Source organism: Cedecea neteri NBRC 105707 = ATCC 33855 (assembly GCF_001571265.1).
GTDB lineage: Bacteria > Pseudomonadota > Gammaproteobacteria > Enterobacterales > Enterobacteriaceae > Cedecea > Cedecea neteri.
In genome coordinates this window covers 1-53817 of sequence record NZ_BCTL01000004.1, presented here as the reverse complement: position 1 = coordinate 53817, position 53817 = coordinate 1, and the positions used below count along the sequence as shown (strand labels likewise).

62 protein-coding genes and 1 pseudogene (1 of these 63 only partly in view) are annotated in these 53817 nt (G+C 53.4%); 35 read left to right on the top strand and 28 right to left on the bottom strand.

The genetic code is table 11. The features are described from left to right. Together yeaG and CNE01S_RS02095 are read left to right on the top strand one after the other, a co-directional pair. A protein-coding gene (gene yeaG, locus CNE01S_RS02100) for a protein kinase YeaG (protein WP_045782170.1) crosses the window boundary here: on the top strand, positions 1-498 show its 3' end. The gene continues 1437 nt to the left of window position 1, outside the view; the window shows 498 of its 1935 coding nt (coding positions 1438-1935); its start codon lies beyond the left edge, outside the window; the stop codon is at positions 496-498. Between the two features lie 71 nt (positions 499-569). Next, the gene (locus tag CNE01S_RS02095; RefSeq protein ID WP_061272879.1) at positions 570-1853 is read left to right on the top strand and encodes a YeaH/YhbH family protein; all 1284 of its coding nucleotides are present in this window, start codon (positions 570-572) and stop codon (positions 1851-1853) included. A 90-nt stretch (positions 1854-1943) separates the two neighbouring features. On the opposite strand, the gene CNE01S_RS02090 is transcribed toward CNE01S_RS02095, so the two are convergent. Both CNE01S_RS02090 and CNE01S_RS02085 read right to left on the bottom strand, forming a co-directional pair. Next, entirely contained in the window at positions 1944-2672 is a 729-nt protein-coding gene (locus CNE01S_RS02090) for a MerR family transcriptional regulator (protein ID WP_061272876.1), read from the bottom strand. A 130-nt stretch (positions 2673-2802) separates the two neighbouring features. Further along, a pseudogene (locus tag CNE01S_RS02085) lies at positions 2803-3992 on the bottom strand (diguanylate phosphodiesterase). A gap of 307 nt (positions 3993-4299) precedes the next feature. Here CNE01S_RS02085 and ycgZ point away from each other — a divergent pair. The 3 genes from ycgZ (at position 4300) to CNE01S_RS02070 (ending at position 5308) form a co-directional block, all read left to right on the top strand. Next, entirely contained in the window at positions 4300-4548 is a 249-nt protein-coding gene (gene ycgZ / locus CNE01S_RS02080) for a regulatory protein YcgZ (RefSeq protein ID WP_061272873.1), read from the top strand. Positions 4549-4713: 165 nt separating this feature from the next. Beyond that, positions 4714-4992, top strand: a complete 279-nt coding sequence (locus tag CNE01S_RS02075; protein WP_061272871.1) for a hypothetical protein — start codon at positions 4714-4716, stop codon at positions 4990-4992. A gap of 49 nt (positions 4993-5041) precedes the next feature. Continuing rightward, positions 5042-5308, top strand: a complete 267-nt coding sequence (locus CNE01S_RS02070; protein ID WP_370527395.1) for a biofilm development regulator YmgB/AriR family protein — start codon at positions 5042-5044, stop codon at positions 5306-5308. A 53-nt stretch (positions 5309-5361) separates the two neighbouring features. Here CNE01S_RS02070 and CNE01S_RS02065 read toward each other — a convergent pair whose 3' ends face one another. Continuing rightward, the gene (locus CNE01S_RS02065) at positions 5362-5787 is read right to left on the bottom strand and encodes a GNAT family N-acetyltransferase (RefSeq protein WP_061272868.1); all 426 of its coding nucleotides are present in this window, start codon (positions 5785-5787) and stop codon (positions 5362-5364) included. A 104-nt stretch (positions 5788-5891) separates the two neighbouring features. Between CNE01S_RS02065 and CNE01S_RS02060 the strand changes: the two genes are divergently transcribed. Continuing rightward, on the top strand, positions 5892-6332 hold the full coding sequence (locus CNE01S_RS02060; RefSeq protein WP_245874266.1) for an NUDIX hydrolase: 441 nt from the start codon (positions 5892-5894) through the stop codon (positions 6330-6332). A 15-nt stretch (positions 6333-6347) separates the two neighbouring features. Beyond that, on the top strand, positions 6348-6851 hold the full coding sequence (locus CNE01S_RS02055; RefSeq protein WP_061272863.1) for a YbaK/prolyl-tRNA synthetase associated domain-containing protein: 504 nt from the start codon (positions 6348-6350) through the stop codon (positions 6849-6851). On the opposite strand, the gene yoaI is transcribed toward CNE01S_RS02055, so the two are convergent. Further along, on the bottom strand, positions 6852-6956 hold the full coding sequence (gene yoaI, locus CNE01S_RS25960; RefSeq protein ID WP_369406056.1) for a small membrane protein YoaI: 105 nt from the start codon (positions 6954-6956) through the stop codon (positions 6852-6854). Positions 6957-7106: 150 nt separating this feature from the next. On the opposite strand from yoaI, the gene CNE01S_RS02050 reads away from it, so the two are divergent. Further along, entirely contained in the window at positions 7107-7553 is a 447-nt protein-coding gene (locus CNE01S_RS02050) for a DUF441 domain-containing protein (RefSeq protein ID WP_045784580.1), read from the top strand. Here CNE01S_RS02050 and CNE01S_RS02045 read toward each other — a convergent pair. From CNE01S_RS02045 to CNE01S_RS02030, 4 genes are read right to left on the bottom strand one after another with little or no spacing between them, the layout of a single operon-like run. After that, complete coding sequence (locus tag CNE01S_RS02045; RefSeq protein ID WP_061272860.1) at positions 7534-8229, bottom strand: amino acid ABC transporter permease; 696 nt, start codon at positions 8227-8229, stop codon at positions 7534-7536. The genes CNE01S_RS02050 and CNE01S_RS02045 overlap by 20 nt on opposite strands. After that, on the bottom strand, positions 8219-8992 hold the full coding sequence (locus CNE01S_RS02040) for an amino acid ABC transporter permease (protein ID WP_061272857.1): 774 nt from the start codon (positions 8990-8992) through the stop codon (positions 8219-8221). Before CNE01S_RS02040 ends, CNE01S_RS02045 begins: the two co-directional genes overlap by 11 nt. After that, the gene (locus CNE01S_RS02035) at positions 8989-9813 is read right to left on the bottom strand and encodes an amino acid ABC transporter ATP-binding protein (RefSeq protein WP_061272854.1); all 825 of its coding nucleotides are present in this window, start codon (positions 9811-9813) and stop codon (positions 8989-8991) included. Before CNE01S_RS02035 ends, CNE01S_RS02040 begins: the two co-directional genes overlap by 4 nt. A gap of 1 nt (position 9814) precedes the next feature. Next, positions 9815-10672 carry an ABC transporter substrate-binding protein gene (locus CNE01S_RS02030; RefSeq protein WP_061272851.1) on the bottom strand — a complete coding sequence of 286 codons (858 nt, stop codon included), beginning with the start codon at positions 10670-10672 and terminating at the stop codon, positions 9815-9817. A 293-nt stretch (positions 10673-10965) separates the two neighbouring features. On the opposite strand from CNE01S_RS02030, the gene CNE01S_RS02025 reads away from it, so the two are divergent. After that, positions 10966-12501, top strand: a complete 1536-nt coding sequence (locus CNE01S_RS02025; protein WP_061272847.1) for a methyl-accepting chemotaxis protein — start codon at positions 10966-10968, stop codon at positions 12499-12501. On the opposite strand, the gene CNE01S_RS02020 is transcribed toward CNE01S_RS02025, so the two are convergent. Then, entirely contained in the window at positions 12491-13291 is an 801-nt protein-coding gene (locus tag CNE01S_RS02020) for an AraC family transcriptional regulator (protein ID WP_061272843.1), read from the bottom strand. The genes CNE01S_RS02025 and CNE01S_RS02020 overlap by 11 nt on opposite strands. A gap of 98 nt (positions 13292-13389) precedes the next feature. On the opposite strand from CNE01S_RS02020, the gene CNE01S_RS02015 reads away from it, so the two are divergent. Together CNE01S_RS02015 and CNE01S_RS02010 are read left to right on the top strand one after the other, a co-directional pair. Beyond that, on the top strand, positions 13390-14580 hold the full coding sequence (locus CNE01S_RS02015; RefSeq protein ID WP_061272842.1) for a CynX/NimT family MFS transporter: 1191 nt from the start codon (positions 13390-13392) through the stop codon (positions 14578-14580). Positions 14581-14614: 34 nt separating this feature from the next. After that, a complete protein-coding gene (locus tag CNE01S_RS02010) occupies positions 14615-15355 on the top strand; it encodes a class I SAM-dependent methyltransferase (protein WP_061272839.1) in 741 nt (246 codons plus the stop codon). 148 nt (positions 15356-15503) lie between these two features. On the opposite strand, the gene CNE01S_RS02005 is transcribed toward CNE01S_RS02010, so the two are convergent. Then, positions 15504-16211, bottom strand: a complete 708-nt coding sequence (locus CNE01S_RS02005; RefSeq protein WP_061273079.1) for a CTP synthase C-terminal region-related (seleno)protein — start codon at positions 16209-16211, stop codon at positions 15504-15506. Positions 16212-16374: 163 nt separating this feature from the next. Between CNE01S_RS02005 and CNE01S_RS02000 the strand changes: the two genes are divergently transcribed. Both CNE01S_RS02000 and CNE01S_RS01995 read left to right on the top strand, forming a co-directional pair. Continuing rightward, positions 16375-16878 (top strand): 2-thiouracil desulfurase family protein, encoded by a 504-nt coding sequence (locus CNE01S_RS02000; RefSeq protein WP_061272836.1) that lies wholly within the window; start codon positions 16375-16377, stop codon positions 16876-16878. After that, positions 16875-17228, top strand: coding sequence for a DUF488 domain-containing protein (locus CNE01S_RS01995; protein WP_061272834.1), 354 nt, complete (start codon positions 16875-16877; stop codon positions 17226-17228). The genes CNE01S_RS02000 and CNE01S_RS01995 overlap by 4 nt, the downstream gene beginning before the upstream one ends. Here the strand turns inward: CNE01S_RS01995 and CNE01S_RS01990 are convergent. Then, entirely contained in the window at positions 17222-17527 is a 306-nt protein-coding gene (locus CNE01S_RS01990; RefSeq protein WP_061272831.1) for a hypothetical protein, read from the bottom strand. The two genes, CNE01S_RS01995 and CNE01S_RS01990, sit on opposite strands and share 7 nt — an antisense overlap. 93 nt (positions 17528-17620) lie before the next feature. After that, positions 17621-18499, bottom strand: coding sequence for a LysR family transcriptional regulator (locus CNE01S_RS01985; RefSeq protein WP_061273076.1), 879 nt, complete (start codon positions 18497-18499; stop codon positions 17621-17623). A gap of 131 nt (positions 18500-18630) precedes the next feature. On the opposite strand from CNE01S_RS01985, the gene CNE01S_RS01980 reads away from it, so the two are divergent. Then, complete coding sequence (locus CNE01S_RS01980; RefSeq protein ID WP_061272827.1) at positions 18631-19479, top strand: Vmh family MBL fold metallo-hydrolase; 849 nt, start codon at positions 18631-18633, stop codon at positions 19477-19479. 81 nt (positions 19480-19560) lie between these two features. Here the strand turns inward: CNE01S_RS01980 and CNE01S_RS01975 are convergent, their stop codons facing one another. The 4 genes from CNE01S_RS01975 to fumD form a co-directional block, all read right to left on the bottom strand. Then, a complete protein-coding gene (locus tag CNE01S_RS01975) occupies positions 19561-20670 on the bottom strand; it encodes an SDR family oxidoreductase (protein WP_061272824.1) in 1110 nt (369 codons plus the stop codon). Between the two features lie 360 nt (positions 20671-21030). Beyond that, the gene (locus CNE01S_RS24250) at positions 21031-21189 is read right to left on the bottom strand and encodes a YqaE/Pmp3 family membrane protein (RefSeq protein WP_072279081.1); all 159 of its coding nucleotides are present in this window, start codon (positions 21187-21189) and stop codon (positions 21031-21033) included. A gap of 339 nt (positions 21190-21528) precedes the next feature. Beyond that, the gene (locus CNE01S_RS01970) at positions 21529-21882 is read right to left on the bottom strand and encodes a DUF1304 domain-containing protein (protein WP_169799393.1); all 354 of its coding nucleotides are present in this window, start codon (positions 21880-21882) and stop codon (positions 21529-21531) included. 40 nt (positions 21883-21922) lie between these two features. Beyond that, positions 21923-22138, bottom strand: coding sequence for a fumarate hydratase FumD (fumD, locus tag CNE01S_RS01965; protein ID WP_061272821.1), 216 nt, complete (start codon positions 22136-22138; stop codon positions 21923-21925). Between the two features lie 117 nt (positions 22139-22255). Here fumD and CNE01S_RS01960 point away from each other — a divergent pair, with 117 nt between their 5' ends. Continuing rightward, entirely contained in the window at positions 22256-22552 is a 297-nt protein-coding gene (locus CNE01S_RS01960) for a 7(1) septoil knot domain-containing protein (RefSeq protein WP_061272819.1), read from the top strand. Between the two features lie 212 nt (positions 22553-22764). Here CNE01S_RS01960 and CNE01S_RS01955 read toward each other — a convergent pair whose 3' ends face one another. Further along, the gene (locus CNE01S_RS01955; RefSeq protein ID WP_061272816.1) at positions 22765-23040 is read right to left on the bottom strand and encodes a hypothetical protein; all 276 of its coding nucleotides are present in this window, start codon (positions 23038-23040) and stop codon (positions 22765-22767) included. Positions 23041-23181: 141 nt separating this feature from the next. Continuing rightward, positions 23182-23379, bottom strand: coding sequence for a hypothetical protein (locus CNE01S_RS01950; RefSeq protein WP_061272813.1), 198 nt, complete (start codon positions 23377-23379; stop codon positions 23182-23184). Between the two features lie 250 nt (positions 23380-23629). On the opposite strand from CNE01S_RS01950, the gene CNE01S_RS01945 reads away from it, so the two are divergent. From CNE01S_RS01945 to CNE01S_RS01930, 4 genes are all read left to right on the top strand, one after another. Continuing rightward, entirely contained in the window at positions 23630-23875 is a 246-nt protein-coding gene (locus CNE01S_RS01945; protein WP_061272810.1) for a DUF7661 family protein, read from the top strand. 198 nt (positions 23876-24073) lie between these two features. After that, entirely contained in the window at positions 24074-24619 is a 546-nt protein-coding gene (locus CNE01S_RS01940) for a hypothetical protein (protein WP_061272807.1), read from the top strand. A 65-nt stretch (positions 24620-24684) separates the two neighbouring features. Further along, entirely contained in the window at positions 24685-25737 is a 1053-nt protein-coding gene (locus CNE01S_RS01935; protein ID WP_061272803.1) for an HNH endonuclease, read from the top strand. 363 nt (positions 25738-26100) lie between these two features. Beyond that, on the top strand, positions 26101-26646 hold the full coding sequence (locus CNE01S_RS01930) for a cysteine hydrolase family protein (protein WP_061272800.1): 546 nt from the start codon (positions 26101-26103) through the stop codon (positions 26644-26646). A 531-nt stretch (positions 26647-27177) separates the two neighbouring features. On the opposite strand, the gene CNE01S_RS24245 is transcribed toward CNE01S_RS01930, so the two are convergent. The 3 genes from CNE01S_RS24245 to icd all read right to left on the bottom strand — a co-directional run bounded on the left by CNE01S_RS24245 (position 27178) and on the right by icd (position 29751). Continuing rightward, positions 27178-27426: a DUF6434 domain-containing protein gene (locus CNE01S_RS24245; protein ID WP_072279080.1), complete on the bottom strand. Its 249-nt coding sequence runs from the start codon at positions 27424-27426 to the stop codon at positions 27178-27180. A gap of 506 nt (positions 27427-27932) precedes the next feature. Beyond that, the gene (locus tag CNE01S_RS25705; protein ID WP_255212410.1) at positions 27933-28058 is read right to left on the bottom strand and encodes a hypothetical protein; all 126 of its coding nucleotides are present in this window, start codon (positions 28056-28058) and stop codon (positions 27933-27935) included. Positions 28059-28500: 442 nt separating this feature from the next. Then, positions 28501-29751: an NADP-dependent isocitrate dehydrogenase gene (icd, locus tag CNE01S_RS01925; protein ID WP_061272797.1), complete on the bottom strand. Its 1251-nt coding sequence runs from the start codon at positions 29749-29751 to the stop codon at positions 28501-28503. 107 nt (positions 29752-29858) lie between these two features. Here icd and rluE point away from each other — a divergent pair, with 107 nt between their 5' ends. The 8 genes from rluE to CNE01S_RS01885 all read left to right on the top strand — a co-directional run bounded on the left by rluE (position 29859) and on the right by CNE01S_RS01885 (position 37802). Next, complete coding sequence (gene rluE / locus CNE01S_RS01920; RefSeq protein WP_061272794.1) at positions 29859-30521, top strand: 23S rRNA pseudouridine(2457) synthase RluE; 663 nt, start codon at positions 29859-29861, stop codon at positions 30519-30521. Between the two features lie 9 nt (positions 30522-30530). Beyond that, the gene (locus CNE01S_RS01915; protein ID WP_061272791.1) at positions 30531-30992 is read left to right on the top strand and encodes an NUDIX hydrolase; all 462 of its coding nucleotides are present in this window, start codon (positions 30531-30533) and stop codon (positions 30990-30992) included. Positions 30993-31045: 53 nt separating this feature from the next. After that, a complete protein-coding gene (gene mnmA / locus CNE01S_RS01910) occupies positions 31046-32155 on the top strand; it encodes a tRNA 2-thiouridine(34) synthase MnmA (RefSeq protein ID WP_061272788.1) in 1110 nt (369 codons plus the stop codon). A 22-nt stretch (positions 32156-32177) separates the two neighbouring features. Continuing rightward, positions 32178-32807: a high frequency lysogenization protein HflD gene (gene hflD / locus CNE01S_RS01905; protein ID WP_061272785.1), complete on the top strand. Its 630-nt coding sequence runs from the start codon at positions 32178-32180 to the stop codon at positions 32805-32807. A 16-nt stretch (positions 32808-32823) separates the two neighbouring features. Further along, entirely contained in the window at positions 32824-34194 is a 1371-nt protein-coding gene (gene purB, locus CNE01S_RS01900) for an adenylosuccinate lyase (protein WP_061272782.1), read from the top strand. A 271-nt stretch (positions 34195-34465) separates the two neighbouring features. Beyond that, positions 34466-35137, top strand: a complete 672-nt coding sequence (gene phoP / locus CNE01S_RS01895; protein WP_016535912.1) for a two-component system response regulator PhoP — start codon at positions 34466-34468, stop codon at positions 35135-35137. After that, complete coding sequence (gene phoQ, locus CNE01S_RS01890) at positions 35138-36607, top strand: two-component system sensor histidine kinase PhoQ (RefSeq protein WP_061272779.1); 1470 nt, start codon at positions 35138-35140, stop codon at positions 36605-36607. A 73-nt stretch (positions 36608-36680) separates the two neighbouring features. Then, a complete protein-coding gene (locus tag CNE01S_RS01885) occupies positions 36681-37802 on the top strand; it encodes a ribosomal protein uL16 3-hydroxylase (RefSeq protein ID WP_061272776.1) in 1122 nt (373 codons plus the stop codon). A gap of 69 nt (positions 37803-37871) precedes the next feature. On the opposite strand, the gene CNE01S_RS01880 is transcribed toward CNE01S_RS01885, so the two are convergent. The 3 genes from CNE01S_RS01880 to CNE01S_RS01870 are packed head-to-tail and all read right to left on the bottom strand — an operon-like array spanning position 37872 to position 41581. Continuing rightward, positions 37872-38900: an ABC transporter ATP-binding protein gene (locus tag CNE01S_RS01880; RefSeq protein WP_061272773.1), complete on the bottom strand. Its 1029-nt coding sequence runs from the start codon at positions 38898-38900 to the stop codon at positions 37872-37874. Then, positions 38888-40600 (bottom strand): ABC transporter permease, encoded by a 1713-nt coding sequence (locus CNE01S_RS01875; RefSeq protein ID WP_061272770.1) that lies wholly within the window; start codon positions 40598-40600, stop codon positions 38888-38890. Before CNE01S_RS01875 ends, CNE01S_RS01880 begins: the two co-directional genes overlap by 13 nt. A gap of 3 nt (positions 40601-40603) precedes the next feature. Then, a complete protein-coding gene (locus CNE01S_RS01870; protein ID WP_061272767.1) occupies positions 40604-41581 on the bottom strand; it encodes an ABC transporter substrate-binding protein in 978 nt (325 codons plus the stop codon). A gap of 193 nt (positions 41582-41774) precedes the next feature. Here CNE01S_RS01870 and CNE01S_RS01865 point away from each other — a divergent pair, with 193 nt between their 5' ends. Then, positions 41775-44201 (top strand): DUF3772 domain-containing protein, encoded by a 2427-nt coding sequence (locus CNE01S_RS01865; RefSeq protein ID WP_061272764.1) that lies wholly within the window; start codon positions 41775-41777, stop codon positions 44199-44201. A gap of 110 nt (positions 44202-44311) precedes the next feature. After that, positions 44312-44710 carry a hypothetical protein gene (locus tag CNE01S_RS01860; RefSeq protein WP_061272761.1) on the top strand — a complete coding sequence of 133 codons (399 nt, stop codon included), beginning with the start codon at positions 44312-44314 and terminating at the stop codon, positions 44708-44710. 62 nt (positions 44711-44772) lie between these two features. On the opposite strand, the gene CNE01S_RS01855 is transcribed toward CNE01S_RS01860, so the two are convergent. Beyond that, complete coding sequence (locus tag CNE01S_RS01855; protein WP_061272757.1) at positions 44773-45303, bottom strand: hypothetical protein; 531 nt, start codon at positions 45301-45303, stop codon at positions 44773-44775. An 877-nt stretch (positions 45304-46180) separates the two neighbouring features. Here CNE01S_RS01855 and CNE01S_RS01845 point away from each other — a divergent pair. Further along, positions 46181-46537, top strand: coding sequence for a DUF6864 domain-containing function (locus CNE01S_RS01845; RefSeq protein WP_061272752.1), 357 nt, complete (start codon positions 46181-46183; stop codon positions 46535-46537). Then, a complete protein-coding gene (locus CNE01S_RS25700) occupies positions 46537-46908 on the top strand; it encodes a hypothetical protein (protein ID WP_245874268.1) in 372 nt (123 codons plus the stop codon). Before CNE01S_RS01845 ends, CNE01S_RS25700 begins: the two co-directional genes overlap by 1 nt. Before the next feature lie 417 nt (positions 46909-47325). Here the strand turns inward: CNE01S_RS25700 and CNE01S_RS01835 are convergent, their stop codons facing one another. The 3 genes from CNE01S_RS01835 to pepT all read right to left on the bottom strand — a co-directional run bounded on the left by CNE01S_RS01835 (position 47326) and on the right by pepT (position 49592). Continuing rightward, a complete protein-coding gene (locus CNE01S_RS01835) occupies positions 47326-47679 on the bottom strand; it encodes a putative T6SS immunity periplasmic lipoprotein (RefSeq protein ID WP_061272749.1) in 354 nt (117 codons plus the stop codon). Next, on the bottom strand, positions 47676-48194 hold the full coding sequence (locus tag CNE01S_RS01830) for a hypothetical protein (protein WP_061272745.1): 519 nt from the start codon (positions 48192-48194) through the stop codon (positions 47676-47678). Before CNE01S_RS01830 ends, CNE01S_RS01835 begins: the two co-directional genes overlap by 4 nt. Before the next feature lie 171 nt (positions 48195-48365). Next, positions 48366-49592: a peptidase T gene (gene pepT / locus CNE01S_RS01825; RefSeq protein WP_061272743.1), complete on the bottom strand. Its 1227-nt coding sequence runs from the start codon at positions 49590-49592 to the stop codon at positions 48366-48368. Positions 49593-49876: 284 nt separating this feature from the next. Here pepT and potA point away from each other — a divergent pair, with 284 nt between their 5' ends. The 4 genes from potA to potD are packed head-to-tail and all read left to right on the top strand — an operon-like array spanning position 49877 to position 53685. After that, positions 49877-51013, top strand: a complete 1137-nt coding sequence (gene potA / locus CNE01S_RS01820; protein ID WP_061272740.1) for a spermidine/putrescine ABC transporter ATP-binding protein PotA — start codon at positions 49877-49879, stop codon at positions 51011-51013. After that, positions 50997-51854, top strand: coding sequence for a spermidine/putrescine ABC transporter permease PotB (gene potB / locus CNE01S_RS01815; protein ID WP_061272737.1), 858 nt, complete (start codon positions 50997-50999; stop codon positions 51852-51854). The genes potA and potB overlap by 17 nt, the downstream gene beginning before the upstream one ends. After that, positions 51851-52642 (top strand): spermidine/putrescine ABC transporter permease PotC, encoded by a 792-nt coding sequence (potC, locus tag CNE01S_RS01810; protein ID WP_045782112.1) that lies wholly within the window; start codon positions 51851-51853, stop codon positions 52640-52642. The genes potB and potC overlap by 4 nt, the downstream gene beginning before the upstream one ends. Next, a complete protein-coding gene (gene potD, locus CNE01S_RS01805) occupies positions 52639-53685 on the top strand; it encodes a spermidine/putrescine ABC transporter substrate-binding protein PotD (RefSeq protein ID WP_061272734.1) in 1047 nt (348 codons plus the stop codon). Before potC ends, potD begins: the two co-directional genes overlap by 4 nt. Positions 53686-53817 lie beyond the last annotated feature (132 nt).

Below are 53817 nucleotides of genomic sequence, written 5' to 3'. Positions count from 1 at the left end.
GCGGAATTTATCGGCAAAGAGATCCAGACCGCCTACCTGGAATCTTACTCAGAGTACGGACAGAATATTTTTGACCGTTATGTCACCTACGCTGATTTCTGGATTCAGGATCAAGAGTACCGCGACCCGGATACCGGCCAGCTGTTTGACCGGGAATCTCTCAACGCGGAGCTGGAGAAAATTGAAAAACCGGCCGGGATCAGTAACCCGAAAGATTTCCGTAATGAAATCGTCAACTTCGTGCTGCGTGCCCGGGCCAATAATAATGGTCGTAACCCAAACTGGACCAGCTATGAGAAGCTGCGCACGGTCATCGAGAAGAAAATGTTCTCGAACACCGAAGAGCTGCTGCCCGTTATCTCGTTCAACGCCAAAACCTCCACCGACGAGCAGAAGAAACACGATGATTTTGTCGATCGGATGATGGAGAAAGGCTACACCCGCAAGCAGGTTCGCCTGCTGTGTGAATGGTATCTGCGGGTCCGTAAGTCTTCTTAAGGGAGTTTCCTGCAGGTCACGCCGGGCGGCGTGGCCTGTTTGCGCACCTGGCATAAGCAGTTGGGGGAACTATGGCCTACTTCATAGACAGGCGGCTTAACGGCAAAAACAAGAGCGCGGTCAACCGCCAGCGCTTCTTGCGCCGTTATAAGGCGCAGATTAAACAGTCGATTTCCGGGGCCATCAACAAGCGTTCGGTAACCGACGTGGACAGCGGCGAATCCGTGTCCATCCCCATTGAGGATATCAACGAACCGATGTTTCATCAGGGTCGAGGCGGCCTGCGTCACCGCGTCCATCCGGGCAACGACCACTTTGTACAAAATGACCGCATTGAGCGCCCTCAGGGCGGCGGTGCCGGTGGTGGGAGCGGCCAGGGCCAGGCGAGCCAGGACGGCGAAGGCCAGGATGAGTTCGTGTTCCAGATATCCAAAGACGAATACCTCGATTTACTGTTCGAGGATCTGGCGCTGCCGAACCTGAAGCGTAACCAGCACCGGCAGATAACCGAGTTTAAATCCCATCGCGCCGGTTTTACCTCTAACGGCGTTCCGGCCAACATCAGCGTTGTTCGTTCGCTGCAAAACTCGTTGGCACGCCGCACGGCGATGAGCGCGGGTAAACGCCGTTTGCTGCACGAGCTGGAAGAAAATCTCGACATCGTCAGCCGCAGCGAGCCCGCTCAGCTGCTGGAAGAGGAGCGTCTGCGCAAAGAGATTGCGGAGCTGCGGGAAAAAATCGCCCGCGTGCCGTTTATCGACACCTTCGATTTACGCTACAAGAATTACGAGAAACGCCCGGAACCTTCCAGCCAGGCGGTGATGTTCTGCCTGATGGACGTTTCCGGCTCCATGGACCAGGCGACGAAAGACATGGCCAAGCGCTTTTATATCCTGCTCTATCTGTTCCTGAGCCGGACCTATAAAAACGTAGAGGTGGTTTATATTCGCCACCATACTCAGGCCAAAGAGGTGGACGAACACGAGTTCTTCTACTCGCAGGAAACCGGCGGCACTATTGTCTCCAGCGCCCTGAAATTAATGGATGAGGTGGTGCAGGAACGTTACGATCCGGCGCAGTGGAACATCTACGCTGCGCAGGCCTCGGACGGTGACAACTGGGCAGACGACTCACCGCTGTGCCATGAAATTCTGGCGAAAAAACTGCTGCCTGTGGTTCGCTACTACAGCTACATCGAAATCACCCGCCGGGCGCACCAGACTTTGTGGCGCGAATACGAAAACCTGCAGGGTACCTTCGATAACTTCGCGATACAGCATATTCGGGATCAGGATGATATCTATCCGGTGTTCCGGGAGCTGTTCCAGAAGCAGACCAGTGATACCCACGGGTAACGTAAAATCAAAAAGCCGGTGCTTCACCGGCTTTTCTCTTCTCATTACCTAAGAAACCAGACGAGTAATCTGAATCAGGCTTGCGCCCACTTATTGATGAAGCTCAATGTCGTATCCCCACTGCTTCCAGTGAGCAAGCTGTTCTTGCTGCGCTTGCGACAGCGTTGTTCCCGTCCACAAAAAAATATGCTGGCCGGGGAAAAGCTCCGGGCGTAACGTTTCAACCGGTTCGGCAAGCACGTTAACATTCTTGTCCCGGCGGGATAGACGCCACGCCTCCAGCCACAAGGCTGTTCGATCGTCCGTTTGCCAGCCAATAAGCACGATCTCTTCCCCACTTTGGCTTTGCGCTTCTGCCAGGCATTGAGCGCAGTGGCGGATCAATACGCCATCGAGCAGGCTACGCATCAACGAAGCCGTAGACTCATCCTGAGCGAGTTTGTTTCTCACAGGTAACAAGAGATTGTCGATAAGCAGGTCGGCGCTGTGTTCCCGGCTCAGGGCCACAATTTTCTCGCGTAGCTTCGCAGGGTTAACCTTCCTGAGCAGAAGCATCATTTCTTCCTGCAACGTCACCCACAGCTGCTCTTCCGGCACGTGGCTACGCTCCAGCAGGGCTTTTACTTTGCCCACGGAAACGCCTTTGCTCATCCAGTACTTAATTTCTTCAATGCGCTGAACGTCTGCATCATCAAACTGCCGATGGCCGCCCTCGCTGCGCTGAGGTTTCAGCAAACCGTAGCGGCGCTGCCAGGCCCGCAGGGTGACCGGGTTGATGCCACATCGCTCTGCTACATCACCGATAGTGTAATAGGCCATAGTGTCCCTCCCCGTACACAGATCTCACGCTTCCATTAAAACACTAGTCAATCTGTTCAATGTGTACAATTTTTTTCCGGGTTGTACAAGTGAAACCTAAAAGCTTTTGGGGAAGTCACCAGGACAGAAATTACTGTTCGGCCTTACGTTCTGGCCAGGCAATCCTGAAAGAGCCTCCCACACAGGGTTTGGCGAACAGGTTGCCCTGGAAGTGCGAGATACCCGCCGCCTCCAGCCACATCCACTCTTCCGGTTGTTCAATCCCGGTGGCAGAGACCGCGATTTCAAGCGAGGCACAGCACCTGATGATCGCCAGAATAATGGCCTGCCGTGGCCCGCTTTTATGGATGTCCCGAATCAGCTCCCAATTAATCTTGAGCCTCTCCGGCTGAAACTGCGCCAGCAGCTGCAGGCCAGCAAATCCTGCGCCAAAATCATCAATCGCCAGCTTAATACCTGCCGATTTAAGCTGCCTGATAGCGTCGGTAAACGCCTCCATATGAGGAATGATCTCGCTTTCGGTGAATTCAATCACCACCTGCTCAGGGACAAGTCTGTTTGTCTCTATATCTGCCAGCAGCTGTTCTACGGTGCGAGGAATCATCACCAGCGTCATGGGCTGCAGATTGATGCAGAGCGTTTGCCGGCCAATGTTAGCAGCCTGAGCTGCGGCAAAAGCCGCCTTCGCGCGCAGGAGATCGAGTTGGTAAACATCGCCATCCAGCGCTTCAGCTGAAACAGGATCCGCGGCTAACGCCTCGATAGCCGCGACGGAACGGGCCATCGGGTCAATAATAGGCTGAAGGTTATGTGTTCACGCGGAATTTGCTTGCCGGCTGCCGGATGAGCTGGCGCATCGATGATAAATTCCCATGAATCACGCGGAGGGATCTCAAAATAGTTTTCTTTTTCCGTCGACTCGATAAAAGTACGGAAAAAACTTAAAGCGCGATCATCGTAGGCCAGCTGATAACGACTGGTGCCCTTCTCCAGCACAACCTGTAATACATCGTTTTTATCATGCTCTCTTAAATCAAAAAGCTCCATTCCCACCCGCCCGAAGCGGCGGGCCGGCGCGTAATCACAAAGCAGCTCAACAATGTTGTAATGGCGGTCATCTTTACAGATAGCGCGATAAATCTTCTGCACGCCTTCTTCCGGGCCTTCCAGCAGCTGAAAGAAATGCGTGCCGTTGAAAAGCAGTATTCCCGTCACATCCGCTTCAATATTTTTCGCGTTTGCCACAGAAACCATCTCTAGCAAAGCCTCAAAAGGGGTGCCGGTATGAATGTGGCTGCGATAGATGACAGTGGTGAGCATGGTCGTTCCCCGCGGAAGTTTAAGGCCATAACTTAACAGAACGACGCCCTGACGTCGCCATAAACTCAACAAAACCTAAACAACTGAACAACATCCAACGTTTTCGACATCGTTTCACCGCAAAGCAAATGTACAACTTATGGCATCATTAAGTTAAAAAGAGATAAATATAACCAATTGATAAATAATGATTAGCACTTTTAATCAAAAAATAGCAAGCGAAGTAATACACCTTTATGTACAGTTTTTATAGCAATTGCATAACTTAGTTAACATCTTGCAAAGTGTGAACTTACAGGAGCGACTTATGCGACAGAACACTTTTACGTCCGGCCAGAACACCGCAGAAAACGATATCGCCCGCTACTTCAGCGGTGCCGCACCGCTCTCCCAGCAGGAAACTATGGGGCAAATCGTGCTCGAAATTCTTAGCGATGGCCGCAACCTGAACCGAAAGGCGATCTGTACAAAATTGCTCTCTCGCCTGGACAGGGTTTCCGAGCCAGAAGAGGAAAAGCATTATCAGGCGCTGCTGGGCATGCTTTTCGCCCGCTAAGGTGATAGCCAAATCGGAGTGCCAGAAGATTAATGGCCTGCGCGCCCTCTCGGGAGTGAAGCCACAGAGTTGTAAATGCTGAATCCTTCCTCATTCTCAGGCTCCGGCTAATGACTTCATGCCAGCATTTATTCAAACACTGGCGGGGAAATCAGGAGTAACGACATGCAGAGAAGCGACGATGAACAATTAACGGATGAGATTATCGGTGAAGCAGCCTTATCACTGCTCAACGGCAACAGCGCGATAAACACCCGTGCCCTGGTGGCCAGGTTAGAAGCGATGCTCATGACAGAACAGGATCCACGGCGGCGTCGAGTGCTGCAAAAAATTATCGGTGAAATCGAGGGCAATATTTCCCAGGCCTCAGCGGGAAAGACAGAAAAAGAAGCGCGTTTAAAAGCGGTAGAGACTAACCAGCGTAACGCAAAAAACGTCCACTAGCGGCCCATGGCCAATAACTGAAAAACGGTGAGTGACTATGACACAGCTAATTTCCAATACCTCTGAAATACATACCGGGCATGCCAGCCAGGCATTATCCGACTACATCAGAAGCTCCGGAGACCGGCATGCCGAAGAGAACGCGGCCATTTCTCAGGCAATCACGGCCATTCTGTCTGCCAATAAATCCGTCTCCAACAAAGCCATTATTCTGTGGCTGGTTGACGCCCTGGAGACCACCGACGATGTGGTAATGTGCGATGTCTACCGCAACGCGCTGGAAATTGTTGTCGGCCACACCATGGACGATATTTAAAAAGCGTACAACGCATAAGAGGCCGGCATTGACCGGCCTTTATTTTTGTTAGCCTAAAGCGCCTTCTTCATAAAATACCGGCTGGTGCCTTCGGGCAAACAGTCAATTTTGCCAAATTCTTCCCAGCCATGCTTTCGGTAAAAGTCCGGTGCCTGAAAACTGATGGTATATAAAAAGGCCGCCACGCAGCCGCGCCTGCGTCCTTCCGCTTCAAACGTCCTCAGGATCTCGCTTCCCAGCCCGTGGGCTCTCAGCGCCGGCGGCAGGTAAAAAAGATCGATAAACAGCACGCCCAATGAAGAACGCCCCAGCATGCCACCCACGACTTTCCCGCTCTCGGGACTGCGCACCACAACCGCTAGCGGTTTACGATCGTTTAGCCCGCTCATGGCGGCGTTAAACTCGCTAAGCCCCGCTTCGATAGGCAACGAATGCTCTTCGTTGATGTGATCAGAAATTTCTAGATTGAAACCCGACATCGCGTTCTCCACTGACATTGCCCATTGTCGCCCTACCAGTTCTTGCGTTGAACCTGGTCAATAACACTGTATATATTTACAGACCACAAAAGCAAGAGTCGAAAATGATGAGAAGAGAACGCTATCAGCTTTCCGTCGCGGTCTTTGTTGTGCTGCGCCGTGACGATGAAATTTGTCTTATCCGCAGGGCCAACACCGGCTGGATGGACGGCTTCTACAGCCTGCCCGCGGGCGGACTTGAGAACGGAGAAACGCAGCTCAGCGCCGCGGCAAGAGAGGCAAATGAAGAAACGGGCGTCACCATCAATACCGAACAGTTGAAGCTCGGTCACTCGATGCACGTTAAAACCGAAGATCGCTCCTGGATGGGCCACTTCTTTCTCTGTTCTGACTGGCTGGGGCAGCCTTACGTCGCCGAACCAGATAAGCATTCTGAGTTGCTATGGGTCAATATCAGGCGGCTGCCGGAAAATACCGTGCCCTATGTTAAGCAGGCCATCAGCGCTATTATCAACGGCGAGATTTATTCCGAATACGGCTGGTAAAAAGGAGGCAGCGCAATGACACCGCAGGCAAAAGGCGAAGACATCCATCAACAACTCATCGATTTACTGGAACAACAGCAGGCTCGCTACCGCGTGGTAAACCATGTCGCGGCGGGGAAATGTGAAGAGGTCTCGGCTATCCGCGGTACCGAGCTTGGTCAGGGCGCAAAGGCGCTGGTCTGCAAAGTCAAAGGGAACGGCGTCAAGCTGCACGTGCTGGCCATTCTCGCGGCGGATAAACAAGCGGATCTGAGCCAGCTGGCGCAGCAGCTTGGCGGCCTGAAAGCGTCGCTGGCAAGTCCGGCGGAAGTGGATGAATTAACGCGATGTGTGTTTGGCGCTATTCCGCCGTTCAGCTTTCACGCGCAGCTGCGGCTGGTGGCCGATCCGTCCATTTTCGAGCGTTTTTCGGAAATTGCGTTTAATGCAGGGTTACTGGAAAAATCAGTGGTGATGGATACACAGGATTACTTGCGCATTGCGCGCCCGGAGTTGGTCAATTTTCACCGCGCTGAATAGCTACCCGAGGCGTTCGAGATAAAGGACAGACAGCACCAACCCCGAAGCGATCCCGATAAATGCGGCAGTGATGCAAATCGTATCGAATAAAGCCGGGTCGCCCATTCTTTTCTCCTGAAAGCCGTTTCCTGCTGTCACATCGCTTAATTATTGACCACAAAAATGACAGAATGATGAACGGCCACAGAATCGCTGTCGGCCATTCACCACAACAATAAAAGTTAAAAACCTCTTATTTGGCAAGGATATATCATGATTTTTGACCCCACACTTCTGATCCTCCTGGCGCTGGCTGGATTAGGTTTTGTCAGCCATAACACCACCGTCGCGGTTTCAATCCTCGTACTGATTATTGTGCGCGTAACCCCGCTGAACACCTTCTTTCCGTGGATTGAGAAACAGGGTCTGACGGTGGGGATCATTATTCTGACTATCGGCGTGATGGCCCCAATAGCCAGCGGCACCCTGCCCGCCAGCAACCTGATTCACTCTTTTACTCACTGGAAATCACTGGTGGCAATTGCCGTCGGGATAGCCGTTTCGTGGCTCGGCGGACGCGGCGTTACGCTGATGGGAAGCCAGCCTGGCCTGGTGGGCGGCCTGCTTGTCGGCACCGTCCTTGGCGTCGCCCTGTTCCGTGGCGTCCCCGTTGGGCCGCTCATTGCCGCCGGGCTGGTTTCCCTTATTGTGGGTAAGCAGTAGCGCCTGGCCGCTGCCAGCGATGAATACGCCAGGCCAGCGCGCTGCACAGCAGGTAATAGACCAGGCCGGTAAAAATAAAAATGGCCGCCGGGTAAATCTGCACCCGGCTGTTGACCTGGCCGGCCACGGTTGTCAGCTCCGGCACGTTGACGATAAACGCCAGCGACGTGTCTTTAATCAGTGAGATAAACAGCCCGGCAAACGACGGCAAAGCGTTGCGCAGCGCCTGGGGCAACAGCACCAGCCTCAGCGTTTGCCACGGCGTAAAACCATCGGCGATCGCCGCCTCACTTTGCCCCTTCGCCAGCGCATTTAGCGCCGCCAGCGTGGTGTACATCACCGCCGCAGAGGTAAACCAGGCCAGCGCCAGCGTGACGGTTAGTGGCCCCGGTAAATCACGTCCGGTAATGGCAGGCAGCAGGAAATAGAGCCAGAAGATCACAAATATCAGCGGAATGCCGCGGATAAGATCTGCCCAGAGGAAAAGCGCTCGCCGCACAATGCCGCCGTAACGCCAGGCAGCACAGGCCAGCAATAAACCGAGTCCAAGGGCAAGCACGCCAGCGCCCACGGCCATCATCAGCGTTAGCAGCACACCACCCGGTTCACCCTGAGCCATTCTCCCCCAAAGCAAATAGTCGAGGTTCTCGGTAATAACCGAAACGTTAGCGATCATGCTGAGCCTCCGGTTTTATTCCCCCTGCTTTACGTGGCCCACGTTTCCCTGGCGCAAAGAGCGTAAATAGCCCGCTCATTGCCAGCCCCAGCAGCAGATAAAGCACCGTGCCTGCGGCAAAAGCCCCCAACGCGTGGGCGTTATAACTTTCAATGCGACGCACCTGGCTGGTGAGTTCGGCAAAGCCAATCCCCGTCGCCAGCGACGAGAGTTTCATCAGATTGAGATACTGCCCGACCACCGGTTGCCAGGCATTAACCACGCCCTGGGGCAGCAGCACGGTACGAAAGAGCTGCCAGTCCGAGAAGCCCTGAGAAAGCGCGGCTTCGGTTTGCCCCTTCGGCACCGCCTGTAATCCACTGCGGATCTCCTCCACCAAAAATGCCGAGGTGAAAACCCCCAGTCCCCACGCCGCGCAGAGAAACTCCGGCGTCAGCCACCAGACGCCGCCGGGCAGCTGAGACCAGCTGTGATCGTCGTTAATAAACCCGCGCCAGCTCTGCGGCAGTGCGTTCCACGCGGCGAAATACCAGAACAACAGCTGCACCAGCAAAGGCGTATTGCGAAAAACTGAGACCCAGCTTGCGGTGATGTAACGCCCTGCCCTGCCACCAGCAAGCCGCAACCCCAACAGCAGTACGGCAAACAGCGTAGCGATAATTATCCCGGCGAGCGTCACCCACGCGGTGGTGAGTAAACCTGAAATAAGCCATGCGCGCGGGGCGCCGGTCAGCACGCCAGCCCAGTCAAAATAGCTGTTCATGGTTCAGCCCTGGCGTCGGCATGCAGCGGGTCAAGCACCTTTTGCAGAAAACGCCGCGCGCGCGGATGCTGCGGCGAGCGGAAAAACTGCTCCGGCGCGGACTGCTCGAGAATGGCGCCTCCGTCAATGAACACCACGCGGTCGGCTATTTCACGCGCAAACTGCATCTCATGCGTGACCACAATCATGGTAATGCCGCTGTGCGCGAGATCCTTCATTACCTGCAGAACTTCACCGATCATCTCCGGGTCGAGAGCCGACGTTGGTTCGTCAAACAGAATAATTTGCGGGGATGATGCCAGCGCTCTGGCAATCGCCACGCGCTGCTGCTGCCCGCCGGAAAGCTGCGCTGGATAATGCTGCGCTTTTTCGGCGAGCCCAACCCGGGCCAGCAACGCCAAAGCCTGCTGATGTGCCTCCTCACGTTTCCAGCCGTGAACGTGAGTTAGCGACAGCGTAATGTTTTGCTCAGCCGTCAGATGGGCATAAAGATTGAACTGCTGAAAAACAAAACCGATCCGGCTTCGTAGGCGGCGAAGTGTGATGCTGCTTAACCGTCGGGTTGGTTTCCCGTCAATATAGATATCGCCGTCGCTGAGGGTTTCGAGCTGGTTGATCAGCCTTATCAGCGTGGATTTCCCCGACCCGGACGGGCCGCAAATCGCCACCACTTCACCGGCCGCGATCGTCAGATCTATCTCGCACAGGACGGAAGTTTCACCATAGTTTTTACTCGCTTTGCGAAACTCAACGCTGGCGGACTGCAGATGCAAAAAATCCGCAGCCGAAGCTGCGGACAAATGAGGCGGTCTTTTAAACATATTATTTGGCTACAATTTTAAAGCTGCGCGGCTGCGGGGTTTTGCTGTCCGGGCCAAACCAGGCGTTGTAGATTTGCTCTGCCTGGCCATGTTGTTCCAGCTTCACCAGCTCGTCGTTAACCGCTTTCAAAAGGGCTGGCTCCCCTTTCTTCACGCCAACGCCAATCTCTTCCTTGCTCAGCAAGTCCGGCAGAATTTTAAACTTCGCCTTATCCGGCGCTTCGGCCAGCAGCCCGGCAAGAATAGTGCTGTCCTGAGTGATTGCCTGGACGTTACCGTTGCGCAACGCGGTAAAAGCCAGCGGGATATCATCATAAGAAAGCACTCGAATTGACGGGAAACGCTGCACCAGCGCCTGTTCTCCGGTGGTGCCTTTTACCGCACCCACGCGCCCTTTTGCGTAATCATCAAGCTTATCCGGCCCGGATGCCGGGACCAGGAACTGCTGTCCGGTCACAAAATAAGGGGTAGAGAAATCGACCACCTGGGCGCGTTCCGGCGTAATCGTGATATCCGCCACGATAAGATCGACCTTACCGGACTGCAGAAGCGGAATACGGTTCGCCGGGTTGGTGGCCACCAGCTCAAGCTTAACGCCCAGGGATTTAGCCAGTGCCTTCGCGAAATCAACGTCATAGCCCACGATATCGTGCGTTTTAGCATCTATAGAGCCAAAAGGTGGATTTGCGTCAAAAGTAGCCACTTTAACCACTCCCGCTTTTTGAATATCCGCCAACTGGTCTGCGTGAACCGCGGCGGAGGCCAGGCCGGACAGGGCCAGAACCAAAGCAGAGAGCGTTAATTTACGTTGTGTCGTAGCGTGTGAAGTTGTGTGCGTTAAAGCCTTTACCTGTGCCATTGATTTTCCTTGTTATCCCGTCTGTGAGCGAGCTATGTCTTTACGCTCGCACAAGCGTCCTCCCCTCGCCAATGCTTAATCCTGCATTGCATATGCAGAAAACATATTAGTTAAAACAGCGTTAAATCTTTTACTTATAGATTTAACAAATAATTAAGTTAAGTGATTATTTTAAAAATAAAAAATGCCCCGTTTCAGGCATAAATTTGTGACTGAGGCAGGAGTTTTCAGATTCGATGGAAAAGTTCCCCTCCCTCTCGCCGATAAGCTTTTCAAATAATAGGAGAGGCAAAATGAAATCACTGGCTCACAATTTGTTGTTATTAATTTGCTGTTCGATTTTGATGTCCGCCCTGGTTACCGCCATTTCACTCTACGGCAGCCACCGAAGTGCCCAAAGTACCGAAAGCGGCCTGCTGGCAAAGGATTTGATGTCTGACATCAAGCCCGCGCCGGTTTACCTGATTGAGCTGCGCCTGGTGCTCTCGCGCGTGGTTGAAGGCACGCTCAGCGTCGACCAGGCCGATGCGGAGATCAAACGCCTGAGCGCACAGTGGCACCAGCGTGTCGATTACTGGAAAAGTACTCTGCCGCCAGAGCTTCAGGAAAACCTGCTCGGGGAGCAGTACAAGGCGGGGATGGCGATGATTAAAGATGCCAATGACCTGGTGGAGCTTATTCGTTCGGGCGCCCCGACGCCGCTGTTTGAAAAGCTGAAAGCGGCCGATAAAGACTTCTTCGCCCATCAGAAAGGCATTGAATCCTTCGTCAAAGCTTCCGCAGAGTATGCCGACAATGCGGTAGAAAAAGCCCGGCACAGCAGCGCTAACTCGACGCAATGGCAGCTGATTGGCTCAGGCGCCGCCGTTTTACTGCTGCTGGTTGTCGGCTGGTGGGTACACCGCACCATTTTCCGTTCGCTCGGCGGAGAACCGAGCGAAGTGGCCGAAATTGCCAACGCCGTAGCCTGCGGGGATCTCACCTGCGAAGTGAAAGTCCGCGACGGCGACAGAACCAGCGTGATGGCGGCGATGGAAACCATGTGCCAGCAGTTAACCATGGTCATCCACCTGGTTCACGAGAGCAGTAATCAGATTTCCACCCGTTCCAGCGAAATTGCCAGCGGCAATATTGACCTGGCCTCCCGCACCGAAGAACAGGCCAGCGCGCTGGAGCAAACGGCCTCGTCGATGGAAGAGATGACCGCCACGGTTAAGCAAAACGCAGAAAATGCCCAGAGCGCCAGCCAGCTGGCGAATACCGCCTCAAGAAGCGCGGAACAGGGCGGCGCGGTCGTGGCACAGGTCGTGGAAACTATGGACGGCATCTCAAGCTCCGCCAACAAGATAACCGACATTATTGGCGTCATCGACAGCATCGCTTTCCAGACCAACATTCTGGCGCTAAACGCGGCGGTGGAAGCCGCCCGGGCAGGTGACCAGGGACGTGGTTTTGCAGTCGTTGCCGGGGAGGTTCGTAGCCTCGCCCAGCGCAGCGCCAGTGCGGCTAAAGAGATTAAAGAGCTGATTGAAGATTCGGTGAATCAGGTGGCCAGCGGCAGTAAGCTGGTTAACGAAGCGGGCAAAACCATCAACACCGTGGTGCAGGACGTTAAGCGCGTGGCCGCCCTGATGGTCGAAATCACTCACGCCAGCGATGAGCAAAGCAGCGGCATTGAGCAGGTCAGCACGGCCATCAGCCAGATGGATGTCACCACCCAGCAAAATGCGGCGATGGTGAACCAGGCCTCAGAAGCCGCCGAGTCGCTGCTGGCGCAGACCTACGAACTGAATACCGCCGTCTCCCAGTTTAAGCTGGCTAGTCTGTAAAATCGTCCCCGGCCAGGGTGCTCAGATAGCGCCCTGGCGTGGTACCGAGCGCCTTTTTAAACATGGTAATAAACGCCGTGGTGGAATCATAGCCCAGCAACTCCGCCACATTTTGCACGGTCATCCCGCTTATCAAATACCGTAGCGCAACGATGAGCTGCATCTGCTGCCGCCAGCGTAAAAAACTCAACCCCGTTTCTTTCACCACCAGCCGGGCAAGATTACGCTCGCTCATCGCCATGTCGTCGGCCCACTGGGCCAGCGTTTTCTTCTGTTTCAGGTTTTTCGCCATACTGTCCGTCATCGCACGTATTTTTGGGTGTGAGGAGATAGGCAACTGGAGCTGCTCAACCGGCTGATGGGGAAGTTCATCAAACAGCACCTGAACCAGCCGTTGAATGGGCGCGCAGCCAAGATGTTCATGGGCAACGTTAGACAAACGCAGAATCAGTTCCCGCACCAGCGGCGAGATCTTCAGCGCGCAACACTCCTGCGGCATGGCGATCGCATCAGGTTCAATAAACAAAAAGCAGAGCCGCGCGTCTGCCGTCACCCGGTTGCTGTGCGGCATCTGTCCCGGTACCCAGACAGCATACTGCGGCGGCACCATCCACATCGAGTTGGTCACTTCGCTGGTGATACCGCCGTGGAGCGCCAGAATCAGCTGCCCTTTTCGGTGGGTGTGAATGGGCTTTTCGTTGTAGGTTTGCGCGGCGCGAATGCGAAACGCCAGCGCGGGCGTCACGATGCTGTCCGGGTCAAAGCCTTCGAGATCCAGGTCACGTTCCATAGCATGTCCGAATTTAGCGATAATCTGTCATTTTAGCTTGATTCGTAAAAAGGCAGAAGCGTGTATCTTTGCCTTACCGTTTTTCAGGACACCCACACATGACTTCCACGACTTCAGCGAGCAAGAAGAGCCGCGCTCTGCTTCTGCTCGGCATTCTGATGATTGCCACTACCCTGCGCGTCACCTTCACCGGCGCGGCACCTCTGCTGGACATGGTGCGCGATGCGCTTGCTCTATCCACCGCGCAGATCGGGATTTTAACCACCCTGCCCCTGCTGGCCTTTGCGGTTGTTTCCCCGCTAGCCGCCGGGATCGCCCGCCGCTTTGGCACCGAGCGCAGCCTGTTTGGCGCGTTGCTGATTATTTGCGCCGGGATTGCCTTGCGTTCTGCAGGCCACGCCGCGCTGCTGTATATCGGCACGGCCATCATCGGCTGCGGGATAGCGATGGGCAACGTGCTGCTGCCCAGCCTGCTTAAGCGCGACTTCCCCGGCCAGGTTGCCAAACTCACCGGCGCTTACTCACTGACGATGGGCGTGGCCGCCGCGCTGGGCTCCGTGATGGTGGTACCAATTGCCCTGCACGGTTTTGGCTGGTCCGGCGCGATGCTGTCGCTGATGATCTTCCCGCTGCTGGCGCTGATCGTCTGGCTACCGCAGCTTGGCAGCAGCACCGTGATGAACCTTTCCGGCAACCCGGCGCTGCACAGCCGCGGCATCTGGTCTTCGCCGCTGGCCTGGCAGGTTACGCTGTATCTCGGCATTAACTCGCTTGTGTATTACGTGATTATCGGCTGGCTACCTTCCATTCTGATCAGCCACGGCTACAACGAAGCCGAAGCCGGGTCGATACACGGCATTCTGCAGCTCGCCACCGCCATTCCGGGGCTGTTTGTTGGCCTGATCCTCAGCCGCCTGAAAGACCAACGTGGGATTGCCGCTCTGATGGCGCTGCTGTGGTGTATGGCGACGCTCGGCCTGTGGCTGCTGCCGGCCTTCTCTATCTTCTGGGTGTCGCTCGGCGGATTTGGCTCTGGTGCGGCGATGATCCTCGGACTCTCGTTCATAGGTATGCGCACCGGCTCCGCGCATCAGGCAGCGGCGCTGTCCGGTATGGCGCAGTGCGTGGGCTATCTTCTGGCCGCCTTCGGCCCACCGGTGATGGGTAAAATCCATGATGTTACGGGCAGTTGGGCGATTCCTTTATTGGGTTGCGCACTACTTTCTGTCGTCATGGGCATTTTTGGGGCTTATGCTGGGCGCCAGAAAGAGATCGGCGCGGCGGAGTAAGCCGCAGCCTGAACAGACCCACAAGGAGGATCGAATGGCATCATCATCACCGCAGAACATTTTTGACGACCCGGTATTTTTTGAAAATTACCGCCAGTTACGGGAGCAGGACTCCGGCCTTAACGGGCTGCTGGAGATCCCCGAGCTTTACTCCCTTCTGCCCGCGCTGGATGGCCTGAAGATCCTCGACCTGGGCTGCGGCTTTGGCGACTTTGCCCGCTTCGCCCGCGCCCACGGGGCGGCAAGCGTGATCGGTTATGATATCTCGGAAAAAATGCTGGCCCAGGCGCGTGCCGCCACACAGGACGCAAACATCAGCTACCACAATTTACCGCTGGAGCAGTTCTCACCGGAGGGTGAAACCTGGGATCTGGCTATTTCGTCGCTGGCGTTGCACTACATTGAAGATTTTGCCCGTCTGAGCAATACGATCTTTGCCGCGTTAAAACCCGGCGGGGAGTTTATCTTCTCTGTGGAACATCCGATATGCACCGCTTTCCCGGTAGGCTGGCAGCCGTATAAAGAAGAGGTTATCTGGCCGGTCAATCACTACCATCAGCAAGGCTTACGCCACACCAGTTGGTTCGTGGAGGATGTGAAAAAATATCACCGCACCACGGAAACCTATGTGAATACCTTGCTCGACAGCGGGTTTGCCCTCACCCGAATGCTCGAAACCAAGCCCACAGAGGAAACCCTTGCGCAGCACCCACGGCTGTCCAAAGAAATGCGCCGCCCGGCCTTTTTAATTCTTCGGGCGACCAAGCCTCGTTAAAGCGAAGATCGTGATGCGATTTAAGCCAGTACAGTGCCTCGCTTTATGCCCGGCACTGAATTAACCCGCAGATTCACTTCTTGTTTTTAGCACCTATTTTCCCCCTCGCCCCTTTGGGGAGAGGGTTGGGGTGAGGGGCCTTCCTTTTTTATCTCTCCGCAGCGGCGAGGAAAGCCTCAACCAGCGGGGAAGGTTTGCCTTTCAGCGCATTGCGTTCGTGCTGGAACAGCGTTGCCACAAAGAATGGGTGCCCCTGAAGTTCAACCGCGCGTATCTCGCCCTGTTTATCCCAGCCGGTCGGCTTCAACGGCTCATCGGCAAGCGCGGTGGCAAACAGTTCCGCGATACCGTAATTGCAGTGATAGCCCTCTTCAATTTCCGTCTCACCATAGGCACGCCCGACAATGGAGTCGGCCAGCAGCGCGATCTTGTCTGAAACTTCCACCAGCGAGCAGCTCAGGCGGCCAATCACCAGGCGCCCTTCGCTGGCGGTTTCCGCGTGGCCCGCATCCGCCCAGCCGAGCACGTTACGCGCATATTCCACCACCGTATACTGGAACCCGGCGCAGGTGCCGAGGAAAGGCACCCCGTTTTCTCGCGCGAAGCGAACGGCAAGGTAGGCGGCATCTTCATTCAGATAAGGGCTGGAAGGCACGCACCAGATTGCGTCGTAGCCCACCAGATCCTCAGGGCTGGTCACGTCCAGCGAGGAAACCCAGTCATAATCCGCGCCGACGCCAAGTGCGGCGGCCGCATTATCTAACGCCTGAGGAATGGCCTGATGAGCAATCACCGCCGGGTTATAATCGCCGACAAGCGCAATACGTAAAGTGGATTTCAACTGTGTGTCAGACATGCTTTGGTTGGCCTTATGTTTGAGGGAAGAGAACAACATAAGGAATCATAGAGTAGGCTGTTTACTCCACGCTGACAACCGCAAAAATTGGCAGGCCTTAGCCTCTATCCGGCAAGGCAAACAATGTAGTAACGTGTCGGGTTCACTTCGTCGATAAAAAACAATGAAAGCAAAAATACTGGTTAGCGCCTGCCTGATGGGGTTCAAAGTCCGCTATAACGGCAGCGAAAAATCACAAACTGGCGCGGCCCTCGCCCGCCTGCAGGATGAAGGTCGCCTGGTTATCCACTGCCCTGAACTCGCGGCCGGGCTTCCAACGCCCCGTCTTCCCGCCGAACTTAGCGGAGGCGACGGTGACGCCGCATTTCTCGGTCGCGCAGCCATTCTTGAGAGCGACGGCACGGACGTCACTGAATCTTATCTTCTTGCCGCCTGGCTCGCGCTGCAAACCGCCCAGGAGAATAACTGTCGCTTTGCTATTCTTACCGACGGTAGCCCGACCTGCGGCAGCCAGAAAATTTATGATGGTCACTTTGCAGGTAAAACAGTACCGGGTCAGGGCGTGGCGGCAGCGCTGTTGCGTCAGCACGGCATCGAAGTCTTTGCCGAGCATCAGATCCCGCAGCTGTTAAGCAGGCTAGAAGACGTCGATAAGGAGAAGGCATGATCCGCTGTAAACGAGTCTATGAAGCTCCGGCCGGGGATGACGGCTACCGGGTGCTGGTAGACAGACTGTGGCCGAGAGGGATGAAAAAAAGCGACCTGCGCTACGATGAATGGCCGAAGGAACTGGCGCCCTCGAACGAACTACGCAAAGCCTTTCATGGCGAAACTATCGACTTTGCCGCGTTCAGCGAACTCTACAGGCAAGAGCTTAGGCAACATCAGGACGCAGCCCAGGCGCTTGCCCGACACGGCGATAGCGGCACGCTGACGTTGCTGTATGGCGCCAAAAATACCGGCCAGAACCATGCGCTGGTGCTGGCCGACTTTTTACGCCACTGCCGGGATCAGTAGCTGAGGTGAAGCTCGTCTTCCTGCAGGGAAAAATCTTTATCCAGCGGCATTAAATGCTCGGCGCGCACAAAAGCGTAGCCCTGCCGCCCATCAAAAGCGATAACTTCGCCGGTCACCAGCCACAGCGGATAGTTTGCCTCCGGCGGCAACTGTGTTACCACGCCGGTCACCGGGTTAACAAAGCGCTCCCCCGGCTGGCACAGCCCGAACAACTCTACCGCTTTACCAATATTCACCCGCCCGGCGGCGGTACGAGCGCCGATGATCATCGCCAGGCTGCCCGGTTTTAATTGAAACATTGCTGCTCCCCTCACTTTTTCGCCGCGAGATCAGAACATTCCTGGAGCAAAAAGTAAACGGCATGACCATCAGTAACTAAGGTTTTTCTTAAATTATTTTGCGAGCCTGTCCGACAGCGCCGCCAGAAACAGCCGCAGCGCAGCGGGCAGATAGCTTCGGCTCCGATAAATACCGTAGATCCCCATCGATCGCGGCGGGTAAGCCTCAAGCACTTTGACCAGTTCCCCGCTCTCGAACCGGGGCTTTGCATCCTGAACCGGCAGCATCGCAATCCCCACGCCGTCGGCTACCGCGTCCATCAGTACGACGGAGTCATTGGCACTAAAATTACCGCTCACCTCCACGTTCAGCGGCTCGCCGTTTTCATCCACCATTTGCCAAATGTTGCGCAAAAAATAGCTATATTGCAGGCAATTGTGGTGCTCCAGATCGCCCGGCGTGCGCGGCATCCCTCTTTTCTCTATGTAAGACGGCGAGGCATAAAGCCGGGAGTCACATTCTCCTAAGCGGCGGGCAATAATATTGGGGTCGAGATCGTTAGTGATGCGAATGGCCAGATCGATACGCTCTTCAATCATGTTCACCGCCTGGCTGCTGACGTGCAGCTCAACCCGAAGATCCGGGTAATCACGCAGAAAGTCGGATAAAAAAGGCACAATGTAATAGCGGGCGCCAAACTGTGAACAGGCTACGCGCAGGGTGCCTGAGGGCAAATCCTGCTGCTTTTGAGCGGTAATGCTTTCTGCTACCTCGTTGAGTGCCCGGGTTTGCTGCAGCACCCGCTCACCGGTCGGCGTTAGCGTCAGCTTCCGGGACGAGCGATGCAGCAGCCGTTCTCCCGCCCAGTGTTCCATTTGCTCGAGATAGCGGCTAACCATTGGGCGGGACATATTTAACGCCCGCGCCGCCGCGCTCAGGCTGCCCAGCTCGCAAATGCGGGTATAGACTTTTGCTGCAATGATCCTGTCCATTCTTTCGCCCATCTGTTCGATTTATGAAACTCATCTTACCTTAATAAGGCCATTACGATTCACAAAATGCAATTTAAACTGTTTCTCATTCCCAAACGGGCTTATTCCTTCAGTTGATCAGGATAGAAAAGATGAAGACACATACCCTGGCCGCGGCCACCCTTTTGTTCACCAGCGCAAGCTTTGCTGCTCCGCTGACGCTCGACGTCTACAACCCGCAGGACAAAGGCGTCTTCCCTGTCACCTCTACGTTGATTAGCGGCCCAACGGAAGCCACGCTGGTCGATGCCCAGTTCAGCGTTAAAGACGGCGAAGCGCTGGTGAAGATGATCCAGCACAGCGGCAAAAAGCTGACCCGTATTCTCATCACCGCCGGTGACCCGGATTATTACTTTGGCCTTGAGCCGATTGTTAAAGCATATCCACAGGTAAAAATTGAGGCCACGCCGCTGGTCGTAGACCATATCAACAGCACCAAAGCTGAGAAGCTCAAATACTGGGGCCCAATACTGAAAGACGGCGCGCCAAAAGAAGTCTTCGTGCCGCAGGTGACGCATGAGACAACCTTCACCGTCGACGGTGAAAAAATTGAGCTGCGCCAGCCTGCCTCTCACGCGGCGTATCTGTGGATCCCGGCCAATAAAACCATTCTCGGCGGCGTGGGAGTCAGTTCCGGTATTCACGTCTGGACCGCCGATTCCCAGACAAAAGCTGCCCGTCAGGAATGGCGAGATGTGCTGGATGAAATGGCGGCCCTGAAACCGAAGCGCGTGATCCCAGGCCACTATATTGGCAAGGTCAAACCAGGCGCGGCGCCGGTGGTCTTTACCGGCGACTATTTAGCCGACTTTGAGCTGGCGCTGAAGAAAGGCAAAAGCGCCCCGGTGATTGCTGAGATGAAGCAAAAATATCCGGGCCTGGCCGATGAAAGCTCGCTGGAGATGAGCGCCAAAGTGAATACCGGCGAAATGAAATGGTGATTCTCTAAACGTTAAAAGGGAGCAAAAGCTCCCTTTAATATCATCAACAAATTGAAAAGGGAGCCTGCGCTCCCTTTTTTGTTATTTGAAGTCGACCTTCATCAGCTCCGGAATCGTATAATCCCGGGTGGTTTCCACACAGCGGCTGATGTAATCCACAAAGCGCGGCGGCGGAGACATACCTAAATCCAGCAGCTTCTCGTTGGAGAAACGCACGTTCAGCATGGAGAACTCTCCGTACAGGCGCATCGCACGCAGCATTAAGCGCTCATTGCACGGCCCGTAAATGGATTTGAAGCTTCTGCGGCTTTTCACCAGCTCGCTGTAATCCACCTGCTCGTAATTGGAGAAGATTGGCGTCTGGTTCAGCGCGTTGGACATCGCTTCATCGATGTCAGCAAAACGGATGCTGCTCACATCCCCGGCGGAGATGTGGTAGATCTTCTCTTTCAGCGAGTCGCTCTTCGCCAGCAGCAGCAGCGCTTCGGCGCAATAATCCACCGGAATAACGTCAATTTTGTCATCCAGTGAGCACATGAATTTCCCGAGCATCAGCACCATGCGGAAGACCCAGAAGATACTGCTGGACGGGCGGCAGCCCTGCTCGCTGTGCCCAACCACGATGGACGGACGAGCGATAACCAGCGGCAGCTGCGGGAACTGCTCAGACATCATGCGTTCGATGGTGGACTTAGACCAGGTGTACTGCACCAGGTGCTCTTCTTCCGGCTTGCTCGACATGCTTTCCGTCACTAGCGTACCCGCATCCGGTACGCAGGACATCGCGGTGCCGACATGCAGGAAACGCTGCAGGCCTTTCACCTGGGACATGCGGCGAGCAAACTGCAGAGTACCTTCCACGTTAACTTTCCAGATCAGCGCATTCTCGCCAAACGATGCCACCGCAGCGCAGTTAATTACGTGCGTGACGCTGGACAGTCTTTCATCATCAAGAAAATGTTCAGGCTCGGCTAAATCACCCAGCAATATATTTTCTGGGTTAATTTGCGCCAGCTGTGCTTCAGTACAACCAAAATTAGCAAGGTTATTTCTGATTCTGGCCACGCCCTCCTGAGGAGAGTTCGCTCGTACCAATAACAAGACGGTATTGAAAGAAGATTCAGAGAGGGATCGGGCTAAAACCGCGCCGCCCAGGAAACCTGTCGCACCGGTAATCAAAAGTTGACTCATTATTATAACCTCAGGAGTGAAAACACGAGCATAGTAAGATGGCAAAAATAAACGTTTCCTCAATAAAGCGGATTACCCTTACATAATGCCCAGTACTTTCGTGTAACGGTTTGTACATCCTTGTTTTAAAAGAAAAATAAAAATAATAAATTAATTTCAGGCGTAATTATTTTCACTATTTATTGATGTCGGGAATATTAAGAAAACCTTAATAAACGATAAACAAAACCGTTATTTCTGGGTAATCAGGAACTCTTTTTAATTTACGGAAAATAAAAAGCCCACAACAGTGGGCCAGGTGTGGGTGACAAAAGCAGTCATTTGTTCTCAGGCGAAGGTGCTCGACCGAGGCCAGTCAGTTCAATCCCGGGTCTGAACCCAGAACGCATGGATCAGGCCTGGGAAGTAGCCCAGCAGGGTGAGGATGATATTGAGGACGAAGGCCCAGCCAAAACCTTTGCCGATAAGCACACCCAACGGTGGCAGGATAATTGTGAAAACAACTCGCCAAAAGCCCATATAAACTCCTGATAAATTCGATTAGTCCATGCTAAAAAAACGCCTTACCTTTAAAGCGTAGACGAATCTTAGAAGTTTGTTCAGACCGATTATTCTGGAAAATTTAGTTTTATAACTCAACATTGAAAAAAAATATCATGCGGCGCTTGCTAACCATAACGACTCAGGATAATTTCTTGCCTTCGGTAGCTTGATGAACCCTCATTCCGCTATCGAAATATGCCTATATTTCTCCTCCCCTGGAGGGGCCGGAACCACTCAAAAAACGATCCGGTCGATCACCAATTATATTAATGATGATAGCCTTATGGTGACCCGGCGTTTGCCGGGTTTTTTCGATTATATTCCCGCGAATAATGCAATCAATGCCAATGCCGCAGGTGCAGCCTGGACATAAAGTATTTTTTTACTGGCCGTTAAACCACCAAATAAGCCGGCAGCCAGTACACAAATAAGGAAGAACAGTTTAAATTCATAGCCGCTGCCCGCCGCCAGCAGTCCATAAATTAATCCCGCCGCTAAAAAACCGTTGTACAGGCCCTGATTCGCCGCCAGGGTTTTCGACTGACGCGCAAACTCAGGGGACAACCCAAAAGCCTTTCGCCCCGCCGGTTTATCCCAAAGCACCATTTCCAGCACCAGAATATAAAGGTGAATCACAGCCACCAGGCCGATAAGAATATTGGCAATCATAGGCAATTCCTGAAGAGGTTATTTTGTCGACAGGCGCCGGCTAAACTTCATAGCCAAGCGCTTTTATCACGTGTTCCATCGCTTCGCTGGTCAGCGGAGAACGTTTGATTTTATGATTTGCAAGCATAGTTCTGACCACGCCGGCAATCACGATGTGTTTCGGTTCCTGCCCAAGATCCCGCATCTCCAGCACCACCTTACCCACCACGCGGCACATCTCCTGATACAACAGGTCATCTTTTGCTTTTTTATCCATCTCGCCTCCGGCTTATCTGTTTGATCTTACAGTAGCATTTAAGTCCTGAATTTATAACCTGAGAGGAGAAAAACGGCTATGCTATTCACTCATAGATAATAAACCAGGATGCCAGAGATGAGATTATCAGGACTGATTTTGGTGACCATGGCCGCATTTTCTTCAGCCACAGTATTTGCCGTCGACGTTTCGCAAATTTACGGCAAAATACAAATTGTCGACGCGTTCCCGGACTATAAAGTGCAGGTGGTCGATGCTTTTCAAGACCTGAGTGTTCAGAAAGTTTATGCCTTTGCGGATTCGCCTGGAAAGTGGCAAATCGTTGATGCTTTCCCGGACTATAAAATTCAGATAGTGGATGCGTTCCCTGACTTCACCATTAAATATGTTGATGCTTTCCCAGGACCACCGTAAATAGGCGTGCAGTACTTGCCACGATCAAAAAAGGCGCCTCTCAGCGCCTTTAGGTTGCTGACAAAGAGGAAAAAAGCGTGGTTTTTCCCTCTTTGTGGTTATCTGTCGAAAATCAATGAATTGATTTTCCTTTTTTTTAACGAGTCGTCTGGTATTTCTTCTCTCGCCAGAGGTTTGTCATCAGTCTGAAGGCGCCTCTCAGCGCCTTGATGTTAATCATCCCATTTAAACGTCACGCCAGCCCGGGCGGTGCTATTGCTGTTATCGCGATCGTACTTAGAGTAAGGGTCGGACAGCAGTTTTTGGTCACCTTTATCAAGCTTGCCGTACATATTTTGCGGTTTCTTCTCTTCGTTGCTCAGGCACACGTTCCCGTGGCAGCCAGGCTCCTCTTCCGCCTCACTCCAGACCAGCTCCGAAGCGGGTTTATTCGCGGCATAAGCCTGGGCGGTTAACAACATAGCGCAGATGATAAGCGTCTTATTCATAAACAATCCCTTTTATGATAATGATAATCAAATGCGATTTTAACATTTTCATGTTACTTGAGGACAATCAGTTTAAAACTGAACGTTATTGGCCAAAGCAGTAAAAAAATAGCGTACTAAAAGGCGGCCCTGAGCACTCGCTTATCCCAGGATCAGGACATCAACCGCCCTCTGTACCGCCACATCATCCAGGCCATTGGCGTAGAGCTTATGTATCATATCGGCTATCGATTCACGCGATAGCGTCTCTTTACGCGCCAGCAGTTGCACCACAGCCGTGCCGATCACCTGCAGCGTTTCAGGATGAAGCTCCTCGAAGACGTGCTTGTCCTTGTCCATAATCACTCCATAAATTAAATTCCCTGTCTTTCTAAACTAGCACAAGAGAACTCAGACAAAACTCGGATCTTTTCCTAATCCCCTTCCCTTTTACAACGTCGGCAAATAACTCATTGATACAACTCTGTAACATTTCGAAGATTTTTTATGTCTGAATTTTACAAGAATGAAAACGCTCACCAAATACTCGCTGTTCAACACCTCTGACAGCGCTTATCATTAATAAATACAGGGGTAAATCGGAGGATGTATGCTGCAACTCGATGTCTTTGGCAGGCGTTTGGGCATAAAGAGAGTCAATGAACAATGGCTGCTTTATCGCGTTGATCCTAATGAGGGGAAATATTCCCGGATTTATGATGTGGTTATCCCGGAATGGCTAACTGAGCAGGAACTCCCCGGCTGGCTCGGGGATATTTACCATGAGGCGGCGAGCGAGAAACATCCGGATGTCCGTTTCATTAATACCGGAGAGTCATATTCAGGTAAGGTCTGAGCATATAACGAGACAGGCGGAATTCGGCCCCATAATGACGGTTTTTAGTCCGGCCTCCTGGAATTAGTAGCCATCATACATAATGCATTGATTTTAAACATATAAGCAGCATATATTGCAGGACTAAACGGGAAGGAATGCGCTTTTACCAACGCTGTTCTCGTTTTATCTGAAACAATCAAATCAGGGCACCAAATAATGAAATTGAGTCTCAAGAAAAGCTTTATAGCCGTTATAGCCGCCTGTTCGCTCACCGCATGTGTCTCGAAAGGAAACTTTACTGACATGCTAAAAAATTATACGGGTAGCGATGCTTCAACAATATACCTGTATGATGATAACACTCACGAATACTCACTTGTCACCTATAGTCATAATGATAAAGATAAGTGTTATGAAAAAATCAATGATGAGCAACTGACAATATTGAGAAGGCTTCTGAAGAGTGAAACTATGGGGATGAATAAGTTCACCATAAAGCCGGATAAAAAATACGCCATAAAATCTATCGGCTTTGATAAATGGGGGGCATATATAACATCTATAGCATTCATCCCTGAAGCCAATAAAAGCTATTTCCTTAATAGTAGCAGTGGTGTGGTCGAGGTCGGAAATAATACTGACAAAGTGTATTTAAACAGACTTGCCGTCATGACACCTGAAGAAACAAAAAATCTGCCTCAGCCGAAAGCATGGCCGATTAAAAATAATACCTGTAGCAATTTCCTGACCGGCAGGTTGTAGACAAGTAAATTGCCACATGGAGTCTACGGGGAATAGTTCATCCTATAAAATATAAGGAAATGAAGATGGGGTTAAGCAAAGAAGGTTACCCGAAAGGCGTGTTGGTAAGAGCCGTGTGGGATTGTTGTTCTGAATTGTATGAGCAACTTGGCAGAGCGCCGACACGACAGGAGTTTATGGCAGAAATTCACCGTCGAGAACCGGATAGAAAAGGCATTAGCACGCATTCACGCCAATGGGGGGACTGGATGCGTCACCACAGTTTTAAAAGCGATATATCATTGAGTGGCCATACTATTCCGGATGAATATTTGGAACCACAACGTCTTCGGGTGGTATACGCAGTGGAACTGCTTGGTGAAGTTTCTGTTGCCGAAGTAGTTAAATGGATAATAACAAGCAATGCACCGCTTAAAAAATCTGAAATCGAATATCAGTTTCAGGCACTGACTGTGAATCACAATCAGCGATGGTTTCATCGCGGAACACGAAAAAGCATGCTGAGTAACAGTAACCATCCCATGGACAAGCTTTATCGTTCTGGAGCAGGAAGGGAAACGCGATATGTCATATACATACCTGAAAAGCATGGTATCTGGGACATCGCGGAGGATGGCAAAACGCCTGTTTGTATTGCAGCGCCTGGATTGGCCGATTTGATTATGCTGCAGCTCAGAGATGAAAGCGAACTCGCAAATAATATTCCTGCTGACGAAACATACCACGATGCACGTGTAAGGATACTGCAAGAAATACTTGCCCGAGAGGGACAACCAGCCTTCAGGCGTCGCCTTTTTCGTGCATATGAGGGTCAATGTGCCATCACCGGGTGTGCTATTTCTGCGTTGCTTGAAGCCGCACATCTCCGCCCTTATGCTGGCGCCTGGCATTCCCGGGCGTGTTTTGGGTTATTGCTGAGAACCGATATCCATACCTTGTTTGATAAAGGCTTGTTGTGGCTCGATAACGAATATCGGGTATGTCTTGCCCCTGCAATTATGCACACGGAATATAACACGTTACACGGTAAAGCTATTCGCTTACCCCGCTCCCCGGACGATTGGCCGCTGAAAGAACATATTGCCTGGCACCGAGATTTCTGCATTAAAAATAGCTGACTTTTCTCCGACTGAGTAACGTACCGTGATGTTGAGCGAGAAGCCGAACTGCTTTTCTTTGTGGGGCAGGTGATGCCCACAAAGCCCGGCAACATTCTGGAAAATATTGGTTGAACCCGGTATTTACTCAGTGCTACAAGAAAAGGGCAGTTTTTATAATGACTGTTCCAAAGACTCAACGCACACAAGAAGATCATAAATGATTAAGTCAGCTCAGCCAGCAACCACAGTTACCACTACCGGCACCTTCGGCGGCGTGGGCGTATCTGTGACTGGTTCCTGACAAAACAGACTCTGACTCCCCGCCAAACCGGACGGGGAAGAAAATTTCTCCGTTCATAACTGACTGAATGGAGATACATCATGATTTCATCTGAAAATGCGCTTTTAGTGATCGATATGCAGCAGGGGCTTTTCCGTGGCCCCGCCTCGCCATATTTTGCAGACGCGGTTCTGTCTAACATCTGCTTGCTGATTGAAAAAGCAAGGCTGGCTAGGGTGCCCGTATTTTTTGCCCGCCACACCGGGCCTGATAACTCCCCATTCTCAGAGCAAAGTCCGTTAACACAACTGATACCCGAACTAACCGTCAACGCTGAGCACGATGTCGTGTTTATCAAAAAGTCCCCCAACTGTTTCCGGGATACGAACCTGCAGCATCAGCTTAACCAACGAGGTGTTAAACAACTGGTTATCGCCGGGATGAAAACAGAATTTTGTGTGGATACGACCTGCCGTGCAGCGCCAGAGCTTGGGTTCAGGACCATACTGATTTCAGATGCGCATACAACAATGGATAACGAATATTTGTCAGCGAGTGAAATCATCAACCATCACAACGTTACGCTGGCTGGCCCGTTTGTGACACTCGCCACAGCGGCTGACTGGCGCTTTCATTCTGAGAAATGAATGTTAACCAGGGGCCGCCCCACGGCGGCTAAAATGCGTCATGTCAGATGAAGGTGCAAAGTGGACATTCCTTATAATTTCGCCGGCCAGCCCTGAAACAGGCTGGCACTTTTCAATTATGTTAACGCCCGGTGAATGCTTTCATCGGGCGTTTTGTGTTTAATGCTCCAGGTTGCAACCCTGCTTTAACTGTGTCGTGGTCGGGCGGTTTGTTTTTCATGCTGATTTCATTCGTATCCCTTCCTTAAGCCAAAGCCTATTTTTCTTCCCCAATAATTGACGGAGCTAACACTGCCAAAGTGCATATTTTTTTAAATGACAGGAAGCCCTGACGCTCTCTATAGAATAAAAGCAACGGCAGCTGAGGATGTGCCTGCAGGTGAGTTAATGGGTGACAACTATACATACGATTTTGTGGCAAACTCATACACTGAATAACGAAATTTATCTCTGATTATTATGGCGGGTGGAATTTTTTCTATGCGCCATTTTTTACGAAACACCACGCCTGGTAAACGTGGTTATCAGTCATTACGCTTCAGATTCAGGCTTACCGGCCAGCGGCGATCTCGAGAATGAATCTCTGCGCTTCCACTCATCAACGACATCACCCAAATTTTTGGCTACACCATTTCGTATCCATGCCATAAATTCGCGATCAAATCGAAAATGCGGACCACACTCCTCTATCATGAAACGGCGAACGTTTTGTGTATTTTTGTAGTGTTTATCCACTACAGTAGCGCGTGTTAATACAGCACTGTGCCAGTCGATGTTCACTTGTTCACTCCTGTACTAAACAACCGATTTCACAGGCAATCAGTGAATGCCTGTGATAATGCCCACCAATTATGGCAGTCCCAATTCACGTTTTTCATTTTGTGAACTCCCCCTTTATTAGGTAACTTATAACCCCAGCCCGTTACTGTCAGGGCATGAATCCATCCCGTGATGCTCGATATCCGATTACCCTGGGAAATCATAAAAATGAATAAGGCAAGTTTTGTTCGTATTTGGTTTGTATGCTCGACCATTTTCACTTGCAGCGTTGCAGGTAGAATGGTTGGTGACAATTTCTTTCATGGCTCCCAAGTTCCATGGCTAGTAGGATCGCTTACTGCGGTAGCCATAAGCTGGTATTCCTCTGAAAAAATTAAGAGTATCATATGACCTGGAGCAACTGAAACGGGCAGCCCATAACCAAAACGGATAAATACCGTCGCTGTGAGGCTGTCTTTCCCTGCTCCTTTGGAACCAGCAGACTTAACCGTAAAGGGCTGGGGTTTTCAATATGCCGCCGCAACGCTGTTTTCTGAACAGATTCCATCTTTCGCGTCTGGATGGGTTACATCCACTTTTCTGACTTGACGATAGGGATTGATGTAGATTTTATTTTGTTCGTTCTTTTTCATACAGAAATCAATTCAGGATGATAGCCATGAGAACATTCGTTATACCGTGGTTTATATTTATAAATACATACGGTTGTGTAGCTCTCGCTAACCAAATAAGTAATCAATATCTTTGTGATTCGAAATTACCCATGCTCATTGCTATCCCGGTATTAATTGTAACTAATGTCATGGCTGGAAGATCGCTCAAACAACCGAGTCAAAAACTATAAGTTATGCTTCTGCTATTTCAGGCATTTCTGCCTGATGTAGTCCTGCAGCCATGTTATTGCCAGGCCCGCAATACGGTTCAAACCTTCTGTGAAGTAGTTCAGTTGAACACGGGCGCTATCGGCGCTAAAACGGGATGGAGTTTTGGGGAAATATTTTGGAGAAGATTTTAAGGAATCAATTAAAAACGGGAACCCTAAGGTTCCCGTTGTCACATCACCAGCGGCGCTGATTACATGTGTTTAATGATAGCGTCGCCAAACTCTGAGCATTTCAGCAGCTTAGCGCCATCCATCAGACGCTCGAAGTCATAAGTTACGGTCTTAGCGTCGATAGCGCCTTCCATACCCTTAACGATCAGGTCAGCTGCTTCGAACCATTCCATATGACGCAGCATCATTTCTGCGGACAGAATGATGGAGCCTGGGTTTACTTTGTCCTGGCCTGCGTACTTAGGTGCGGTACCGTGGGTCGCTTCGAACAGCGCGCACTCGTCACCGATGTTTGCGCCCGGTGCGATACCGATGCCGCCAACTTGTGCTGCAAGGGCATCAGAAATGTAGTCGCCATTCAGGTTCATACAGGCGATCACATCGTATTCCGCAGGACGCAGCAGGATTTGCTGCAGGAACGCATCGGCGATCACGTCTTTTACAACGATCTCTTTGCCGGTGTTCGGGTTCTTGATTTTCACCCACGGGCCGCCGTCGATCAGCTCGCCGCCGAACTCTTCACGAGCCAGCTGGTAGCCCCAGTCTTTGAACGCGCCTTCGGTGAACTTCATGATGTTGCCTTTGTGCACCAGGGTCACGGAATCACGGTCGTTGGTGATCGCGTATTCGATGGCCGCACGTACCAGGCGTTTGGTGCCTTCTTCGGAGCAAGGCTTGATGCCGATCCCGCAGTGCTCAGGGAAGCGAATTTTCTTCACGCCCATTTCGTCACGCAGGAACTTGATAACCTTGTCAGCTTCAGCGCTGTCTGCTTTCCACTCGATGCCCGCATAGATATCTTCGGAGTTCTCACGGAAGATAACCATATCGGTCAGCTCAGGCTGTTTAACCGGGCTTGGGGTACCCTGGTAATAACGTACCGGGCGCAGGCAAACGTAAAGGTCCAGCTGCTGACGCAGCGCAACGTTAAGGGAGCGAATACCGCCGCCGACTGGGGTAGTCAGTGGGCCTTTGATGGCCACGCGATAGTCACGAATCAGGTCCAGAGTTTCTTCTGGCAGCCAGACGTCCTGGCCATAAACTTGGGTAGATTTTTCGCCGGTGTAGATTTCCATCCAGGAAATTTTCCGCTCGCCGTTGTAGGCTTTTGCCACGGCAGCATCCACCACTTTAATCATGGCAGGGGTCACGTCCACACCAATACCGTCCCCTTCAATGAACGGGATCACCGGGTTGTTAGGAACGTTGATTTTGCCATTTTGCAGGGTGATCTTTTTACCTTCCGCCGGAACGACTACTTTGCTTTCCATTCACCTCTCCTTCGAGCGCTTCTGGTTTTTTGTTAATGATTTGTAATTTGCGGGCTCATACTACTGCAATATCGGGCCCGCGCCAATCACTCATGTTTTCCGTTATAATGCGTCAATCCACCCGCGCTGAAAACACTATGAACAAAACTTCTTTTAGGAATCACCAAGTTAAACGATTCAGCAACCCACAAGCCGCCAGGCACAAGAAGCCTGCCGGACCAAAGAAGCTGGTTATCTTCAATAAGCCCTACGATGTGCTGCCGCAGTTCACCGACGAAGCCGGGCGCAGTACGCTAAAGGATTACATTCCTTTACAAGGTATCTATGCTGCGGGGCGCCTCGACCGGGACAGCGAAGGGCTGCTGGTGCTCACTAATGACGGGGCGCTGCAGGCCAAACTGACCCAGCCAGGCAAACGCACCGGCAAAATCTATTACGTGCAGGTTGAAGGCGAGCCAACGGAGGAAGCGCTGAGCGCCCTGCGGAACGGCGTCGAGCTGAATGACGGCCTCACATTGCCTGCAGGCGCCGAGTTGGTTGCCGAACCAGAGTGGCTGTGGCCGCGTAACCCGCCGATTCGCGAACGTAAGGCGATTCCCACCAGTTGGCTCAAGATCACCCTTTACGAAGGCCGTAACCGCCAGGTTCGCCGCATGACGGCGCACGTGGGCTACCCTACCCTGCGCCTGATTCGCTACGCCATGGGCGACTACACGCTGGAAGGCCTGACCAACGGCGAGTGGCGCGAAGTCCCGTTAACCACCTTATAAGGAGAAGCGATGTTTAAGCCGCATGTCACCGTGGCCTGCGTTGTCCAGGCCGAAGGCAAGTTTTTAGTCGTCGAAGAAACCATTCAGGGTAAAGCGCTCTGGAACCAGCCCGCCGGGCACCTCGAAGCCGACGAAACGCTGCTTCAGGCCGCGAAGCGCGAGCTGTGGGAAGAGACCGGCATTAGCGCCGAGCCGCAAAGTTTTATCCGCATGCACCAGTGGATCGCCCCGGACAACACACCTTTCCTGCGCTTTCTGTTTGCTATCGATCTGGACAAACAGCTGCCGACCACGCCGCACGATAGCGATATTGACCGCTGCCTGTGGCTCAATGCCGAAACCATTATAAATGCAGCCAATCTGCGCTCGCCGCTGGTGGCGGAAAGTATTCGCTGTTACCAGCAGGAGCCGCGTTATCCCCTGTCGGTACTGGGGGCTTTTAACTGGCCGTTTACAGAGGGTGTCAAGTAGCGGCCTGCGTGATAGAATACGCCGCTTTGAAGTTCAATGTCGTGAGTCTCTCCATGTCTGATAACAGCCAGAAAAAAGTGATCGTCGGGATGTCCGGCGGCGTCGATTCCTCCGTTTCCGCTTACCTGCTGATGCAGCAGGGCTATAAGGTGGAAGGCCTGTTCATGAAGAACTGGGAAGAAGACGATGGCGAGGAGTACTGCACCGCAGCGGAAGATTTAGCCGATGCGCAGGCCGTTTGCGACAAGCTGGGCATTGAACTGCACACGGTGAATTTTGCCGCAGAGTACTGGGACAACGTGTTCGAACTGTTCCTCGAAGAATACAAAGCCGGGCGCACGCCAAACCCGGATATTCTCTGCAACAAAGAGATCAAATTTAAAGCCTTCCTCGAATTCGCCGCCGAAGATTTAGGTGCCGACTACATCGCCACCGGCCACTACGTGCGCCGCGCTGACGTGAACGGTAAAAGCCAGCTGCTGCGCGGCCTGGACGGCAACAAAGACCAGAGCTACTTCCTTTATACGCTGAGCCACGAACAGATCGCCCAAAGCCTGTTCCCGGTCGGCGAGCTGGAAAAACCGGAAGTACGCCGCATCGCCGAAGAGCTGGATCTGGTCACCGCCAAGAAAAAAGATTCCACCGGCATCTGTTTCATCGGCGAACGCAAGTTCCGCGACTTCCTGGGCCGCTACCTGCCAGCCCAACCGGGTAAAATTATTACCGTAGACGGTGAAACCGTGGGCGAGCACCAGGGGCTGATGTATCACACCCTCGGCCAGCGTAAAGGCCTCGGTATCGGCGGTACCAAAGAAGGATCTGAAGATCCGTGGTACGTGGTCGATAAAGACGTCGCCAACAATATTCTTATCGTCGCACAGGGTCACGATCATCCGCGCCTGATGTCCGTCGGGCTGATTGCCCAGCAGCTTCATTGGGTGGATCGCGAGACGCTAACCGCGCCGCTGAGCTGTACGGTGAAAACCCGCTACCGCCAGACGGATATCCCCTGCACGATTACCCCGCTGGACGACGAGCGCATAGAAGTGCGCTTTGAAGAGCCGGTGGCTGCCGTTACCCCAGGCCAGTCCGCGGTGTTCTACCTCGGCGAAGTGTGCCTCGGCGGCGGCATTATTGAGCAGCGTTTGCCGCTCGTCAGTTAATTACACACAAGGACGCAGCCCGGTGGCTAAAAACTACTACGACATTACTCTCGCGCTGGCCGGCATTTGCCAGTCAGCCCGTCTGGTGCAGCAGTTAGCCCATCAGGGTCATTGCGACAGCGACGCGCTTCACGTCTCGCTCAACAGCGTGATTGACCAGAACCCTGGCTCAACCCTGGACGTTTTTGGCGGCAGCGAAGCTAACCTTAAGCTCGGGCTTGAAACCCTGCTTGGCGTGCTGAACGCCAGCAGCCGTCAGGGCCTGAACGCCGAGCTGACGCGCTATACGCTTAGCCTGATGGTGCTGGAGCGCAAACTCCACGCCGCCAAAGGTGCGATGGACACGCTCGGCAACAAAATTAACGGCCTGCAGCGCCAGCTGGAACACTTCGATCTCGAGTCCGACACGCTGTTAAGCGCCATGGCCGGGATCTACGTCGATGTCATCAGCCCGCTTGGCCCGCGTATTCAGGTCACCGGCTCCCCTGCCGTGCTGCAAAGCCCGCAGGTGCAGAGCAAAGTGCGTGCTGCGCTGCTGGCCGGTATTCGTGCCGCCGTGCTGTGGCACCAGGTTGGCGGTGGCCGCCTGCAGTTAATGTTTTCCCGTAGTCGCCTGACCGCTCAGGCCAAACAAATTCTTGCTCATTGTTAACCTCTCAGGAGTTGTTATGGAATTATCCTCACTGACCGCCGTTTCCCCCGTTGACGGGCGCTACGGCGACAAAGTCAGCGCTCTGCGCGCTATTTTCAGCGAATTCGGTCTGCTGAAATTCCGCGTACAGGTCGAAGTACGTTGGCTGCAAAAGCTGGCCGCGCACGCAGCGATCAAGGAAGTTCCTGCTTTTGATGCGGACGCAAACGGTTACCTTGATAAAATCGTCGCGGAGTTCAGCGAGGCTGACGCCGCGCGCATCAAAACCATCGAGCGCACCACTAACCACGACGTGAAAGCGGTGGAATACTTCCTGAAAGAGAAAGTGGAAGCGATCCCTGCCCTGCACGCGGTGTCCGAGTTTATTCACTTCGCCTGTACTTCTGAAGACATCAACAACCTGTCCCACGCGCTGATGCTCGACACCGCGCGTAAAGACGTGGTGCTGCCGTACTGGCGTAAAATCATCGACGCGGTGAAAGATCTCGCCGTGCAGTACCGCGACATTCCGCTGCTGTCCCGTACCCACGGTCAGCCGGCGACCCCGTCCACTATGGGTAAAGAGATGGCGAACGTCGCTTACCGCATGGAGCGCCAGTTCCGCCAGCTCGGCAACGTTGAAATCCTCGGAAAAATCAACGGCGCGGTCGGCAACTACAACGCCCACATCGCCGCTTACCCGGAAGTGGACTGGCACCAGTTCAGCGAGGAGTTCGTGACTTCCCTGGGCATTCAGTGGAACCCGTACACCACCCAGATAGAGCCGCACGACTACATCGCCGAGCTGTTTGACTGCATCGCGCGCTTCAACACCATCCTGATCGACTTCGACCGCGACGTGTGGGGCTACGTGGCCCTGAACCACTTCAAGCAGAAGACTATCGCCGGTGAAATTGGCTCCTCCACCATGCCGCACAAGGTGAACCCGATTGACTTCGAAAACTCCGAAGGCAACCTCGGCCTGTCCAACGCCGTACTGCAGCACCTGGCAAGCAAGCTGCCGGTTTCCCGCTGGCAGCGCGACCTGACCGACTCCACGGTGCTGCGTAACCTGGGCGTGGGTATCGGCTACGCGCTGATCGCCTATCAGTCCACGCTGAAGGGCGTGAGCAAACTGGAAGTGAACCGTGACCGTCTGCTGGACGAGCTGGATCACAACTGGGAAGTGCTGGCAGAGCCGATTCAGACCGTAATGCGTCGCTACGGCATCGAAAAGCCATACGAGAAACTGAAAGAGCTGACCCGCGGCAAACGCGTTGACGCCGAAGGCATGAAGCAGTTCATCGACAGCCTCGAGCTGCCGGAAGAAGAGAAAACTCGCCTGAAGGCCATGACGCCGGCCAACTACATAGGCCGCGCCATCACCATGGTTGACGAGCTGAAGTAATGAAAACGGCCCTCTCCGGAGGGCTTTTTTTTGTCTTCCGTATGCCCCTCACCCCGGCCCTCTCCCCATAGGGGCGAGGGGGAAAATAAGGGACTAAGCACATTTTTTATCCCCTCTCCCTCCGGGAGAGGGTTAGGGTGAGGGCCTCCAGCCGAATGGATTGTTGACTCAGCGTTAATCTCCATAAGGGCATTGTTTATACGAGGTTTATTTCCTGTCATTAATAATTAGCGCTAAACTATCAATACTATGAATGGATTGAGGAAATACAATGCGCGTACTGGTCGTGGAAGATAATGCCCTGCTGCGTCATCACCTGAAGGTACAGCTGCGTGAAGCAGGCCACCAGGTGGATGCGGCCGAGGATGCCAAAGAGGCAGACTATTTCCTTAATGAACATACACCGGACATTGCGATTGTTGACTTAGGGCTGCCGGACGAAGACGGCATGAGCCTGATCCGCCGCTGGCGTAGCCATGACGTCACCATCCCAATTCTGGTGCTGACCGCCCGCGAAGGCTGGCAGGACAAAGTTGAAGTGCTGGGTGCCGGGGCCGATGACTACGTCACCAAACCTTTCCATCTGGAAGAAGTTGTCGCCCGCATGCAGGCGCTGATGCGTCGTAACAGCGGCCTGGCTTCACAGGTGATTTCTCTACCGCCGTTCCAGGTCGATTTGTCCCGTCGCGAGCTGTCGATCAACGATAACCTGATCAAGCTCACCGCGTTTGAATACACCATCATGGAAACCATCATCCGTAACGCCGGGAAAGTGGTCAGCAAAGATTCACTGATGCTGCAGCTCTACCCGGATGCCGAGCTGCGCGAGAGCCACACCATTGACGTGCTGATGGGCCGTTTACGTAAAAAAATTCAGGCTGAATACCCGCAGGAAGTGATCACCACCGTGCGCGGACAGGGCTACAGGTTCGATCTCCACTAAATGCTGAACATCTTTCGCCATATCCTGCCGCTTTCGCTGCGGGTTCGTTTCTTACTGGCTACCGCCGCGGTTGTGATGGTGCTTTCCCTGGCTTACGGCCTGGTGGCGCTGGTCGGTTACAGCGTTAGCTTCGATAAAACCACCTTCCGCCTGCTGCGCGGTGAAAGTAACCTGTTCTATACGCTTTCCAGCTGGAAGGACGGCAAGCTACAGGTAGATTTGCCCGACAACATCAGCATACAAAGCCCGACCATGGCGCTGATTTACGACGAGCACGGCAAGCTGCTGTGGATGCAGCGTAATGTCCCCGATGTGGTGCAGCAGATCCAGAAAGAGTGGCTGACCGGCAACGGATTCCACGAGCTGGAGGCCGACTACGCCACCAGTACCGCGCTATTGGACAACGACAAAGACCGCCTCGCCCAGTTGAAAGACATGCACGATGACGAGAGCGACGACGGCTACGAAATGACCCACTCGGTGGCGGTCAACCTCTACCCTGCGACACCGCGCATGCCGGCTCTGACCGTCGTTGTGGTGGACACCATTCCTATCGAGCTGAAGCGCTCGTACATGGTGTGGAGCTGGTTTATTTACGTCCTGCTGGCCAACCTGCTGCTGGTCGTCCCGCTACTGTGGCTGGCCGCCTGGTGGAGCCTGCGCCCGATTCAGGAACTGGCGCAGGAAGTGCGGGAGCTGGAGAAACACGACCGCGACAGCCTGAACCCGGACACCACGCGCGAGCTGACCAGCCTGGTCCGCAACCTTAACCAGCTGCTGCGTACCGAGCGCGACCGGCACGACAAATACCGCACTACGCTGACGGACTTAACCCACAGCCTGAAAACCCCGCTCGCCGTGCTGCAGTCGACCCTGCGTTCGCTGCGCACTGACAAGATGAACGTCGAGCAGGCCGAGCCGGTGATGCTGGAGCAGATCAGCCGTATCTCGCAGCAGATTGGTTACTATCTGCATCGCGCCAGCATGCGCGGCAACAGCACGCTGCTTAGCCGCGAGCTGCATTCCGTTGCGCCGCTGCTGGACAACCTGTGCTCGGCGCTGAACAAGGTTTACCAGCGCAAAGGGGTGAACATCACGCTGGATGTCTCGCCGGAAATCACCTTTATCGGCGAACAAAATGACTTTATGGAAGTGATGGGCAACCTGCTGGATAACGCCTGTAAATACTGCCTCGAGTTCGTGGAAGTGACCGCCCGCCAGACCGACGACGCGCTGCACCTGATCGTCGAAGACGACGGCCCCGGCATTCCGGAAAGCAAGCGTGCGATGGTCTTTGATCGAGGCCAGCGGGCCGATACGCTGCGCCCAGGCCAGGGCGTGGGGCTGTCGGTTGCCAGAGAAATTGTTGAGCAATACAACGGCGAGATCCAGACAGGAGCCAGTATTTTGGGCGGCGCACGCATGGAAGTTATTTTCGCCCGCCAGCAGCCGGAACAGGATGAAGGGTGAAATAGTCCCGTAACCCGGCTCGCCATCCGTTATAATCCGTGTCAGGCTCCTCCATCTGCAGGAAGACAATAATATGGATTATCACCTGGATTTAAACTGGCCCGACTTTATTGCACGCTACTGGCAAAAACGCCCCGTGGTGCTGAAGCGCGGCTTTAAAAACTTCATCGACCCTATTTCACCGGATGAGCTTGCCGGTCTTGCCATGGAAAACGAGGTGGACAGCCGCCTCGTCAGCCATCAGGGCGGTAAATGGCAGGTCAGCCACGGCCCGTTCCAGAGCTACGATCACCTCGGCGAAAATAACTGGTCACTGCTGGTGCAGGCCGTGAACAACTGGCATGAACCTTCCAGCGCCCTGATGCGCCCCTTCCGCGCCCTGCCCGACTGGCGCATTGACGACCTGATGATCTCCTTCTCAGTGCCAGGCGGCGGCGTTGGCCCGCACCTTGACCAGTACGACGTGTTTATTATTCAGGGCGTGGGCCGCCGCCGCTGGCGCGTGGGCGAAAAAGTTGCCATGAAGCAGCATTGCCCACACCCGGACCTGCTCCAGGTTGAGCCGTTCGACGCCATCATCGACGAAGAGATGGAGCCGGGCGACATTCTGTATATTCCGCCAGGCTTCCCGCACGAAGGCTACTCGCTGGAAAACGCGCTGAACTACTCCGTGGGATTCCGCGCGCCAAGCGGCCGCGAGCTTATCAGCGGCTTTGCCGACTACGTGCTGCAACGTGAGCTGGGCGGGTTACGTTATACCGACCCGGACGTGCCTGAGCGCCAGCACCCGGCGGATATTCTGCCGCAGGAAATCGACAAGCTGCGCGAGATGATGCTGGACATCGTTAACCAGCCGGAGACCTTCCATAGCTGGTTTGGCGAGTTTATTACCCAGTCCCGCCACGAGCTGGACGTTGCGCCGCCGGAACCACCTTATCAGCCGGATGAGATTTACGACGCGCTGCAACAGGGCGACACGCTGGTACGCCTGGGTGGCCTGCGCGTGCTGCGCGTGGCCGGTGAGGTGTACGTGAACGGCGAGAAGCTCGACAGCCCGCACCGCCCGGCGGTAGAAGCGCTGGCCAGCCATATCAAGCTGGACGCAGAGAAGTTTGGTGACGCGCTGGAAGATCCTTCCTTCCTGGCCACGTTGGCCGCGCTGGTGAACAGCGGTTACTGGTTCTTCGAAGACTAAAGCCCTGCCCCGCCTTCGCCGTTTTTGTTACGGCGAAGGCGGGATATTCCTGCCAACAGCGTGACTCACTCAAGCCGCATCCAGCCGCCAGCCCCGTAACAGCTGCACATTCACGCTTTGCCTCACCGCCAGCGGCGCAGAATGAAACGCGCTCACCGCCTGGCCGTCCTGCAGCCGTAGTTCCAGCAGATACCGCTCTCCCTGATAAATACAGCTTTCGACGCTGGCACTCAACCCGCTATCCACGACCTGAACATGCTCCGGGCGAATCAGCACCGGCACGGTTTTATCGCGCCCCGGTTGATCCAGGCCGCCATGCAAGGCTGCGAGATCCAGGTTCTGCGCGCCCGGCGATACGGCGAGGGACAGCACGCTGCCCTGGCCGATAAACCCAGCCACCCAGCTATTCTGTGGCTGCTGATAAAGCTGCTGCGGCGAGCCCCACTGCATCAGCTCGCCCTCGTGCATCACGGCAATATGGCTGGCCAGCGCCATCGCCTCGGCCTGATCGTGCGTGACGTAGACAAAAGTCGCCCCCGTGCGGCGATGAAATTCGCGGAAAGTCTGCTCCATCGTGGCGCGAAGATGGCGGTCAAGGTTCGCCAGCGGCTCATCGAGCAGAACCACTCGCGGCTCCGAGACCAGACAGCGCGCCAGCGCTACCCGCTGCCGCTGCCCGCCGCTAAGCTCCTGGGGCGAGCGCCCGACATAGGCCCCAAGCTCCACGACTTCCAACGCCTCCATCACCCGCTTCTGACGCTCGGCGCCGTTAATCTTACGCAACTTCAGCGGGTAGCCGACGTTTTCACCCACGGTCATATGCGGCCACAGGGCGTAGGACTGAAACACCATGCCCATATCACGCTGTTCCGGCGGAACGTGGGTGCCGCTGTCGGCCAGCAGCTTATCGCCCAGCCACAGGCGACCGCCGCTCAAGGACTCCAGCCCGGCCACAATCCGCAGCGTGGTGGTTTTGCCGCAGCCGCTCGGCCCCAGCAAGGCGGTAAACGCTCCTGAAGGGATCGTCAGACTGAGATCCTTCACCACGGCCTGCTCGCCAAAAACTTTACTGAGCTTATCCAGCCTTAGCTCTGCCATGGAATGACTCCTTTCGGTAAATAACGGCCCAGCGCGCCGAGTAACAGCATCACCACGGCAACCAGGCCCACCACCAGCACGGAAATCGCCGAGGCCATGACTTTGTCGCCGCTTTCGTCGAGGTTAAAAATCACCACGCCGAGGGTTTCTTTCCCGGCGCTCCAGAGCAGCGCGGAAACAGTCAGCTCGTTCACCGCCGTGAGAAACACCAGCAGCGCACCGGCAAAAGCCGCCGGGGCCAGCAGCGGCAGGACGATGTGGCGTAACCGTTGGGAGGCGTCGGCTCCCGCCAGGCTTGCGGCCTCCTCCATCGCCGGATCCAGCTGCAGCATGCTGGTGTGAACCGGCTTCAGGCAGACGGTAAGAAACCGGGCCAGATAGGCGAAGAAGATAATCGTCAGCGTGCCGCTGAGGCTGACGTTTAGCAGCGGCAGCGGGCGCGCAAACAGCAGAATGCAGGCGATGGCCAGCACCACGCCGGGCAACGTGTAGGGAATATCAATCAGGCTGTGCAGCCAGCGCAGCGGCCGACTGGGGCGGCGCACCAGCAGCCAGGCCAGCGGCAGGCTCAGCGTCATCAGCAGCGCGGCGGCCCCGACTGACAGCAGCATACTGTTGGTCAGCGCCCGCCAGGTGGCACTTTGTTCATCAAAAATGGCGCGCCAGGCGGCAAAGGTCAGCGTATCACCGTTGAGCGGCACGCCCAGGGTTGGCACCAGCGAGGTAGAAATCAGCGCCAGCAGCGGAGCCACCAGCATCCCGAACAGCACGATTGCCAGCAGGATCTCCACCGCCAGCCGCCCTTTGCCTGCTGCAAAACTTGCCGCTCGCCCTGCCATGCCGATCAGCGGCAGAGCGTAACGCCGCTGCATAATTCCCTGCAGCGTGACAATGGCGACGGCCAGCACACCCATCAGCACCGAGAGCGAGGCCACCTCGTTCAGCATCGACGGACCAAAGCTGGAGAGCGTCTGGTAGATGTAAACCGGCAGCACGAAATAGGATATGGGGATGCCGAGCATTGCCGGGATGCCGAAGTTGCCGAGGGCGGAGACAAAGGCCAGCGCCGCTCCGGCCCACAGCGCCGGTCGGCACAGCGGCAGAATAATGTCGATGAAAACTCGCCCAAGAGAAGCGCCGTTCAGCCTCGCCGCCTCAATCTGTTCCTGCGGCAGGCTTTGCAGCTGCGTGCGCAGGGTGAGAAACACCAGCGGCGCATGCTGGATGCCCAGCAGGAACGCTATTCCCTCGGCGGAATAAAGCGGGTTGCTACTGCCAAACCCTGGCGCCAGACCCAGGCTGTTGAGCAAAACGCTGCCGGGGCCGAATAGCTGCAGCCAGCTCAGGGCCGTGACCTGCGGCGGGATCATCATCGGCAGCATAAAGAGAAACGCCCAGGCCTGGCGGCCACGGATGTTCATCAGCCCAAGGCAAAAGGCAAACAGGCTACCCAGCAGGAGGGACAGCAGCGCCCCCAGTCCGCTGGTGTACAGGCTGTTCCATAGTGCGACCCAGGTGTTCGGATTGCTGAGCACGCGCCCCAGGCTGCTGCTGCTGCCCAGCCGCCAGTCCACCAGCGCGGAGATCAGCAGTTGCAGGCTGGGGAGCAGGCTTAATAGCGCAATGACGACAATAAGCAGACGCAGCAGCCCTTTCATCAGGCTGCCGTCGTCGGGGCGGGACAATGCCGGGCTGAACATCAATCAGCGGCTACCGAACAGGTCGGCAAACCGCTTTTTGTTCGCTTCGGTGTCCGCGAGCGCTTTGGCGGCATCAAACGGCATGATTTTGATGCTGTCGCGCGGCGGGAAGCCCTGCGGCACCGGCAGGCTCGCATCGGCAGGCAGATAGCCCTGTTTCAGCACCAGCTCCTGCCCGACCTTAGAGAGTACGAAGTCGATAAACGCTTTCGCCGCTTCGGGATTTTTAGCGCCCTTCATCATCGCCACCGGCTCGGTGACAATGCTTACGCCTTCGGTCGGGAAGGCAAATTCAATCGGCGCGCCTTTGGCTTTTTCACGGATCGCCATGTAATCGACCAGTACGCCGTAGGCTTTGCTGCCGGAGGCAATGGCGTTCATCACCGCGCCATTGCCGCTCTGCGGCATCGCCCCGTTGGCCTTAAGCTTTTCGTAGTATTGCCAGCCCAGCGTCGGGGCACCCATAACTGCAGCCTGATGGATCTGCGCCGCGCCGGAATACAGCGGGCTTGGCAGCGTGGTCATGTTTTTCAGCTCGGGTTTGAGCAAATCGAGCCACGAGGTGGGCTTAACCGGGGCTTTGCTGTGGTACGCAATGCCGGTGGTGATCAACTTGGTGCCGTAGTAATAGCCGTCTTTGTCATACAGTTGGGCATCGAAGCGCGCGGCTTCCGGCGATTTGTAGGCCGCCAGCAGGTTCTGCTGCTTGAGGGATTCCATCGTCACGCTGTCGGCAATCAGCAGCACGTCCGGCACTGCGCCCCCGGCCGCCATCTCCGCCTGCAAACGGGCGGTCAGCTTGCTGGTGCCGTCGCGGATCCATTTCACTTCAATGTCCGGGTTCGCTTTTTCGAATGCGCTGACGGTGGTCTGCGCGTCTTCGTTTGGCTGGCTGGTGTACAGCGTTAAGGTGGATTTTGCCAGAGCAGAAGTGCTTATTACCGCCAGCATCATCGTCAACAACACATGTTTTTTCATCATATTATGTCCATTTTTTCCGTTGCGACGATTAAAGCAGCCGAATCTGACAAGAGTATGACCAGATCCTGGCGAGCAGATCTTTCAGACTAGCAGGATAAGTAACCCCTCTGGCCCGCCGAAGATAAAAAATGGCAATCCGATCGCCGCCTGACCATACTTGGGAGATATTAATAGGGACATTGAGCGCCATCCCATGAGCAAAACTTTGCATACTTTCCTCCTGACCTGCCTGTTATTTCTCGGCCTGTTTCTGAACGCTGCAAGCCCCCTTGCCGCGCAAACCGAAGGCCAGGAACCCAGCCTGAAAGAGATTGCCGGGCAGTTAAAGCAATATAAGACGCAAATAGACAACATTAAGCAGCAGGTTTCCCAGACCAATGCCGACAGCCGGCTGATCAAGCTGTTCGACACCACGCAAAAGCTAGGCGTGGAGGTGGATAACCTGGCCGCCCTGCTGCAGCCGATGCATGAGAAAGTTCAGGCTCAGCTGCAGGTGTTGGGGCCAGCCCCGGAATCAGGGGCGGGAAATGAAACCGCCAGCGTGTCCCAGCAGCGCAACGCGCTGAACAGTGACAAAAAGCAGATTGATGAGGCCATCAGTACCTCGCAAAGCCTGCAAACCAATATCCGCGCGCTGGGTATACAGATTAACGATCTCCGCCGCACCTATTTTAAATCCCAGTTGGCGTCAAACAGCGGGAGCATGTTGAGCGCCACCTTCTGGCTGCAGGAAGCCGACACACAGGCCGTGGATATCCAGCGCTTCAATGCCTTTGGCGATCGGCTGCTGGAAACCTGGCAGGCGGCCTGGGAACCCGAGTGGTTCTGGGGCACCTTCTGGCTGTTCGTGGCCGCAGCCGCGATTGCGTTTTCCGGCTGCTATCTGGTTGAGCGCCTGCTGGTCTGGATCAACATCACCTGGTTGCCGGATGGCCGCCTGCGCCGCAGCTTCAATACGCTGGCCAGCACGTTAGTGACCATGTTTACCATTGTGCTGGCACTTTCCCTTGTAAAAAGTGCCTTTTCGCGGGTGGCGGAGTTCTCTCCTCAGGTGAGCGATTTTGTCGACGGCTTTGTGCAGTTGGCCGTGTTCTGCTCATTGATTTATGGCGCTGGCCGGGCGTTTCTTTCCCTGAACCGCCCTTCATGGCGGCTGGTGCAGCTCGATGACAGCGTGGCGGAAAGCGTGCGTTACTTCCCGCCGCTGCTGGCGATTCTCGGCCTGCTCATTGGCTGCCTCGACCTGATTAATAATACGATTGGCGCCAGCCTCGGCACCACGATCCGCGCCAACGGGCTGATTTCTGCCGTTATGGCCAGCGTGCTGCTTGCCATGATGCTGCGCGTCCAGCACGCCCACCGGCGGCTGGAAAGAAATGGCGAACCCGCCGAGAAGCGCTCCCGGCTCGACGCTTTAGTCTGCCTGCTGGTCATGCTCGCCTCGCTGGCGATTCTGGCTTCGCTGCTGGTCGGCTACATCGCTTTCGCCCGCTACCTGACTTACCAGGTCATCTGGTTCGGCATGGTGCTGGTGGCGTTTTTTTATCTGGTGACCTTCGCCACCGACTTTTTCGCCGCCGTGTTTTCACCACACACCACCACCGGCCAGGCGATGAAAAAGTCGCTGCGGTTTAAAGACCGGCACCTTGAGCAGCTGGCGGTGGTATTTACCGCCTTCACCAAATGCGCGCTGATACTCATGACCATCATCGCGCTGTTTAACGGTACCTTCGGCACCACCACGCCGAGCCTGTTGATCAGCAAGCTGGTGGCGATTTTAAGCGGCGACGGGCTGAAGCAGCTGCACATCGTGCCAGGCAATTTACTGAACGCCGTGCTTTGCCTGGTGATTGGCCTGTACATTCTGCGCGTAACCCAGCGCTGGCTCAGCCAGGAGCTGCTGCCCAAAACCATTACCGATATCGGCATTCGCGCCTCGCTGATTACGCTGTTTACCAACGTCGGCTACGTGCTGCTGATCCTCATCACCCTGGCCGCGCTGGGCATTCAGTGGAACAATCTGGCCTGGATTGTCAGCGCCCTGTCGGTGGGGATCGGCTTTGGCCTGCAGGAGATTGTGAAGAACTTTATCTCCGGCCTGATCCTGCTGACCGAACGCCCGGTCAAGGTCGGCGATATGATCGGCATCGGCGGCATTGAGGGCGATGTGCGGCGGATCAACGTGCGCGCCACGGAGATCCAGCTCAGCGACCGCTCGACGATGATCGTCCCCAACTCGCAGCTGATTTCCCAGAACGTGCGTAACGCTACCATGGGCAACGCGCAGGGGGTGGTCACCATCGCCCTGACCTTCCCGACCAATATTGACCCGGAGCTGGTGCGCGATTTGCTGCTCAGCGCCTACCAGGACTATGAGGTGATCCTCCCGACGCCTGCGCCGTATGTGCGCTTCAGCCAACTGGGGCCAGAAGGCATTATCCTGAGCGTAACCGGCTACGTCGCCAGCCCGCGGATGGTCGGCTCCAGCAAAAGCGAACTGCTGTTTAATATCCTCAAGCTGCTGCGCAAAAATGAGGTAAATCTGTCCAGCCCGCAGGAAGTTGTTTTTATGAAGCAGCGGGCGAAAGCTTTGGACGATGACGATGAGTTTTCGTCTTAGGTTGAGCCGGGTTTTCGGGGCGGCTTAACACTTTACTGCCGCCGCGTTGAATACTGATGTCTTAGTCCTTAACATCCACATGGATTGTGGATTTATAAGGATATAAATACATGCTGGCGATTAAATGGCTCTACCGGCTTTTAACGCTCGTTCTGCTGATGGTTGTGATTGGCTATGTCTGGATGAACTTCAGCCCCTCAAACCCGATCTATCCCCTGAAACGGACATATCAGGTCAGCCACAACACCTGGCTTTATATGACGGAACAAAACAGCGGCGGTGCAACCGTCCCTGTCGCCTGGCGCTACTACCTGAGCACTCAATTAAGTGGCGACGACAGCGATATTGCCCGCCAGTTAAGTACTGTGACACCGCTCATAGTCGGCTATGGCACCATTACCAATATTCAGGTGGATGATAAAAACCTTATTTCTGCCACCTACAGCGGGAAAGTGCTGTCGATATCTGACGATGCGACGCAGGTTAGCTTCAAGATACAGCCACACTAAAACTGACTTTCCCTGCCCGCCTTCGCCGTGCTTTGTCACAGCGAAGGCGTGACGCAGTTTATTTAGTGCAGACCCTGCACCAGTTCGCCGTTAGTCCACGCCAGCCCTTTCTTCGTGCGCACGAAGCGCGGCGCGGTTAAATTCTCTTCCAGCAGGCTGAACAGCTGACTGAGAAGATCCGTCATCTGCACCTGTTGAGCCTGCCCCAGCTGCTGACCCAGCAGCACCTGGGTTACGGCACAGCAATATTCGCAGAGCACATCGGAATCGGCCTCCGACACGGTGCAGGGTGCCGCCGCTTGCCCCTCTTCCACCGTTAACTGCTCAATCAAGTGTTGCGGCAGCGGATGCGTTAAGACCACTCTCAGTACGTTAAACCCCGCCAGCAAACGCCCCACCAGCGCGATATATTCCGCATGGCTATGTCTTTCGGCTAATTCATCCATCCAGCCGCGGCAAATATGCAGCACATGAAATAAGTCGTCCTTTGCGCCCAGCGGCATTTTTAATAAGGCTGCGATGTCCTCAGCAATAATCGTTTGATCCTTCATCATTTCCGCGTGCGTGAATGTGTTACTATCGGCGTTAGCCATGATGTGACTCCTGGTTAGTTACTTTGTGGTTAGCCCTCGTCTGGTGTTGGCGCACCTTTCGGGGGCGAATTTTTTCTTCGGTTGCCTTTTATTGCTTCTTGGTTATTATCCTCTGTTTTTTGTACTGGATAAGTCAACAGTAGTTTGGTTTAAAATTATTGGAAACTGAAAAAATTCGAGGGGGATCGCGGAAATGTGATAACTGGAAACTTACGTTTCATTGAGAAATAATTTTCACTTTCATAACTCTTTTTTGGTGATATTTAATTTCTCTTTTTTTGATACGGAGGTTTTCTCTAAGAAATAATCAAACATCATCATTACTCCTCTTATAATTTCATATAATGATTTTCTTAGCCTGTCGACAATCTATCAATTAATATTACCTGACTCTACAAATTAAAAGCTGTCAAGAAAGCAAGTCACCTGAAACCTCAGGTTGCTAAAATTAGTAGAGAGCTTAAATTTAAGGATAGACATTATCCAATTGTATGAAATCAACCCACTCTGCCATCAAGTGATTTTGTTATTTTCATTAACTTAAAAAGAAGCTTGATTTTTCCTTGGAAATCGTCAAAATGCATACCTGAGTTAACCAATATGTTTGCATTGCAATCAGTTTGATTTATTATCTAATGATAAGTGTCTTATAAATCACATGATTTCAAATGGGTGGTAGTTGTGAACTTTCCTCTTATTTTTTCAATACAACTGGCAATTATTTTTTTCCTGATTATTGTTCTTCTTTTAGAAAAAATGATACATAGATCTAAGAAAAATATGTTCTTACACAAAATTAAAAAACTTATTATCATGCCCGGAGTCATTGTTTTTGTTTTTTCAATATTAACCATAATTACTTACAAGATTAGATGATATGAAAATAGAAATTGATGGTAAAGAGTTAGTAAAATCATGTTCACTAACTATGAAACCAAATGGCAAGCTAGTATTTGATTTTGGTGATGGTGCTAAAATATCACTGGTTTTTTATACGGAACCTTCAAAGAATAATGGTAATAGAGTTGCAGAGTCTATTGTCGATGCTGACGGGCAGGGAATGACGGTACACTGCTATAACTTTAAAGTCTATTCCCCTATGCAGGAAGGCTTATCATCTGAGCCTCAATTTGTATTTACTAAGGATGGTAAAAAATATTATTTGAATTTCAGGACCAGTCTTTTTAATTTGGACTCTAGAGTGATTAACATTAATTTCATGAAGGATAAATAATGCCTGAGTTCAACACAACACCAGCAAATGGAGTAAGTGCGGGAATTTCAGCAACTTATAATGCAAACTCTCAATTTGCTGTAATCAATAGTAATATAGAAAAATATTCGGATAAGATTGGTACTGGAGACGACGCTAAAAGTAGTGTTGTTTGGTTTGTTATAACATTCACCTTAACATTATACGCATGCCTAATAGCAGTACTTATAATTGTTGATATATTCAATAATAAGGGCGTTAACATTCTGGATAACATAAAGGAATCATGGGCTATATTCACACCTATTATAACACTGTCATTAGGTTATATGTTTGGAAGGGTTGAAGTATCTCATAATGCTCACAAAGAAAGTATAAACGCTAATAAGTGAGCGATAAGTTGCATTTTTTGTTAAATAAAAATGATATTTTACTAATAAGAAACCATCATTAGCACTGATGGTTTCTTATGAAAATGAAATTTATTATTAAAGAAACAACGAAATTCCTTAAGACAGACACCCCAATTTTATATTAATAAGAAAACATTATTTTAATACACGCTGCTAATATGTTGAATACCATCTTTTAAAAATATCATAATAATAAATCATCCTAATGCAGGCATTTTCAAAAGTAATAACCCCATCATTCCTGCTAATTCTTTAGCTCATATAAAAATCATATTTCACTATTAGTCAAAGGAAATAAACTTAGATCTAAATAACGCACGAAAAACACAAAATCATTCTTATCTTCTCCAAAAAAGTGACACATCCCAATATGCAATGCATCACATTATTCACTAATTACAGATAATTCACTCCCTGCTTTATTGTACCATCATCATCCAACGCAAAATTAACCCTATACTTAACATCATTCATTTTATAGAGTAGGTTATAGATTACATCCTTCTTAAGCGTCAGATTAAAACAATGATCCGGGTATTTTTTTTGAACATAGTTTTCAAAAAACAAAGGATGCTGGTAGTTATCTTCTGATGAACTTAAAATATAATAAGTAATAACATCGTCTCTTTTGGAGTTAACACAGACATAGTCTTTGTTTTTTTGGAAAATACTCCCGGCATGTCTGAAATCAAGTCGGTCACCAACACATCCAGAGACCATCAACATCAATAGAATAAATATATATTTCATAATGGAAAACTCCCAAGCACTCGCTTGTATTTCAGGCTTAGGTTTCTATCGCTTTCAACTGGGGAATAATATTTATATTTGATGCTTTCAGTATATTTATAAAAACCATGGTTCAATAACAGCCAGTAATCACTGACTATCGCGGCCTGTTGCTCCATACCATAGTCGGATAACTTTTTACCATTAAGATCATAGTAATAATCAACCGCCCAGGAAAATAGGCCCCTGGTTCTGACCATCATACCTCGCTGATGCTGCCACACGTGCACCATTTCATGTAAGAAGAGATGCTGTGAATCGACCGTGGCAGTGGAGTAATCATCCCGATAGACTTTAGTTTCAAACCATATTTCGCCGTTAGGCGTCATGGCTGTATTGTTATCCTGAATATTGAAAGGAAGATAACTCCCGTGATGAATCCATACTTGATGGTAACGAATTGATGATGCAAAAATCTTTTGTGCGAGAGCAATCTCGCCGGTTGTTAGCAGTCTTAAACCGCCTCTTTTCAACATAAAATCATCCTTTATTTATATGTAATTTATCGTCCTGGTTCTAATATGCCTTTAACATTCACATAGAGAATATTGGTTGAGAACACATTCCTCCTGTAGATATGAAAACATAGGTAAAAGAAAAGAGGCTCTCGCCTCCTTCCCTTTCAGTTAACTAAAGCTAAGCGCCCATCAACCCTTCTTCGCCGTCAGCTCAGCAATACGCACAATCACCGCCACCGCCTTCTCCATCCCTTCCAGGGTCACGAACTCGTGCTTGCCGTGGTAGTTATAGCCGCCGGTGAACAGGTTCGGGCACGGCAGGCCTTTGAAGGAGAGCTGGGCGCCGTCGGTGCCGCCGCGGATCGGCTTCATGATGGGCTCGATGTCGCAGTCGCGCATCGCCTGCTGGGCGACTTCGACAATATAAGGATGCTCGGCCACCTTCTCGCGCATGTTGTAATAGCTGTCTTCTATGACCAGCTCGATATAGCAGTCCGGGTGCAGGCCTTTGCCGACCTTTTGGGCGATATCCATCATCCGGCGCTTGCGGGCTTCGAACTGCTCGCGGTCGAAGTCGCGGATGATGTAGTGCATCTCGGCGCGGTCGACGGAGCCTTTCATGGTGTTCAGGTGGTAGAAGCCCTCGTAGCCTTCGGTGCATTCCGGGCTTTCGTCCGCCGGGACTTCGGCGTGGATGCGCGCCGCCAGCGACAGGGCGTTGACCATCACGCCTTTGGCGGTGCCGGGGTGCACGTTGTTGCCGACGATTTTGATGGTCACCGAAGCGGCGTTGAAGTTCTCGCTTTCCAACTCGCCCACGCCGCCGCCGTCTACGGTGTAGGCCCATTCGGCGTTAAAGGCTTCGACGTCGAAGAAGTGCGCGCCCTTCCCGACTTCCTCGTCCGGGGTGAAAGCCACGCGGATATCGCCGTGCGGCACATTTTTGCCTTTTAATACCGCCAGGGCGGTCATGATTTCCGCCACGCCCGCTTTGTCGTCCGCGCCCAGCAGGGTTTTGCCGTCGGTGGTGATCAGCGTCTGGCCCATCAGTTGGTGCAGCACCGGGAACATCACCGGGGAAAGAATTTCATCGCCAATACCGAGTGCAATGTCGCCGCCGCGGTAGTTCTCGACGATCTGCGGATTCACGTTTTTGCCGGTGAAGTCCGGCGCCGTGTCAACGTGGGAGATAAAACCAATGGCCGGGACAGCGTGCCCGACGTTCGACGGCAGCGTGCCCATCACCGTGCCGTGGTCGCTGAGCGTGACGTCCACCAGCCCCAACTGCTCCAGCTGCTCTTTTAACAGGCGCAGGAGCTTCCATTGCCCTTCGGTGCTCGGCACCTGCTTAACGCCGGGCTTGGATTGTGTATCCAGAGAGACATACTGCAAAAAGCGCTCAAGTAATTTATCCATTTAGCCACCCTCGTTTTTAGTGACATCAATTATCAATAAGCCGCATCAGGCAAATATTGCGTCAGGTCACTTTTAGTCGGTTACGGAAAAAAATAGTTTTCCCGGAACGTGACAAAGCCTCCGTTAAACTTACCCTTAACCGTAGACGATAACGGCCAGGCTTTGTGGCCATCGGGATTGGCGATCCCCTCGCTTTGCCGTAGAATGCCAGCCCTTACTCAACGTGCCAAAACCCAAGGTGGTTAATCACAAACCCCGTATCCTTCGCTCCGGATACGTCATTTATGGGACAGCGTAAAAAATTGAAAAAACAGCCTCGTTCGCACTCCATGCTGGTCAACCTGGCGGGAGTCGCCAAGCGCTTTGATGGTAAATCTGTAATTTCTGACTTCTCTCTCACCATTAATCATGGTGAATTCCTGACGCTGCTCGGCCCTTCAGGCTGCGGCAAAACCACCGTACTGCGCCTTATCGCCGGGCTGGAAACCGTCGATGCCGGGCAAATCACGCTCGATAATCAGGACATCACCCATGTCCCTGCCGAGCACCGCCACGTCAATACCGTGTTCCAAAGCTACGCCCTGTTTCCGCACATGACGGTGTTTGAAAACGTCGCCTTTGGCCTGCGGATGCAGAAAACGCCGGCGGCGGAAATCACCCCGCGCGTGACCGAAGCGCTGAAAATGGTGCAGCTGGAAGAGTTTGCCCAGCGCAAGCCGAGCCAGCTTTCCGGCGGCCAGCAGCAGCGCGTGGCTATCGCCCGTGCGGTGGTGAACAAGCCGCGCCTGCTGCTGCTCGACGAGTCGCTGTCGGCGCTGGACTACAAGCTGCGCAAGCAGATGCAGAACGAGCTGAAAGCCCTGCAGCGCAAGCTCGGCATTACGTTTGTGTTCGTCACGCACGATCAGGAAGAAGCCCTCACCATGTCCGACCGCATCGTGGTGATGCGCGACGGCAGGATTGAGCAGGACGGCACGCCGCGAGAAATTTACGAAGAGCCAAAGAACCTGTTTGTGGCGAGCTTTATCGGCGAGATCAACATCTTCGACGCGACGGTTATCGAGCGCATCGACGAGCAGCGCGTGCTGGCCAACGTCGAAGGCCGCGAGTGCCATATCTTCGTTAGCAAGCCGGTTACCGCCGGGCAAAACCTGAAGGTGCTGCTGCGCCCGGAAGATTTGCGCGTGGAAGAGGTAAACGACGCCAGAGAAGTGGACGGGCTGATTGGCTACGTGCGCGAACGCAACTATAAAGGCATGACGTTGGAGTCCACCGTCGAGCTGGAAAACGGCAAGATGGTGATGGTCAGCGAGTTCTTTAACGAAGATGACCCGGACGTCGATCACTCGCTGGATCAGAAAATGGCGGTGACCTGGGTAGAAAGCTGGGAGGTTGTGCTGGCAGATGAAGAGCTCGCGTAAATTCCAGAATGTGGTAATTGCCACCGTGGTGGGCTGGCTGCTGCTGTTTGTCTTCCTGCCCAACCTGATGATCATTGTCACCAGCTTCCTGACTCGCGATAACGACAACTTCGTGAGCCTGGTGTTTACGCTGGATAACTACACCCGGCTGGCCGACCCGCTGTACGCCCAGGTGCTGCTGCACTCGCTGAACATGGCGGCGATAGCCACGCTGGCCTGCCTGGTGCTCGGCTACCCTTTCGCCTGGTTTCTGGCGCGGCTACCGGCAAAGGTGCGCCCGCTGCTGCTGTTCCTGCTGATTGTGCCGTTCTGGACCAACTCGCTGATCCGCATTTACGGGCTGAAGATTTTCCTCAGCACCAAGGGCTATCTCAACGAGTTCCTGCTCTGGCTGGGGGTTATCGACACGCCGATCCGCATCATGTTCACCCCGAGCGCGGTGATCATTGGCCTGGTGTATATCCTGCTGCCGTTTATGGTGATGCCGCTTTACTCCAGCATTGAGAAGCTGGACAAGCCGCTGCTTGAGGCAGCGCGGGATCTCGGGGCCAGCAAGCTGCAAACCTTTATCCGCATTATTCTGCCGCTGACCATGCCGGGGATTGTCGCCGGCTGCCTGCTGGTGATGCTGCCGGCGATGGGGCTGTTCTACGTGTCGGATTTGATGGGCGGCGCGAAGAACCTGCTGATTGGCAACGTGATTAAGAGCCAGTTCCTCAACATTCGCGACTGGCCGTTTGGCGCGGCGACGAGCATTACGCTGACGCTGGTGATGGGCCTGATGCTGCTGGTTTACTGGCGCGCGGCGCGCCTGCTGAATAAAAAGGTGGAACTGGAATGATCGGACGCCTGCTTCGCGGCGGCTTTATGTCCGCCATTTACGCTTTTTTGTATATTCCGATCATCATTCTGATCGTGAATTCGTTCAACAGCTCGCGTTTCGGTATCAACTGGCAGGGCTTTACCACCAACTGGTATAGCCTGCTGATGAACAACGACAGCCTGCTGCAGGCGGCAAAGCATTCGCTGACGATGGCGGTGTTTTCCGCCAGCGCCGCCACGCTTATCGGCTCACTTACCGCCGTGGCGCTGTACCGCTATCGCTTTCGCGGCAAGCCGTTCGTCAGCGGGATGCTGTTTGTGGTGATGATGTCCCCGGACATCGTGATGGCTATCTCGCTGCTGGTACTGTTTATGCTGCTGGGAGTTTCCCTCGGCTTCTGGTCGCTGCTGTTTTCCCACATCACCTTCTGCCTGCCGTTTGTGGTGGTCACCGTTTACTCGCGCCTGAAAGGGTTCGACGTGAAGATGCTGGAAGCGGCGCGTGACCTGGGTGCGAGCGAGCTGACCATTCTGCGCAAGATTATTCTGCCGCTGGCGATGCCTGCCGTGGCGGCGGGCTGGCTGCTAAGCTTTACCCTGTCGATGGACGATGTGGTGGTATCTTCGTTTGTCACCGGGCCGAGCTACGAGATCCTGCCGCTAAAAATTTACTCGATGGTCAAGGTCGGCGTTTCGCCGGAAGTAAACGCCCTGGCCACCATTCTGCTGTTACTTTCACTGCTGCTGGTGATCGCCAGCCAGCTAATTCTTCGCGATAAAACTCAACCTCAGGGGACGTTAAAATGAAAAAATGGCCACGCCACCTGCTTGCTGCGGGCGCTCTGGCGCTCAGCCTCGGCGCCGCGCATGCCGACGATAGCAAGACGCTTTATTTCTATAACTGGACCGAGTACGTGCCGCCGGGCCTGCTCGAGCAGTTCACCAAAGAGACCGGCATCAAGGTGATTTATTCGACCTACGAGTCGAACGAAACCATGTACGCCAAGCTCAAGACCTACAAAGACGGCGCGTACGACCTCGTGGTGCCCTCCACCTACTTTGTAGCGAAAATGCGCAAAGAAGGCATGATCCAGAAGATCGACAAGGGCCAGCTCAGCAACTTTAAAAATCTCGACCCTGACATGCTGAACAAGCCGTTCGATCCGAACAACGACTACTCCATCCCGTATATCTGGGGCGCCACGGCGATTGGCGTGAACAGCGAAGCCATCGATCCTAAGAGCATCACCAGCTGGGCCGACCTGTGGAAGCCGGAGTACAAGCAAAGCCTGCTGCTGACGGACGACGCGCGCGAAGTGTTCCAGGTGGCGCTGCGCAAGCTTGGGCTGTCCGGCAACACGACCGATCCGAAGGAGATTGAGGCCGCTTACCACGAGCTGCAAAAGCTGATGCCCAACGTGGCGGCGTTCAACTCCGACAACCCGGCCAACCCGTATATGGAAGGCGAAGTGAACCTCGGCATGGTGTGGAACGGCTCGGCGTACGTGGCCCGCCAGGCCGGGACACCGCTGGAAATAGTCTGGCCGAAAGAAGGCGGGATTTTCTGGATGGATAACCTGTCGATTCCGGCCAACGCGAAGAACGTCGACGGTGCGCTGAAGCTGATTAACTTCCTGCTGCGCCCGGACGTGGCGAAACAGGTCGCGGAAACCATCGGCTACCCGACGCCAAACCTCGCAGCCCGCAAGCTGCTGCCGAAGAACGTGGCGGAAGATAAGTCGCTGTATCCGGATGCGGCAGTGATTAAGGCCGGAGAGTGGCAGAACGACGTGGGTGACGCGAGCGCGCTGTATGAGTCTTATTATCAGAGGTTAAAGGCGGGGAGATAGGGTTTTTCCTTTTCAGGAAAGGAGCTCTATTTTTCTTTCAAAATATTCCGGAAGGGATCTTTAGCCCAGTCGTTATTCCGTTCACCCGTAAATCTGTTTTCTATACAAGTTTCCAGCACGGTGAACGTGTCC

Excerpts from the sequence above, each read along its gene's own strand:
- CNE01S_RS02095 (WP_061272879.1), top strand. The coding sequence starts at position 570 with ATGGCCTACTTCATAGACAGGCGGCTTAACGGCAAAAACAAGAGCGCG.
- CNE01S_RS02090 (WP_061272876.1), bottom strand. The coding sequence starts at position 2,672 with ATGGCCTATTACACTATCGGTGATGTAGCAGAGCGATGTGGCATCAAC.
- ycgZ (WP_061272873.1), top strand. The coding sequence starts at position 4,300 with ATGCGACAGAACACTTTTACGTCCGGCCAGAACACCGCAGAAAACGAT.
- CNE01S_RS02075 (WP_061272871.1), top strand. The coding sequence starts at position 4,714 with ATGCAGAGAAGCGACGATGAACAATTAACGGATGAGATTATCGGTGAA.
- CNE01S_RS02065 (WP_061272868.1), bottom strand. The coding sequence starts at position 5,787 with ATGTCGGGTTTCAATCTAGAAATTTCTGATCACATCAACGAAGAGCAT.
- CNE01S_RS02060 (WP_245874266.1), top strand. The coding sequence starts at position 5,892 with ATGATGAGAAGAGAACGCTATCAGCTTTCCGTCGCGGTCTTTGTTGTG.
- CNE01S_RS02055 (WP_061272863.1), top strand. The coding sequence starts at position 6,348 with ATGACACCGCAGGCAAAAGGCGAAGACATCCATCAACAACTCATCGAT.
- yoaI (WP_369406056.1), bottom strand. The coding sequence starts at position 6,956 with ATGGGCGACCCGGCTTTATTCGATACGATTTGCATCACTGCCGCATTT.
- CNE01S_RS02045 (WP_061272860.1), bottom strand. The coding sequence starts at position 8,229 with ATGATCGCTAACGTTTCGGTTATTACCGAGAACCTCGACTATTTGCTT.
- CNE01S_RS02040 (WP_061272857.1), bottom strand. The coding sequence starts at position 8,992 with ATGAACAGCTATTTTGACTGGGCTGGCGTGCTGACCGGCGCCCCGCGC.
- CNE01S_RS02035 (WP_061272854.1), bottom strand. The coding sequence starts at position 9,813 with ATGTTTAAAAGACCGCCTCATTTGTCCGCAGCTTCGGCTGCGGATTTT.
- CNE01S_RS02030 (WP_061272851.1), bottom strand. The coding sequence starts at position 10,672 with ATGGCACAGGTAAAGGCTTTAACGCACACAACTTCACACGCTACGACA.
- CNE01S_RS02025 (WP_061272847.1), top strand. The coding sequence starts at position 10,966 with ATGAAATCACTGGCTCACAATTTGTTGTTATTAATTTGCTGTTCGATT.
- CNE01S_RS02020 (WP_061272843.1), bottom strand. The coding sequence starts at position 13,291 with ATGGAACGTGACCTGGATCTCGAAGGCTTTGACCCGGACAGCATCGTG.
- CNE01S_RS02015 (WP_061272842.1), top strand. The coding sequence starts at position 13,390 with ATGACTTCCACGACTTCAGCGAGCAAGAAGAGCCGCGCTCTGCTTCTG.
- CNE01S_RS02010 (WP_061272839.1), top strand. The coding sequence starts at position 14,615 with ATGGCATCATCATCACCGCAGAACATTTTTGACGACCCGGTATTTTTT.
- CNE01S_RS02005 (WP_061273079.1), bottom strand. The coding sequence starts at position 16,211 with ATGTCTGACACACAGTTGAAATCCACTTTACGTATTGCGCTTGTCGGC.
- CNE01S_RS02000 (WP_061272836.1), top strand. The coding sequence starts at position 16,375 with ATGAAAGCAAAAATACTGGTTAGCGCCTGCCTGATGGGGTTCAAAGTC.
- CNE01S_RS01995 (WP_061272834.1), top strand. The coding sequence starts at position 16,875 with ATGATCCGCTGTAAACGAGTCTATGAAGCTCCGGCCGGGGATGACGGC.
- CNE01S_RS01990 (WP_061272831.1), bottom strand. The coding sequence starts at position 17,527 with ATGTTTCAATTAAAACCGGGCAGCCTGGCGATGATCATCGGCGCTCGT.
- CNE01S_RS01985 (WP_061273076.1), bottom strand. The coding sequence starts at position 18,499 with ATGGACAGGATCATTGCAGCAAAAGTCTATACCCGCATTTGCGAGCTG.
- CNE01S_RS01980 (WP_061272827.1), top strand. The coding sequence starts at position 18,631 with ATGAAGACACATACCCTGGCCGCGGCCACCCTTTTGTTCACCAGCGCA.
- CNE01S_RS01975 (WP_061272824.1), bottom strand. The coding sequence starts at position 20,670 with ATGAGTCAACTTTTGATTACCGGTGCGACAGGTTTCCTGGGCGGCGCG.
- CNE01S_RS24250 (WP_072279081.1), bottom strand. The coding sequence starts at position 21,189 with ATGGGCTTTTGGCGAGTTGTTTTCACAATTATCCTGCCACCGTTGGGT.
- CNE01S_RS01970 (WP_169799393.1), bottom strand. The coding sequence starts at position 21,882 with ATGATTGCCAATATTCTTATCGGCCTGGTGGCTGTGATTCACCTTTAT.
- fumD (WP_061272821.1), bottom strand. The coding sequence starts at position 22,138 with ATGGATAAAAAAGCAAAAGATGACCTGTTGTATCAGGAGATGTGCCGC.
- CNE01S_RS01960 (WP_061272819.1), top strand. The coding sequence starts at position 22,256 with ATGAGATTATCAGGACTGATTTTGGTGACCATGGCCGCATTTTCTTCA.
- CNE01S_RS01955 (WP_061272816.1), bottom strand. The coding sequence starts at position 23,040 with ATGAATAAGACGCTTATCATCTGCGCTATGTTGTTAACCGCCCAGGCT.
- CNE01S_RS01950 (WP_061272813.1), bottom strand. The coding sequence starts at position 23,379 with ATGGACAAGGACAAGCACGTCTTCGAGGAGCTTCATCCTGAAACGCTG.
- CNE01S_RS01945 (WP_061272810.1), top strand. The coding sequence starts at position 23,630 with ATGCTGCAACTCGATGTCTTTGGCAGGCGTTTGGGCATAAAGAGAGTC.
- CNE01S_RS01940 (WP_061272807.1), top strand. The coding sequence starts at position 24,074 with ATGAAATTGAGTCTCAAGAAAAGCTTTATAGCCGTTATAGCCGCCTGT.
- CNE01S_RS01935 (WP_061272803.1), top strand. The coding sequence starts at position 24,685 with ATGGGGTTAAGCAAAGAAGGTTACCCGAAAGGCGTGTTGGTAAGAGCC.
- CNE01S_RS01930 (WP_061272800.1), top strand. The coding sequence starts at position 26,101 with ATGATTTCATCTGAAAATGCGCTTTTAGTGATCGATATGCAGCAGGGG.
- CNE01S_RS25705 (WP_255212410.1), bottom strand. The coding sequence starts at position 28,058 with ATGAAAAAGAACGAACAAAATAAAATCTACATCAATCCCTATCGTCAA.
- icd (WP_061272797.1), bottom strand. The coding sequence starts at position 29,751 with ATGGAAAGCAAAGTAGTCGTTCCGGCGGAAGGTAAAAAGATCACCCTG.
- rluE (WP_061272794.1), top strand. The coding sequence starts at position 29,859 with ATGCGTCAATCCACCCGCGCTGAAAACACTATGAACAAAACTTCTTTT.
- CNE01S_RS01915 (WP_061272791.1), top strand. The coding sequence starts at position 30,531 with ATGTTTAAGCCGCATGTCACCGTGGCCTGCGTTGTCCAGGCCGAAGGC.
- mnmA (WP_061272788.1), top strand. The coding sequence starts at position 31,046 with ATGTCTGATAACAGCCAGAAAAAAGTGATCGTCGGGATGTCCGGCGGC.
- purB (WP_061272782.1), top strand. The coding sequence starts at position 32,824 with ATGGAATTATCCTCACTGACCGCCGTTTCCCCCGTTGACGGGCGCTAC.
- phoP (WP_016535912.1), top strand. The coding sequence starts at position 34,466 with ATGCGCGTACTGGTCGTGGAAGATAATGCCCTGCTGCGTCATCACCTG.
- phoQ (WP_061272779.1), top strand. The coding sequence starts at position 35,138 with ATGCTGAACATCTTTCGCCATATCCTGCCGCTTTCGCTGCGGGTTCGT.
- CNE01S_RS01885 (WP_061272776.1), top strand. The coding sequence starts at position 36,681 with ATGGATTATCACCTGGATTTAAACTGGCCCGACTTTATTGCACGCTAC.
- CNE01S_RS01880 (WP_061272773.1), bottom strand. The coding sequence starts at position 38,900 with ATGGCAGAGCTAAGGCTGGATAAGCTCAGTAAAGTTTTTGGCGAGCAG.
- CNE01S_RS01875 (WP_061272770.1), bottom strand. The coding sequence starts at position 40,600 with ATGTTCAGCCCGGCATTGTCCCGCCCCGACGACGGCAGCCTGATGAAA.
- CNE01S_RS01870 (WP_061272767.1), bottom strand. The coding sequence starts at position 41,581 with ATGATGAAAAAACATGTGTTGTTGACGATGATGCTGGCGGTAATAAGC.
- CNE01S_RS01865 (WP_061272764.1), top strand. The coding sequence starts at position 41,775 with ATGAGCAAAACTTTGCATACTTTCCTCCTGACCTGCCTGTTATTTCTC.
- CNE01S_RS01860 (WP_061272761.1), top strand. The coding sequence starts at position 44,312 with ATGCTGGCGATTAAATGGCTCTACCGGCTTTTAACGCTCGTTCTGCTG.
- CNE01S_RS01855 (WP_061272757.1), bottom strand. The coding sequence starts at position 45,303 with ATGGCTAACGCCGATAGTAACACATTCACGCACGCGGAAATGATGAAG.
- CNE01S_RS01845 (WP_061272752.1), top strand. The coding sequence starts at position 46,181 with ATGAAAATAGAAATTGATGGTAAAGAGTTAGTAAAATCATGTTCACTA.
- CNE01S_RS25700 (WP_245874268.1), top strand. The coding sequence starts at position 46,537 with ATGCCTGAGTTCAACACAACACCAGCAAATGGAGTAAGTGCGGGAATT.
- CNE01S_RS01835 (WP_061272749.1), bottom strand. The coding sequence starts at position 47,679 with ATGAAATATATATTTATTCTATTGATGTTGATGGTCTCTGGATGTGTT.
- CNE01S_RS01830 (WP_061272745.1), bottom strand. The coding sequence starts at position 48,194 with ATGTTGAAAAGAGGCGGTTTAAGACTGCTAACAACCGGCGAGATTGCT.
- pepT (WP_061272743.1), bottom strand. The coding sequence starts at position 49,592 with ATGGATAAATTACTTGAGCGCTTTTTGCAGTATGTCTCTCTGGATACA.
- potA (WP_061272740.1), top strand. The coding sequence starts at position 49,877 with ATGGGACAGCGTAAAAAATTGAAAAAACAGCCTCGTTCGCACTCCATG.
- potB (WP_061272737.1), top strand. The coding sequence starts at position 50,997 with ATGAAGAGCTCGCGTAAATTCCAGAATGTGGTAATTGCCACCGTGGTG.
- potC (WP_045782112.1), top strand. The coding sequence starts at position 51,851 with ATGATCGGACGCCTGCTTCGCGGCGGCTTTATGTCCGCCATTTACGCT.
- potD (WP_061272734.1), top strand. The coding sequence starts at position 52,639 with ATGAAAAAATGGCCACGCCACCTGCTTGCTGCGGGCGCTCTGGCGCTC.